This is a genomic window from Oceanicella sp., assembly GCF_056449545.1.
In genome coordinates this window covers 1-51,280 of sequence record NZ_JBWOMN010000085.1, presented here as the reverse complement: position 1 = coordinate 51,280, position 51,280 = coordinate 1, and the positions used below count along the sequence as shown (strand labels likewise).

Here is a 51,280-nt window from a genome sequence, read left to right as displayed (position 1 = left end):
GTGCGCCATCCGCTCGGGCGGCCGCCCGGTGGGCGCGGGGGTGGTGTCGAAACTCACGGTGGGCGGGCCGGGGGCCGCCCGCCGCGCGCGCCGCGCGCGCGCGCGGCTCTGCCATGTTCCTGTTCGTGAAACGCCCGCCATGATCGGCGGGCGTTTTTCGTTGGGCCTGCGCGCCGACCGGCGCGACGCCCCGGCGGCGGAACATTCAGATCGCCAGCGCCGCCTTTCGCCCCTCGTAAATCGCGAAAGCCGCCTGCCGGGGGGCCGCGGCGTCGCCGATCAGATCAAACGCCGCGTCGCGGTCGCGCAGCGCCGCCGCGACGCCGGTTTCGGCCATATTCGCCGTCGCCAGAACCAGGCTGTCGGCGGCGACATGGCCGGCCTCCCCATTCAGCAGATCCACCGTCGCGGCGCCCGTTGCGGTCCATTCTGAAATCGCCGTCTCGGTGACGAACCGCACCCCGAGCCGCGCCAGCCGCTGGCGCAGCGGGAAATCCGCGGCGCTGCGCTGCAATTCCCCGCCCACCATGGGGTCGGGGGTGACGATCGTGACCTTCCGCCCGTCCTCGGCCAGTTTCCAGGCCGTGCCGCAGCCGCGCCAGTTGCCGCCCTCGTCGAGCACGATCACCCGATCGCCCAGGCGGGCGGCGCGGGCCATCACCTCCTCGGGCGACCAGACGTCGCCGCGCCCGATCCCCGGCAGGCGCGCCAGATGGGCCATGGATTTCTGGAACCCGGTCCCGGCGGGCAGCGAGCCGGTGGCGAGGATCACCCGATCGGCCCCGAACGCCAGGATGTCATCGGCGTCGAGCGGGGCATTGCAGCGCAGATCCACGCCCAGCTTGCCAAGCTGGCGCTCATGCCAGTCGATCAGGTCGAGGATCTGCGCCCGGCGCGGCTGCAGCCCGGCAAGGCGGAACTGCCCGCCGACCCGGGGCCCGGCCTCGCAGATCGTCACCCGGTGGCCGCGTTCGGCGGCGACCCGCGCGGCCTCCAGCCCCGCCGGGCCGGCCCCTGCCACCAGCACGGTTTTCGGGGTGTCCGCCGGTGCGAACCGGTCGCCGTTCCAGACATGCTCGCGCCCCGCCGAGGGGTTGACCACGCAGGAAATCCAGTAATCGCGCGACCGCCGCCCCCAGCACATCTGGTTGCAGGACAGGCAGCCGCGAATGTCGTCCGCGCGCCCGGCTTCGGCCTTGGCGGCCAGATGCGGATCGGCGATCTGGCCGCGCACGATCGACACCAGATCGGCGGCGCCCTCGCGCAGCGCCGCCTCGGCGTTGTCGGGGGTGCGGATATGGCTTTCGGCGATGATCAGCGCGTTCGGCGCCGCGGCGCGCAGGCGCCGCGCCAGCGGGGCGCCGAGCTTTTCGCCATGCAGAAATGTCGGGATCAGCTTGTAAAAGTCGAAATAGCTGCCCGTGCCGCAGGTGACGTAATCCATGGCCCGGGCGCGGTCATGCAGGGCGATGATCTCGGCGATGGCATCGCGGCTCAGATGCGCGGCGGCCTGCGGGTCGTCGCTCACCGCCAGCCCGATGATGAAATCCTCGCCGCATTCCGCGCGGATGCGGCTCAGAACCTCGCGCGACAGCCGGGTGCGGTTTTCAAGCGAGCCGCCCCAGCGGTCGTCGCGCCGGTTGGACAGCGGGGTCCAGAACTGGTCCAGCAGCCCGTGATAGGCGGCCCAGATCTCGACCCCGTCGAAGCCGCCCGCGCGACAGCGCAGGGCGGCCTGCGCGAATCCGTCGATGGTCTGCTGGATCTCGGCCTCGGTCATGGCGTGGCTTGAATCGCTGTCATGCCAGCTCGGCCCGCCCGAGGGCGACCAGGCCGGGTGCCAGGAATTGTCGCCGTCGCCATGGGCGCCCACGTGGTAGAGCTGCTGGATCATCACCGCGCCCTCGGCCTTCCCCGCCGCGGTGAGCTTCCGGAACGCCGGGATCACCGCGTCGTCGGAATGGCGGAAATTGCCCCGGGTCAGCACCGCCGCCGCGTGCACCGGCATGGGTTCCACCACGATCATCGCCGCGCCGCCGATCGCGCGTTCGCGGTAATAGGCGATGTGGCGCGCGCCCGGCAGCCCGTCCTCGGCCATGTTGGCGGTGTGGGCGCCGAAGACGATGCGGTTGCGCAGGGTCTTGCCGCGCAGCGCGACGGGCGTGAACAGCCGGTCGAGCATCAGAGGTCCTTGACCAGCCGCAGCGCGTCGTAGATCGCGGCGTGCACATTGCGCGAGGACACCGCGTCGCCGATGCGAAACAACTGGAAGGCGCCCGCCGGGTTGGGGCGCAGGGTCTGCGCCCGCCCGGCGATCAGCGCGCCGTGATCCACCTCGCCCAGATTGGACGATTGCGGCTTCAGCGCGAAATACAGATCGTCGAGCGGAACGGTCCCGTGATTGACCACCACCTGATCGAAGCTGCGTTCCCGGTTCAGGTCCATGTAGTCGGAGCCGATCGCGGCGGTCAGCCGGTTGCCCTCGCGCCGCAGGCTTTTCAGGCGGTAGGTGACGGTGAAGGTCACGTCCTTGTCCTGCAATGCGCGCATGTAGGGCACGAGGTTCATGGCCATGACTTCGGGCGCGAAGCTGCGGTCGGGGGTCATGATCTCGACCCTGGCGCCGCTGGCGGCGATGATCTCGGCGGCCTGCAGCGCGGCGTGATCGCCCGCATCGTCATAGATCAGCACCTCGCGCCCGGGCCTGACGTCGCCCGAGATGATGTCCCAGGCGGTGACCGTGAGCTCATTGCCCGACTCCAGCGCCTCGGAATCGGGCAGTCCGCCGGTGGCGACGATCACCGCGTCGGGGTTTTCGGCCAGCACCTCGGCCGGTTCGGCCCAGATTCCGAAGCGGAATTCGACGCCGCGCGCCGCGCATTGCGCCATGCGCCAGTCGATGATCGAGATCATCTCGCGCCGCCGCGCGCTTTGCGCCAGCAGCCGCACCTGTCCGCCGGGATCGGGCGCGGCTTCGAACACCGTCGCATGATGGCCGCGCTCGGCGGCGACGCGCGCCGCCTCCAGCCCCGCCGGCCCGGCGCCGACCACGACCAGCCTGCGCGGCGTTCCGGCGGGCGGGATGTCGTGGGGCATGCTCAGCTCGCGCCCGGTGGCGGCGTTGTGCATGCACAGCGCGTCCCCCCCCTGATAGATGCGGTCGAGGCAATAGGTGGCCCCGACGCAGGGGCGGATGTCGGCCTCGCGCCCCTCGATGATCTTCTGCACGATCTGCGGATCGGCCATGTGCGCGCGGGTCATGCCCACCAGATCCAGCTTGCCCGCGGCGATGGCGTGGCGCGCGGTGGCGACATCGGGGATGCGCGCCGCGTGGAACACCGGCATGCCGGTCTGGGCGCGCACCTCGCCGGCGAAATCCAGATGCGGGGCGCTTTTCATGCCCTGCACCGGAATCACGTCGGTCATCGCCGGGTCGGTGTCGATATGGCCGCGAATGACGTTCAGGAAATCCACCAGCCCCGAATCCTTCAGGCGGCGGGAAATCTCGACGCCTTCGGCGGTGGAGATTCCGCCTTCCATGGCCTCGTCGGCGGTGTAGCGGATGCCGACGATGAACGCGTCGCCGACGCGCTTGCGGATCGCCTCCAGCACCTCCATCGAGAACCGCATGCGGTTGTCCAGCCCGCCGCCATAGGGGCCGTCGAGCGTGTTGGTCGCCGGGGACCAGAACTGATCCATCAGATGCCCGTAGGCCTCCAGCTCGATGCCGTCCAGCCCCGCCGCCTGCATGCGTTCGGCGGCGTCGGCGTAGTCGGCGACGATGCGCGCGATGTCCCAGTCCTCAAGCTTCTTGGGGAATGCGCGATGCGCGGCTTCGCGCTTGTGCGAGGGCGACAGCACCGGCAGCCAGTCGCCCTTGCTCCAGCCGGTGCGCCGGCCCAGATGGGTGAGCTGGATCATCACCGCGCAGCCGTGTTCGTGGCAGGCGTCGGCGAGCTTCGCCATCCATGGCACCACCTCGTCGCGATAGGCGAGGATGTTGTTGAATGACGGGGGGCTGTCGCGCGACACGGTGGCGGATCCGGCGGTCATGGTCATGCCGACGCCGGCTTTGGCGCGCGCCTCGTGATAGGCGCGGTAGCGGTCTTTCGGCATCCCGTCCTCGGGATAGGCCGGTTCGTGACTGGTGGTCATGATCCGGTTCTTCAGGGTCAGATGCTTGAGCCTGTAGGGTTGCAGCAGCGGATCCTTGGACATCGGTCCCCCCTATTCAATACCAGGCGTCGGGCGTTTCGGATTTTCGCCGCGCCATGAAATCCTTCAGCGCCTCGTCGGTGGATTTGTCAAGCGGCGGGGCCTGGTAGTCGGCCAGCGTCTTCTTCCACCTGACGTTGGCGCGCTGCATGGCGTTGTCGCCGCCTTGCTCGAACCAGGTTTCATAGGGCTGGTCGTCGTTGAGGCCGCTGTCCCAATAGGCGGTCCGGTAATGCGCCAGCGTGTGCCGGGCGCCGAACATATGCGCCCCCGGCCCGCCCTCGCGCAGCGCGTCGAGCCCCAGCGTGTCGTCATTGACCTTCAGCCCGGCGACATAGGCGTGCAACGCGCCGCACATGTCGGCGTCGAGCATGAATTTCTCGTAGGACATGGACAGCAGCCCGTCGAGGAACCCGGCCGCATGCAGGATATAGTTGGCGCCGCATTGCACCGCCGACATCATCGACATCGCCCCCTGGCTCATCGCCTGCGCGTCGGGCAGTTTCGAGGTGGCGAAATTTCCCGCGCAGCGCAGCGGCAGGTTCAGCCGGCGCGCCAGCTGCCCCATGACCAGCGAGCCCAGCGCCGGTTCCGGGGTGCCGAAGGTCGGAGAGCCGCTGCGCAGCGACAGCGATGACAGGAACGAGGCCAGGATCGCCGGGGCCCCGGGGCGCACCAGTTGCGTGAGCGCGCAGCCGGTCATGGATTCGGCAAGACTTTGCGCCACCGCGCCGGGCATGGTCACCGGCGACACCGCGCCGCCGAGCAGGAAGGGCAGGTGGATCGAGCCCTGCCCGGCCTCGGCGTAGATGCGGATGCCCTGCGTCGACACCCCGTCCCAGATCAGCGGCGAGGTCGAATTGAAATTGCCCATCACCACGCAATGCCGGTCCACGAAATCCTCGCCGAACAGGATCCGGCACATCTCGACGCTGTCGGCGGCCCGATCGGGCGCGGTGATCGACCCCAGAAACGCCCGGTCCGAATAGCGCATATGGGCGTAGACCATGTCCAGATGGCGCTTGTTGACGGCGATGTCGGTGGGTTCGCAGATGGTGCCGCCGGAATGGTGCAGCCAGGGCGAGGATTGCGCCAGCTTCACGAAATTCTCGAAATCGGCGATCGTGCCGTAGCGCCGCCCTTCGTCCAGATCCATCACGAAGGGCGATCCGTAGGCGGGGGCGAACACCATGGAATCGCCGCCGATCTCCACAGATTTGGCCGGATTGCGGGCGTGCTGGGTGAAACGCGCCGGGGCGGTTTTCAGGATCTCGCGGATCATCCCGGGTTCGAAGCGGATGTTCCAGGCGGCCTCGGACACCGGCGTCGCCCGCCCCCCGGCGCGCCTGAACAGATCGACGGTTTCCGGGTCGTCGCGAAACTCGATGCCGATCTCGGCGAGGATGGTTTCGGCGGCGGTCTCGATCCCCTGCAGGCTTTCCTCGTCCAGCAGGTCGTAGGGCGGGATGCCGCGGGTGATGAACGGGGTTTCCAGATGCCGGTTCTGGCCGCCGTCATCCTTGCGCGCGGCGCGCCTGGCCGCGCGCCCCCGCCGCATGGCGGGTGCAGGCGCGCGGGTCTCGCCGGCCGTTGCGGTTTGCTGCGTCATTCATCCCCCCTTGTCGCCGCCTTGATCCGACAGGCGCGCGCCGGGAGGATCAGGCGCCGAGACATGCATGTCAATAAAATTGACATGCATGTCGATAATCTTGCCTTCGCCCGACCCGCCTGCTAACTGCGGGCCATGGATGCGATGACGACGACAAGACAGCGGGGCTGGCGGGGGTCCGAGGATCTGTGGCTCGACGCCGCCTACGAATTGCTGGTGACCTCCGGCGTTGAATCGGTGAAGGTGATGCCGCTGGCCAAGACGCTGGGGATGTCGCGCACCAGCTTCTACTGGCATTTCGAGGATCGCGAGGCGCTGCTGGATGCGCTGATCCGGCGCTGGCAGGCCAAGAACACCGGCAATCTGGCGGAACGGACCGCGCGATACGCCGACAGCGTGTCCGAGGCGATGCTCAACCTGTTCGACTGTTGGGTGGATCGCGACCTGTTCGACGCGCGGCTGGATTTCGCCATCCGCAACTGGGCCCAGAGCGCGCCGAAGCTGAAAGCCATCCTGCGGGACGCGGATCGCACGCGCATCGCCGCCATCGCCGCCATGTTCGCCCGTTTCGGCTTTGACGCCGAGCAGGCCGACATCCGCGCCCACACCGTCTATTACACCCAGATCGGCTACATCGCGATGATGGTGGAGGAGCCCATGGCCGAGCGCCTGAATCGCATGCCCGCCTATGTGGAAACCTTCACCGGCCAGCGCCCCACGGCGCAGGAGATCGCCCGCTTCATGGCCCGGCACGCGGGCAGGGCCGCTCATTCGTAGCCGTCGGCCTCGTCCATCAGCGCGCGCAGCCGCCTGGCGCACCACCAGGTCGCCGGCACGCCCAGCGGCGCGCTGAGCGCGATCGCGGTCCAGGGCGAAATCGACGGCCAGTCCGCGAGCCGCGCCAGCAGCCCGAACATGAACAGGTTGATCGCCACCGCGGCGGCCGCGAACGGATACAGCATCGCCGCCAGCCGCCAGACCGGCCAGCGCCCCTCCTGCCGATCCGGCCGCGGCGCCGGCGCGCCCGATCCGCCGGCGCCGCCCCCGCGCTCAGTGGCTGGTGCCCTCGGAAAAGCTGATCTTGTTCCAGACATTGTATTTCCCCGATGGCTTGCGCATGGGCAGGCGCTTGATTTCCTCAAGCGTCCTTGCGTCGTAGACGATGACCGCGCCGTCATCTTCCCAGACGCTGACCAGCGCGTGTTCCCCGGTGCGGTCGAATTCCACATGCGCCACGGTGGCCCCGGGAACCGGGCGCAGGGTGCGCACGATCTCCAGCGTCTGCTTGTCGATCACGTGCATGGCGTCGCGGTTGGGGCCGAAGAACACCCCGGCCCAGATATAGGGCGAATTCTCGTGGCTGCGCAGGAAGAATCCGGGGCCCAGCGTGTCGATGGTCCTGACGATGGTCCAGCTTGCGGTGTCGATCACCGAGATCCGCGCCTCGCGCAGATGCGGGGTGGCCATCACCCGCCGCCCGTTCATGGTCCATGAAATGCCCGAGCCCAGATGCGGCATTCCCGGCAGCGGCAATTCGGCGATTTCGCGCCCGACATTGAGGTTCACCACCACCCCGCGCGCCGCGTCCCGCGCCGTGCCCACGAGGTGGCGGTAATCCGGGGTGAAGAAAAAATCGTCGATGGGTTCGGACAGTTCGATGCGGCGGCGCGCGAACAGGCCGCTGGACGAGGGCAGCGCCTCGATCATGCCTTTCTCGCGGCTGTGCACGAACCCCTCATAGACCGGATCGGCCGCGGGATCGGTGGCGATTTCCCAGATTTCCGGAGCGTCCTTCAGGGCCAGTATGAAACTGTCGCGCGGCGGCGCCTGATAGACGGCGGACACGCGGGACCGGGCGCCGTTGCGGGCGATCACCTCGAACACCCGCTCCACGCTCAGGTCGCGCGTGGACAGGATGGTGAGCGTGCGCGGCAGGTAATTGGCCACCGCCAGATGCTTGCCGTCCCTGGATATGGCGATGTTGCGGCTGTTGAGCCCGGCGCGCACGCGGCCGACCTCCGACAGGCTCCAGACATCGTATTTCTGCACCCAGCCGTCGCGCGACATGATGAACACGTAGCGCCCGTCCGGGGTGAATTTCGGTCCGCCATGCACCGCGAAGGGGGTGGGGAAGCGGTCCATGACCTCGAACCTGTCGCCGTCGAGCACGCTGACATGGTGGTCGCCGGTCTCCACCACCAGGAACACGTTGAGCGGATCGGCGTCGAACACCGGCGCCTCGGCGGCCACGTAGTCGGGGTTGAGGATGCGGCTGGCGTCGATCTCGGCCGCGCCCCATGGCGGGATGCTGTCGAGCGGCGTCGCGAGGTAGTCGGCGAGCGCCGCGATCTGCGCCGCGTCAAGGCGATCCGCGAAGCCGGGCATCTGCGTGGCGACGCGCCCCTCGGCGATCACCGCGGCGATTTTCGGGCCGCGCATCCGGCGCAGGGATTGGGGGATCAGCGCCGGACCGGTCCCGCCCAGCCGCGTCGCCCCGTGGCATGACGCGCATCGGGTCGCGTAGATCGCCTTCGCGTCCGCCGCCGCCTGCGCGACCGCGGCGGACAGCGACAGAAGGACGATCAGCGCGCTACTGGAAACGATGCGCAGGGTCATGGGATTTTCCGCGAAACGGGGTGACGGTGAGCCGCGGCGCCGCTTCGGCGTCCGCGGCGACGCCGATTTCGGCGTCGCTCATGTAGCAGGCCGGATCCTCGGCCCAGGGATCGCCGGTCAGTTGCAGCGCCCGGATGCGGGTGTTGCCGCCGCAGGTCTTCTTGTAGGCGCAGGCGCCGCAGCGGCCCTTCAACGGCCGCGGGCGCAGCCGCAATTGCGCCAGCATGGGGTCCTCGCCGGTCCACAGCCGCGAAAACGGCGTCTCGCGCACGTCGCCGATGGTGTAGTCGGACCAGTAGGTGTCGGGATGCACCTTGCCCTGCGTGTCGATATTGGCGACCCCGACCCCGGCGGAATTGCCGCCCCAGGATTCCAGATGCGCGCGCAGATGCGCCACCTTGTCGGCGGAGAACCGCCGCGCCGCCCATTGCAGGAAATACACCGCGTCGGCGTCGTTGTTGCCGGTGACGATGTCGAGCGGCTTGTCGTTCCGCGCCGCGTCCCAGGCGCGCTCGATCAGCAGATCCATGGCGCGGCGCGACCGCGCCCAGCTGGCGTCGTCGCCGCGATGCTTGTCGCCGCGCCCGGCATAGACCAGATGCGACAGGTAGAACTTGTCCACGCCCTCGTCGCCCGCCAGCTTCAGCAGGTCCGGCAACTGATCGGCGTTGGCCTCGGTCAGCGTGAAGCGCAGCCCCACCTTGACGCCGCGCTTGCGACAGGCCCGCACCCCGGCCAGCGCCATGTCGAAGGCCCCGGTCTGGCCGCGGAACCAGTCATTGGTGGCGCCGATGCCGTCCAGCGAAATGCCCACGTAATCGAACCCCGCCGCCGCCACCTTGTCGGCCATGGCCCCGACGATGCCGGTGCCGTTGGTGGACAGCGCCAGATGCAGCTTCATCTGCCGGGCGCGCGCGGCGATCTCGAACATGTCGCGCCGCGCCAGCGGCTCGCCGCCCGACAGGATCAGCGCCGGGATGCGGAATTCGCCCAGATCCTCCAGCACGGCCATGGCCTCGGCATGGGTCAGCTCGCCGGGAAAATCCACATCCGCCGACACGGTGTAGCAATGCCGGCAACGCAGGTTGCAGCGCCGCGTGAGGTTCCAGATCACCACCGGCTTCACCGGGCCGTCGCGCCGCGCGCGAACCGGGGTCGGCCGCACCAGCTGGCGCATGTACTGAGTGAGGCGAAACATCAGCGCGCTCCTTCGCTGCGAAGCCGAAGCCCGGCTTTTTTCAGGATCCGGGTCGAATAGACCGTGTCGCCGGCGCGGCACGCGTCGCCGAGCAGGTCGGCGATGATCGCGCGCTTGGCCTCGACCTCGGCGCGGTCGGCGCCATGGACCATGGCGAACAGGTTGTAGGGCCAGTCGGGCAGGGCGCGCGGGCGCAGATAGCAATGGGACACGAAATCCAGCGCGCCGGTCCTGGCGCCCAGATCCATCGCCCGCGCGTCGTCGACATCCCAGACGGTCATGCCGTTGGCGGTCATGCCCAGCGCGTAGTGATTGGGCGCGACGCCGATGCGGCGGATCGCGCCGCGCGCCTGCATGGCGGCCATGCGGGCGATCACGTCGGTTTCGTCCAGCCCCAGATCGGCGGCCACCGCGGCATAGGGCGCCGGGGTCAGCGGCAGCCCCGCCTGCGTGGCGGCGATGATCCTGCGATCCGTTGCGTCGATGGTCATGCCGCCACCCTGAAGCCGATGAAGAATTCCGCGAGCTTCGGAAAGCGCAGCACCGCGAGCCCGGTTTCCGTTTCGATCGCGTCCGCCGTGGCGGCGATGGCGCCGGGGGTTTCCGTCGCCAGCACGAACCACATGTTGAGCCGATGCGCGCGCTGATAATTATGCGCCACCTCCGGATGCGCATTGACTTTGGTCATGACCTCGTCAAAGCGGGCTTGCGGCGCGGCGATGGCGCATAGGCAGAACGCGCCGCCCAGCGCCGCCGCGTCGTAGAACGGCCCGAAGCGGGTGATGACGCGGGTTTCGCGCAGGCGCTTCAGGCGGGCGATCAGGTCGGATTCGCTCAGCCCCAGCGCCGCGGCGGCGTCGGCATAGGGGCGCGGGGTCAGCGGAAAGCCTTCCTGCAGCGCGTTGACGATGGCGCGGTCCGCGGCGTCGAGCCGCACGGGATCGGGGCGCGCGGGATCGGGGCGGCGGGTCATGCGGGCGCTCCGGCTTTCAGCGCCACCAGCGCGCCGATCTGCTTGAAGCAGCGCACGCTGAACAGCACCTGGTGGGGCGCGTCCTCGAGCCCGGCGCGACGGCGCGCCAGGTCGAGCGCGTCCATCGCCTCGCGGCGGCTGCGCGCGTGGATCATGCAATAAAGATTGTAGGGCCAGACCCCGGGCGCCGGGCTGCGCTGGTAGCACAGCGTCACGCCCGGCGCGGCTGTCAGCGCCAGCCCCGCGCGTTCGATGTCGTCGTCGGGCGCCTGCCAGACCACCATGGCGTTGGACCGCCAGCCCAGCGCGCGATGCCGCACGATGACGCCAACGCGCGACAGCACGCCCGCCGCCGACAGCTGCGCGATACGCGACAGGATGTCGGATTCGGGCCGGCCCAGGGTCTCGGCCAGCGCCCGGAACGGCGCGGCGACCAGGTCGAGCCCGCTCGACATCGCCTGCAGGATCTCGCGATCCCCCGGCTGCAGGGCGTCGCGCGCCGGCGCCGGGCGGGCCTGCGGCAAGGGCCGGCCCGACCCGTCCAGCGCGAAGCCCAGATCGACGTTGAACGGGCGCACCAGCCGCAGGTCAAGCACCTGAAGCCCGGTGTTGGCGCGGATCCTGTCCAGCGCCGCGTCCACATGCGCGCGATCCGGGCCGGTGGCCACGAACCAGATGTTCCAGTCGTTTTCGCGCAGGTAGGAATGATTGACCCCCGGCTCGGCCCCGACGATCTCGGCGATCTCGTCGATGCGCCATTCCGGCGCCGACAGGGCGGCCAGCGTGCTCGCCCCCGCCGCGCCGGGGCGCAGCGCCCCGCCCACCCGGCTGACCGCGCCCACCCCGCGCAGCCGGCGCAGGCGCTCGATGACGTTGGTCTCGGTCAGGTCCAGCGCCGCGGCGATCTCGGCGAAGGGGCGGGGGGTCAGCGGGAAGTCCCGCTGCCATCCGTCAAGCAGCGCGCGATCCGTGGGGTCGAGGGTGACGGCCATGTTCAGAGCCCTATGCGATGCGCGCGCGCGGTGAAAAAGATCCCCGACGGGGTTTTCGCCGGGATTTCGGCGAGTTTCTCGAATGTGGCGGTGTCGTGGACGTCGATGCGGTTTTCGTCGCGCACCGAGATCCAGACCTCCTGCCCGCGCGGCGCGAATTCCATGTGCAGCACCGCGGGGCCCGGGGTCAGGGTGTGGATCACCTCGCCCGAGGCCGCGTCGATCACCTGCACCGTGTCGTTCAGCGGATGCGCGAAATTCACCCAGACCTGGCGTCCGCCGGGGCGCGCCACCGCGAAGACCGGCTGGCCGTGGGTCTTCGTGCGCCCCAGTTCGCGGAAATCGCGGGCGTCGATCCACAGCACCTCGTGCCGGCCCACGGCGGGCAGGACGAAGCGGTCGCCGGCCTGGGCCCAGCCTTCGAGATGGGGCATCTTGTAGACCGGCAGCGGCGCCTCGCCGCGCCCGTATCCGGGCAGGATGCGCTGCGGGACCGGCTCGGGATCCCACAGGTCAAGCGCGGTCAGCCCGTCCTCGCCGAACAGCCCGGCGATGTAGCGCCGCCCGTCGCCGGTGATCAGCGCGTCATAGGGATTGCGCCCGATGCCGGGGATGCGGGTGATCTCGGGCGCGCCGCCCCGGGCGAAATCCGCGATCCAGGTCTCGCCCTTGTCCCAGAGCGTGAACGCGAATCGCCGCCCCGGCGCGTCCACCAGCCCGATGGTTTTCGACTGCGTGGGGATGTCGGCGACGGGGGCGAGGCTGTCGGCGTCGAACACCCGCACGCCGCCGGGGGTGTAGTTGGACACCGCCACCAGCCTGCCGTCGTCGGAGATCGCGCCGCCGATGGCGTTGCCCGACTGCAGGATCCGCTTCGCGACGGTCTGGGCCAGGATGTCCACCTTGCTCAGCCCGCCGTCGCGCCCGAACACATAGGCGAAGCGTTCGTCGGGCGAATAGACCGCGGTGGCGTGGGACAGGTCGCCCAGCCCCTCGACCCGCCCGATGGCGGCGCGTTCGGAGCGATCCAGGATCAGCAGCGACCCCGTGGCCCGCTCCACCGCCACGCCCATGTCGCCGGTGGCGCGCAGCGGCGCGCAATCGGGCGTTTGCGCGGCCTTGACGGGCGCGGCCAGCGGCGCGGCGCCGATCAGCGCCAGCGCGGCGCGGCGCGAGAACCCGGCGGGGGTCATGGCTGGTCTCCTTTCAGCAGGTATCGGGCGATCCAGGCGGCGTCGTCTTCGCTCATCAGCGGGCGCCAGGGCGGCATCGCGGTGCCGGGCACGCCGTCGAGAATGATCGCGCGCAGGGTCTCGGGCGGCGTGCCGGCGAGGGTCTCGGCGCGCAGGTCCGGCCCCAGCCCGCCCTTGAGGGTCATGCCGTGGCAGGATCCGCAATCCTGGCGCACCAGCCGTTCCAGCGCCGCGGCGCGGGCGCCGTCCTGCGCCGCGCCGGCCCCGGGCAGGGCGGCGAGCGCGGCGATCAGGACCAGACCGAAGGACCTAGGCACAGGCGGCCTCGCCCAGCGGCGCCGGCTGGGCGATCAGCGCCGCCAGCGGCAATTCGCGATGCAGCGCCGCCACATGTCCGATGATGAACAGCACCGGGCCGTCGAGCCGCGCCGCCCCGGCCGCGGCGCCGATGCGCGCCAGGGTCGACGTCAGCCGCTGTTCGGCGGGCGTTGTGGCCGAGGCCACCGCCAGCACCGGCAGGTCGGCGGGCATGTCATGGGCGATGAGCCGCGCGGCGATCTCGGCGATATTGGCCGCGCCCATGTAGACCACCAGCGTGGTGGCCGGGTCGGCCAGCCCGGCCCAGTCGTGATTCAGCGGCGCGTCGCATTGACGATGCCCGGTCAGGTAGCGCACGCCGCCGGCCAGCCCGCGATGGGTCAGCGGCACCCGCGCGGCGGCGGCGGCGCCCTGGGCGGCGGTGATGCCGGGGATGATCTCGACGGGGATGCCGGCGGCGTCGAGCGCCTCGGCCTCTTCGGCGCCGCGCCCGAATATGAAGGGATCGCCCCCCTTCAGGCGCGCCACGGTCAGGCCCTGACGCCCCAGATCCACGAGAATTTCATTGATGCGCGCCTGGGGCGCCGGGTGGCGCCCGGGCGCCTTGCCCACGTCGATCATCCGCGCGCCGCGGGGCGACAGCGCCAGCACCGCGTCCGACACCAGCCGGTCATGGACCACCGCCTGCGCGCGACCGAGCGCGCGCACCGCCTTCAGCGTCAGCAGGTCCGGGTCGCCGGGCCCGGCGCCGATCAGAAACACGCGTCCCCGTTTGAGCATGTCGGTCTCCCTCGCGAGGCTGTGAACTGGAAATGGGCTGGGAAGGCTTGGGGCGCGAAGGGCGGGCGGACCGCCCTTCGCAATGCGCGTCAAGGGACGCGGATCAGTAGACGTCGTTGCGGGTGTTGTAGACGTTGAACTTGCCCGTCGGCGTGATCAGGCGCTTGTCCTTGATCACGTGCTTGAGCTCCAGCGTCTTGTCGTCAACCACGACGATGGCCGATTCCTGGGACTTGCCGTTCCAGACCGAGAACCAGATCTCGTCGCCGGCCATGTTGAATTCGCCCTGCACCACACGGGGCTGGCCCTCGGCGATGCCGGCCCATTCGCCGATCGGCAGCGCCGTGAACTGCGGCTCGTCGACGCCCAGTTCGTCGATGTTGAACACCGCGACCGAGGCCGAGACCTCCGCATCGGGGTTCAGCGGCGCATCCACGTAAAGGTGGTTCGACCTGGGATGCGATTTCACGAACAGCGACCCGCCGCCCAGGCCTTCGAGCTGCTGAACCAGCTTCCAGGCCTGATCCGGGTGGCCTTCGGGATCGGTGCCGATCAGCGCCACCGATTCGTCGCCCAGATGCGAGGTCACCCACACCGGCCCGAAGGTCGGGTGCATGATGTTGGCCCCGCGCCCCGGATGGGGCACCTCGCCGCCGCTTTCCAGGATCGCGGTCAGCGTGTCTTCCTTGGTGTCGATGACCACGATCTTGCCGCGGGCGTTCGCCGCCGTCAGGAAGTAGCGCTTGGTGCTGTCGAACCCGCCGTCATGCAGGAACCGTTCGGCCTCGATCTCGGTGGTCTTCAGGTTCTTGATGTCCGAATAGTCCACCAGCAGGATCTTGCCGGTTTCCTTGACGTTGACGATGAATTCGGGCCGGTAGTGCGAGGCCACGATCGCCGCCACGCGGGGCTCGGGGTGGTATTCCTGCGAATCATAGATCATGCCGCGGGTGGACACGATTTTCTTCGGCTCCAGCGTGTCGCCGTCCATGATCACGTATTGCGGCGGCCAGTAGGCCCCGGCGATGGCGTATTTGTCCTCGTAGCCCTCGAATTTGGAGGTCTCGACCGAACGCGCCTCGGCGCCGATCTTGATCTGGGCGACGGTGGCCGGGGTCTCCATCCACAGGTCGATCATGTTGACCAGCGCGTCGCGCCCGATCACGAACAGATACCGCCCCGAGGCGGAAATGCGCGAGATGTGCACCGCGTAGCCGGTGTCGATGATGGTGCGGATCTCGTAGCTGGACCCGTCGATCAGCGCGATCTGACCGGCGTCGCGCAGGGTGACCGAGAACAGCCCGTCGAGATCCCAGTCGTTCATCTTCCTGGTCGGGCGTTGATCGGGGCTGACGAAGACCTTCCAGGTCTTGAGCATCTCGGCCATGCCGAATTCCGGCGGCTGCGGCGGCTCGATCAGCAGGTAGCGGGCCATCAGGTCCACGTCTTCCTCGCTGAGATTGCCGCTGGTGCCCCAGTTGGGCATGCCGCCCGGCGACCCGTAGGTGATGAAATCCCTCAGATATTCAAAACCGTTCTCGCGGGTGATGTCGGTGGTCAGGGGCTTGCCCGTCGCGCCCTTGCGCAGGACGCCGTGGCAGCCCGCGCAGCGTTCGAAATAGATCGTGCTGGCCTTCTGGAATTCAGAGGGCGTGATCACCGGATCGCCGGGCTTGCGGCCGGGGATCTCGACGTTGATCTGGCCGAGGGTGGTCATGCTTGGCTGATAGGCCGCGGCCGGTGTGTCTCCGTGGCTTGCAGGCTTGTCCTGGGCCGAGACTCCGGAAGCGACGAAAGCCATCGGAAGCGCCATGCTCGCTGAGAGCGCAAGCCTCCGAAAGTCGCGGATGGTTTTCATGCCGGGTTTCTCCGTTGCGCTGGTGAGGCGAGGGGAAGATGACCCCGGCCCCGCCCGCGCGCCTTGACTTTCGTTAAGGCGATTGCGGGGCGCGCGCGGCATGGTCCGCGCGAAACCAGCGGAGTGTCCCATGCGCGCCATTCGCCTCCCGGCCATGATCCGGGCCATGATCCGGGCCCCGGCCCCTGCTTCAGCCCCGGCCCCCGTTCCTGCCAGCCGCGCCCCGGTCTTTGCGCTGGTCTTTGCGCTGGCGCTGACGGCGGCGGCGCTGATGGCGGGCGGTTCGGCCCGGGCGGCGGGGGCGGCGACCGGCGGCGGGTTCCAGACCGAGGCGCCGGTCCCCGAGGTCGACGCGGCGCTGGCCGCCGAACTGTTCGGCGTCGCCGGGCCGGTGCGGGTCATCCGCGAGGCGGGCGACGTCCCCGGCTGGTCGGCGGACACGGCGGAAGGGCCGCTGGGGCATATCGCGTCGACCTGGGAAATTGCCCGCTCGCTGGGCTATTCCGGGCGGCCCATCGACGTGCTGGTCGCGGTGACGCCGGAGGGGCGGATCGCCGGCGCCCGGTTGATTCGCCATAACGAACCGATCCTGACGCTGGGCATCTCCACCGCCGACATCGCGCGCTACGTGAACGGGTTCGCCGGCGTCGATCTGACCCGCGCGCGGCCCGTGGATCTGGAGGCGCGCGACGACCTGCCCGACGTGATCGCCCGGGCCACGGTGTCGACCGGGGTGATCCGCGACGCCATCCTGCGCACCGCCCGCGCGCTGGCGCTGGCCCGGGGCGCCGGCGGCGGGGCGCGGGTGGACCGGGCGCGGTTCGAACCCATGTCCTGGGAGGCGCTGGTCGGGGCCGGGGCGCTGGCCTCGGTCACGGTGACGCTGGATCAGGCCGCGGCGGCGCTGGCGGGGGCGAAGCCGCCGCCGCCCACGGGGGACGGCGCATTCATCGAACTGTGGGCGGCGCTGCTCGACCCGCCGAGCATCGGGCGCAACCTGCTCGGTCAATTCGACTACACGCGGGCGCTGGCCGGGCTGGCGCCGGGGGATTCGGCGCTGCTGGCGGCCTCGCGCGGGTTGCAGTCGCATCGCGGGCTCAACTGGCGCAGGACCGGGGTGTTCGACCGCATCCGCGTGCGTCAGGGCGACGAGGTCTTCGTCCTGCGCAAGGAAGACTACCAGCGCATCCCCAGGCTGCGCGCCGCCGGGGCGCCCGATTTCAAGGAAATCAGCCTGTTCCGCCTGCCCGGCGACCGCTTCGACCCCGCCCGGCCCTTCACGGTCGAGGTGACGGCGACGCGCAGGACCGCCGGGGACCCGGTTTCGATGACCGTGGCGCTGGACTACGCCCTGCCCGCCCGGTTCCTGCTGGCGGCGTCGGCGCTGCCCGAGGCCGCGCCGCTCTGGGTGTCGGCCTGGCAGCGCAAGCGCGTGGAGATCGTCGGCGTGGCGGCGATGCTGGCGACGCTGGCCGCCATGCTGTTCTTCCAGGAAAGCTTCGTGCGCCGCCCGAAGCTGTGGCGCGGGGTGCGCATCGGGTATCTGAGCGTGACGCTGGTCTGGCTCGGCTGGATCGCCGGCGCGCAATTGTCGGTGGTGCAGGTGGTGGCCTTCCTGCAATCGCTGCTGTCGGGGTTCCACTGGGAAACCTTCCTGATCGAGCCGCTGGTGTTCATGCTGTGGAGCTTCGTCGGGCTGGGGCTGCTGTTCTGGGGGCGCGGGGTCTATTGCGGCTGGCTCTGCCCCTTCGGCGCATTGCAGGAAATCACCAACCAGATCGCCCGCCGCTTCCGCCTGCCCCAGATCGAAATCCCCTTCGTGGTGCAGGAACGCCTCTGGGCGCTGAAATACACGCTGTTCGTGGCGATTCTGGCGCTGTCCTTCTATTCCATGGATCTGGCGCTGAAGGTCGCCGAGGTCGAACCCTTCAAGACCGCGATTTCGCTGCGCTTCATGCGCGCGTGGCCGTTCCTGCTGTTCGTGGCGGCGGTGCTGGGGGCGGGGCTGTTCATCGAACGCTTCTACTGCCGTTACCTGTGTCCGCTGGGCGCGGCCCTGGCGATCCCGGCCAAGCTTAAGCTGTTCGACTGGCTGAACCGGCGGCCCCAATGCGGGCGCGAATGCCGGCTGTGCGAACGCGAATGCACCGTCGGCGCCATCGACCCGCTGGGGCGGATCAATCCCAACGAATGCATTTTGTGCCTGCGCTGCCAGACCATCTACCATGACGAAACCGCCTGCACCGTGCTCAAGAACCGGCTGGCCCGCGCCCGGCGCGCCCCGCCCGCGGCGAGGCCCCCCGCGAAGAATGCCGCGCCCCCCCCCGCGCCGCCCGCAGCCCCCGCCGGCGGCGCGAAATAGCCGCGCCGCCGGCCATGCGGGGCGACAGTCGCGGCGATGACGAAAGACTGACGCCGCCGCGGAAACCCGGGGCCGAGCTTGGGGGTGTCCCCCGGCGCGGCGGCGGCGCGGCTTAACGATAGTCAAGGCGGCGGCGCGGCGAATCCATCAGGTTGCCCCCGCAGTTTCGGAGGATCTCCCTTGAGCCCACGCTTTCCCATCGCGTTCGTTCTGACCTTTCTGGCGGCGCTGCTGAGCGCCCTGGCCGCGCCGCAGGACGCGCGCGCCGCCGATCTCGCCCGGTTCCTCGCCAAGGTCGAGCCCGGCGACCTGGCCCCCGGCGCCACCGCTTTCGGCCCGATCCGCGAGGATGTCGCCGTCGCCCCGGTGCTGAAGGCCGGCGAAACCGTGGCCTGGGCGTTCCTGAACACCGATTTCGTCGGCGCCACCGGTTATTCCGGCAAGCCGATCTACGTGGTCGCGGCGATCGATCCCGACGCGCTGCTGACCGGCGTCAAGCTGGTGAAGCATTCCGAGCCGATCGTGCTGATCGGCATCCCCGAATCCAAGGTGCGCCGCCTGATCAAGGGCTATGCCGGGCTCGATCTGAAGGCCGAGGCGGCGGCGGGCGGGTCGGCCCATGACCTCGACATCATATCGGGCGCCACGGTGACGGTGATGGTGATCGACGATTCCATCGTGCGCGCCGGGCTGAAGGTGGCGCGCGCGCTGGGGCTGGGCGGGCTCGCGGCGGTGCAGGCCACCGGCCCGCGCCGCGAGATCGATCCGGCGCGCCGGGTGATCTCGGACTGGCAGACGCTGGCGGGGGACGGGTCGGTGCGGGGGCTGTCGCTCGACGTGGGTCAGATCAACGCCGCCTTCGCGGATTCGGGCGATGCCCGCGCCGCGGCGCGGCCGGAAAAAGGCCCTGACACCGACCTGTTCATCGACATGCGCGCGGCGCTGGTCAGCGCGCCCTCCATCGGCCTGACGCTGCTGGGCGAAGCCGAATACCAGAATCTGCGCGACTGGCTCAAGGACGGCGAGCAGGCGATCCTCGTGCTCGGGCGCGGGCGCTATTCGTTCAAGGGTTCGGGCTATGTGCGCGGCGGCATCTTCGACCGCATCCAGCTGATTCAGGGCGACGTGTCGGTGCGGTTCTTCGACAAGCAGCACCGCCGCCTGGGCGGGCTGGCGGCCAGCGGCGCGCCGAGCTTCACCGAGATCGACCTGTTCAGGATCCCGGCGGAGTCGGGCTTTGACCCGGCGGCGCCCTGGCGCCTGCAGCTGCTGGTCAATCGCCCCGTGGGGCCGGTGCGGAAAAGCTTCCTGACCTTCGATCTGGGCTACCGGCTGCCGGAGGCGCATCTGGCGCCGCTGGCCCCCGCGCCCGCGGGCCCGGGCCTGAGCGAAAGCGAGGAGGAGGCCGCCGCCAAGGCGGCGCTGTGGCAGCGGATCTGGCGCGACCGGCAGGCGGAGATCGCCGGGCTCGTGGCGATGCTGCTGGTGCTGACCGGGGTGTTCTTCTTCCAGCACCAGCTCACCCGCAACGAACGCGCGGTGTTCTGGTTCCGCATGGGGTTCCTGAGCGTGACGCTGGCGTTCCTCGGCTGGTACGCCAACGCGCAGCTTTCGGTGGTCAATCTGATGGCGCTGGCGGGATCGCTGGTCAGCGGATTTTCCTGGGACGCCTTCCTGCTCGACCCGCTGGTGTTCATCCTGTGGTTCGCGGTCGCCGCCTCGCTGCTGTTCTGGGGGCGGGGCGCCTATTGCGGCTGGCTCTGCCCCTTCGGCGCGCTGCAGGAACTGACCAACCGCGTCGCGCGGGCCCTGCGCGTGCCGCAATGGGAATTGCCCTGGGGGCTGCACGAACGGCTCTGGCCGCTGAAATACATGATCTTCCTGGGGCTGTTCGGGGTGTCGCTGGCATCCATTCCGCTGGCCGAGACCTATGCCGAGGTCGAACCCTTCAAGACCGCGATCATCCTGAAATTCGCCCGCGCCTGGCCTTTCGTGCTGTTCGCCGCGCTGCTGCTGCTGGCCGGGCTGTTCGTGGAGCGCTTCTATTGCCGCTACCTGTGCCCGCTGGGCGCGGCGCTGGCGATCCCGGCGCGGCTGCGCATGTTCGACTGGCTGAAGCGCTATCGCGACTGCGGCAGCCCCTGCCAGACCTGCGCCCATGAATGTCCGGTGCAGGCGATCCACCCCACGGGGGAAATCAACCCCAACGAATGCATCAACTGCCTGCATTGCCAGGTGCTCTACCAGTCCGACGCCAAATGCCCGGTGGTGATCCGCCAGCTCAAGCGCCGCGCGGCCCAGGCCAGGAGCGCCAAGGTCAGCGGCGGGGCGCTGGACAGCGCGCTGGCGGGCAGGCGGACCGCCGCCGCGCCCGACCCGACCGGAACCAACGACAAACCCGCCGCCTGACCCGCCGGGCGCGGGCGGCGGCGACCGACCAGACCAATGCCGATCCACGAATGGAGGAAACGATGTCTGACGAAACCAAGACCCTGAACGTGACCCGCCGCGAGATGTTCGGCGTGTCGGCGGGCGGCGCGCTGCTGGCCTCGACGGCCGCCGGCGCGGTGGCCGTGGGCGCCACCGCGGCGCAGGCCTCGGGCGACGCCGTGGCGCTGAAGCCCGGCGAACTCGACGAATACTACGGCTTCTGGTCCTCGGGCCAGTCCGGCGAGCTGCGCATCATGGGCGTGCCGTCGATGCGCGAACTGATGCGCGTGCCGGTGTTCAACCGCTGCTCGGCCACCGGCTGGGGGCAGACCAATGAATCGATGAAGATCCTCACCGAGGGCCTGCTGCCCGAAACCAGGGCCTATCTGGCCGCGCAGGGCAAGAAGACCTACGACAACGGCGACCTGCATCACCCGCACATGTCCTTCACCGACGGCGTCTATGACGGGCGCTATCTGTTCATGAACGACAAGGCCAACACCCGCGTCGCCCGGGTGCGCTGCGACGTGATGAAATGCGACAAGATCATCGAGATCCCCAACGCCAACGACATCCACGGCCTGCGCCCGCAGAAATTCCCGCGCACCGGCTACATCTTCGCCAATGGCGAACACGAGGCGCCGCTGGTCAATGACGGCAAGATCCTCGACGAGCCCGGCGAATACGTCTGCATCTTCACCGCCGTCGATGGCGACGAGATGAAGGTCGCCTGGCAGGTGATCGTCAGCGGCAACCTCGACAACACCGATTGCGACTATCAGGGCAAATACGCCTTCTCGACCTCCTACAACTCGGAAATGGGCATGAACCTGGCCGAGATGACGGAATCCGAGATGGACCACGTGGTGGTCTTCAACCTCAAGGCCATCGAGGCCGGGGTCGCGGCGGGCGACGGGCAGATGCTGAACGGCGTTCGGGTGCTCGACGGGCGCAAGGGGTCGAAATACACCCGCTACGTGCCGATCCCCAATTCGCCGCACGGGGTCAACGCCTCGCCCGACGGCAAGCACATCATGATCAACGGCAAGCTGTCGCCCACGGTCTCGGTGATCGACGTGACCAAGGTGGACGCGCTGTTCGCCGATGACGCCGACCCGCGGTCCTGCATCGTCGCCGAACCGCAGCTCGGCCTCGGGCCGCTGCACACCGCGTTCGACAATCGCGGCTTCGCCTACACCACGCTGTTCCTCGACAGCCAGGTGGTGAAATGGGACGTGGACAAGGCGATCCGCGCCTATGCGGGCGAAGACGTGGACCCGATCCATTCCAAGCTGGACGTGCATTACCAGCCGGGCCACAACCACACCTCCATGGGCGAAACCAGGGAAGCCGACGGCAAATGGCTGGTCTCGCTCAACAAGTTCTCCAAGGACCGGTTCCTGAACGTGGGGCCGCTGAAGCCCGAGAACGATCAGCTGATCGACATCTCGGGCGACGAGATGAAGCTGGTGCATGACGGCCCGACCTTCGCCGAGCCCCATGACTGCATCATCGTGCACCGCTCCAAGGTGAACCCGGACGTGCTGTGGAAACGCGACGATCCCATGTTCGCGGAGGCCGTGGCCCAGGCCAGGGCCGACGGCGTGGATCTGGAGGAAGGCGCCGACGAACCCATCCGCGACGGCAACAAGGTGCGCGTCTACATGGCGTCGAGCGCGCCGACCTTCAGCCTGGAGAAGTTCACGGTCAGGCAGGGCGACGAGGTGACGATCTACATCACCAACATCGACGACATCGACGACCTGACCCACGGCTTCACCATGGCCAATTTCGGCGTGGCCATGGAGGTGGCGCCGCAGGCCACCGCCTCGGTGACCTTCATCGCCGAACGTCCCGGCGTGCACTGGTTCTACTGCCAGTGGTTCTGCCATGCGCTGCACATGGAGATGCGCGGCCGCATGCTGGTCGAGCCGCGGGGCGCCTGACCATGCGGCGCGTCCGGGTCCTCGCCGCCATCCTGCTGGCGCTGTCCGTCCCGCCGCTGGCGGCGGCGGAGCGCATGGTGGCGGCCGAACCGGGCGCGCTGGCCAACGCCCTGGCGCAGGCGCGGGACGGCGACGTCCTGCGCCTGGCGGCGGGGCGGCATCGGGGGGGCATCGTCATCGACCGCCCCCTGACGCTCGACGGGGGCGGGGTCGCCGAACTGACCGGCGCGCGCGTCGGCAGCGTCGTCACCGTGGCCGCGCCCGACGTGACCCTGCGCGGGCTGATCATCGCCGGGTCCGGCGATTCGCACGAAACCGTCGATTCCGGGGTGACGCTGGCCAAGACCGCCCTGCGCGCCGTGGTCCGGGACAACCGGCTGATCGGCAATCTCTACGGGGTCAACGTGCACGGCGCGCGCGACGCGCGGGTCATGGGCAACGTCATCGAGGGGCGGCGCGACCATCGCGTCAACGACCGGGGCAACGGGGTCTATGTCTGGAACGCCCCCGGCGCGCGGGTCGAACGCAACGACATCCGCTGGGGCCGCGACGGGATCTTCGTCAACACCTCGCGCAACAACGCCTTTCGCGACAACCGGTTTCGCGACCTGCGCTTCGCCATCCACTACATGTACGCCAATGACAGCGAGGTCTCGGGCAACCTGTCGATCGGCAATGATCTGGGCTATGCGCTGATGTTCTCCAAGCGCATGCGCATCGCGAACAACGTCTCGATCGGCGATCGCGAACACGGGATCATGCTCAACTACGCCACCCAGTCCGAGATCACCGGCAATCTGGTGCGAAACGGCGCCAATCGCTGCGCCTTCTTCTACAACGCCCACAAGAACCGCATTGTCGGCAACCGCTTCGAAGGCTGCGCCATCGGCATCCATTTCACCGCCGGGTCGGAACGCAACGCCATCGCCGGCAACGCCTTCGTCGGCAATCGCACGCAGGTGAAATACGTCGGCGCGCGCTGGCTGGAATGGTCAAGCGACGGGCGCGGCAATTACTGGAGCGATTTCGCCGCCTTCGACGTGGACGGCGACGGCGTCGCGGACATGCCCTACCGCCCCAACGACGCCATGGATCATGTCTTGTGGACCCAGCCGGCGGCGAAGCTGCTGCTCGGATCCCCCGCGGTGCAGCTGATCCGCTGGGCGCAGTCGGCGTTTCCGGCGCTGCTGCCGGGCGGCGTCATCGACAGCGCGCCGCTGATGCGCCCGGTGGAGATCGCCGTGCCGGCGTGGCCCGGGGCCGCGCGCCCCGCAACCGGAGGCCAGTCATGACCGACGCGACATCGCCCCTGACCATCGAAGCCCTGCGCAAGGATTTCAACGGCGTCGCGGCGCTCGACGAGGTGAGCCTGACCCTGCGCCCCGGCGAGCGCCTGGCGCTGCTGGGCCATAACGGCGCCGGGAAATCGACGCTGATCAAGCTGATCCTCGGGCTGCTGCGCCCCGATTCCGGGCGCATCGAGGTGGCCGGCGCCGCGCCCGGCGGGGCCGCGGCGCGCGCCGCCACCGCCTATCTGCCCGAGGCGGTGGCCTTTCACCGCGCGCTCACCGGGCGCGAACAGCTGACGCTTTTCGCCCGGCTGGCCGGCGAACCGGCCAGCGCCGCGGCGCCATTGCTGGCCCGCGTCGGGCTGGCGGACGCCGCCGACCGGCGCATCGGCGGCTGGTCCAAGGGCATGCGCCAGCGGCTGGGCCTGGCGCAGGCGCTGCTGGGGCGCCCGCGCGTGGCGCTGCTGGACGAACCCACCAGCGGGCTCGACCCGGTGTCGCGCCACGATCTTTACGCGATCATCGACGAAATGGCGGCGCAGGGGGCGGCGGTGCTGATCGCCTCGCACGCGCTGACCGAGATGGAGGCGCGCACCGACCGCATCGCCATCCTGCGCAAGGGCCGGCTGGTGGCCAATGACACGCTGTCGAACCTGCGCGCCGGCGCCGCGCTGCCGATCCGCATCCGCCTGAAGGCCCGGGCCGGCGCCGGCGACGAGGTGTTCGCGCGGCTCGGCGGGCGGCGGGTGAACGGCGCCTCGCTGGACCTGATCTGCGCCCCTGGCGAAAAAATGGCCTGTCTGGGCCGCATCGCCGCGCTGGGGCCGCTGGTCGCCGACATGGAGATGACGCCGCCGAGCCTCGAGGACCTTTACCGCCATTATTCGCAGGAGCGTCGCCCATGCTGAACCGGGTTCTGGCAATCGCGCATGTCGAGCTGCGCATCGCGCGGCGCAACCGATGGCTGGCCATGGCCACCGCGCTGATGACGCTGTTCGCGCTGGCGCTGACCTTCGCGGGCGCGGCGCCGACGGGGTCGCTCGGGGTTGATCTGCTGACCGTGTCCGTGGCCTCCATGACCACGCTGGCGGTGTATCTGGCGCCGCTGATCGCGCTGATGATGGCCTTCGACGCCATCGCCGGCGAGGTCGAGCGCGGCGGTCTGGCGCTGCTGCTGAGCCACCCCGCCTCGCGGGGGGAGATCCTGGTCGGCAAGTTCCTGGCGCATCTGGGCACGCTGGGCTTCGCGGTCGCCGTGGGGTTCGGATCCGCCGGGGCGGCGGCGGCGCTGACCGGCGGCGCGGGGGCGGAAAGCCTTGCCGCGCTGGCGCGCCTGATCGCCACCTCGATCCTGCTGGGGGCGGCGTTTCTGGCGCTGGGCTACGCGGTGTCGGCGCTGGCGGGCAGTTCGGCGGGGGCGGCGGGGCTGGCGGCGGGGGTCTGGCTGGTTTTCGTGGTGCTCTACGATCTCGGCATGCTGGGCGCCGTGGTCTACGACGCCGACGGCGCCTTCACGCGCCACGTGTTCCCGTGGCTGCTGGCGGCCAATCCGGCGGATGCGTTCCGGCTGTGGAATGTCGCCGCCTCGGACAATCTGGCGCTGGCCTCGGGCATGACCGGCGCGGCCTCGGCGCTGCCGGTCTGGGCGGCGCCGCTGTCGGCGCTGGCCTGGCCGCTGATCGCGCTGTGGCTGGCGCGCGCCGCCTTCGGGCGGGTCGAGCCATGAGGATCGCGCTGGCGCTGCTGCTGCTGACGCTCGCCGCCTGCAGGGACGAGGTCGCGGCGATCCCCGATCCCGCGCCCCTGACCGGCGATTCGCTCGGGCATTTCTGCCAGATGCAGATCCTCGAACATGACGGGCCCAAGGCGCAGATCCATCTTGAGGGCATGCCCTATCCGATCTTCTTCGCGCAGGTGCGCGACGCGCTGGCCTATCTGCGCGGCCCCGAGCGCGAAGCCCATGTGCTCGCCGTCTATGTCAGCGACATGAGCATGGCGCCCAGCTGGGCCGAACCGGGCGCCGACAACTGGATGCCGGCGAAGGACGCGCTGTTCGTGGTCGGCTCGGACGCCGTGGGCGGCATGGGCGCGCCGGATCTGGCGCCGTTCTCCGACCGCGCCGACGCCGAGGCCTTCGCCGCGGCGCGCGGCGGCGCGGTGATCGGTTTCGGCGACATTCCGGCCGAGGCGGTGCTCGGCGAAGTGGACATCAAACTGCCAGGAGATCGAGACTCATGAACCTGACCCGTCGACGTTTTCTCAGCATCTCGGCGGCGAGCCTCGCCCTGTCCGGGGCCGCGCGCGCCGCCGGCGGGGCGCCGGCGTCAAGGTGGCGCGGCACGGCGATGGGCGCCGGCGCCGCGATGACCCTGATCGGGCTGACGCCCGACGCCGCCGCCGCGACCTTCGCCGCCGTGGAGCGCGAGGTCGCCCGGCTGGAGGCGGTGTTCAGTCTGCACCGGGCGAATTCGGCGCTGGCGACGCTGAACCGCGACGGCGCGCTGAAGGCCCCGCCGCCGGAGCTGCGCGAGGTGCTGGCGCTTTGCGATGCGCTGCACCGGACCACCGAGGGCGCCTTCGATCCGTCGATACAGCCGCTATGGGCGCTGCATGCCGAGGCGGCGGCGGCGGGGCGGCGTCCGAGCGCATCCCAGATCGCCGCGGCGCGGGCGCGCGCCGGATGGGCGCATGTGCGGCTGGATGACGGCGACATCGGCTTCGCGCGCAAGGGCATGGCGCTGACGCTCAACGGCGTGGCGCAGGGCTATGTCGCCGACCGGGTGGCGGCGCTGCTGCGGGCGCGCGGGCTTGCCGACGTGCTGGTGGACATGGGCGAGATCGCGGCCATGGGCCGGCGCGCCGACGGAACCCCGTGGCGGGCCGGGCTGGCGACGCCCGACGGCAGGATCGTGCGGCGCATGCGGCTCGACGACCGGGCGCTGGCGACTTCCGCGCCGCTGGGCACGCTGCTGGATCGCGCCGGCAGGGTCGGGCATATTGTCGATCCGCGCACCGGCGCGCCGGGGGGGCGGTGGAAACTGGTTTCGGTGTCGGCCGCGATGACGCGGGCGGGCGCCAGCCGCGCGGCGCTGGCCGACGGGCTGTCCACCGCGTTCTGCCTGATGCCGCGCGGCGAAATCGACGCCGCGCTGGCGGCGCATCCCGGCGTCGCGCTGGAGGCCGCGCTCGACGCCTGAGACCCCCGACAGGGCAACGGCCAGCGGGCGCGGGACGCCGCGCCCCCGCCGATCGGCGGGGCTGGGTCAATGCCCCCGCCCCGCGCCCCGCGCCGCGCGCGCATAAACCTCGGCGCAATTGACTTTCGTTAAGGCTGGCCGCCGCCCGTTGCGCCATGTTTGCGCCATCGAAACGACTCCGAGAAGGAGAGCGCGATGCGCGAAGTCATGACCAAATCCATGGCCCGCAACATATTCTATGGCGGGTCACTGTTCTTCATAATCATCTTCATTGCGCTGTCCGTGGACAGCCACAACTACATCGTCGACGAGTCCACCAACAAGGAAACCCTGACCGAGGGCGTGGTGCGCGGCAAGCGCGTGTGGGAACTGAAAGCCTGCATCAACTGCCACACCATTCTTGGCGAAGGCGCCTATTTCGCGCCCGAACTCGGCAATGTGATGAAACGCTGGGACGTCGCCGACGATCCCGAAGCGGCCTTTGAAACCCTGAAATCCTGGATGGAGTCCCAGCCCTCGGGCATCGAGGGCCGCCGGCAGATGCCGCAGTTCAACCTTTCGGATCAGCAGATCCGCGATCTGAGCGACTTCCTGCTGTGGACCGGAACCATCGACACCCAGGGCTGGCCGCCCAACGACGCCGGCTGAAGGAGATCAAGCGATGAAATACCAAACCCAGAAGATCGCCCAGGTCTACTTCCTGGTCGCCATGGCGCTGTTCGCGATTCAGGTGCTTGGCGGGTTGCTGGCCGGCTGGATCTACGTGGCCCCCAACACGCTCAGCGAAATCCTGCCCTTCAACGTCATCCGCATGGTGCACACCAACGCGCTGATCGTCTGGCTGATCGTCGGCTTCATGGGCGGCGCCTATTTTCTCATCCCCGAGGAGGCCGAGCGCGAAATCTATTCGCCGATGATCGCCTATGTTCAGCTGGCCATCATGGTGGTCGGCACGCTGGGCGCGGTGGTCACCTACGTCTTCGGCCTGTTCGAGGGCAACATCCTGCTGGGGGCCGAGGGGCGCGAGTTCCTTGAACAACCCATATGGGTGAAGCTGGGCATCGTGGTCGCGGCGCTGATGTTCCTGTTCAACATCACCCTGACCGTGCTCAAGGGCCGCAAGACGGTGATTTCCAACGTGCTGCTGCTGGGGCTCTGGGGCCTGGCGCTGCTGTTCCTGTTCGCCTTCTACAACCCGGGCAATCTCAGCCTCGACAAGATGTACTGGTGGTATGTGGTGCATCTGTGGGTCGAGGGGGTGTGGGAGCTGATCATGGCGGCGATCCTCGCCTTCCTGCTGCTCAAGCTCACCGGCGTCGATCGCGAGATCGTGGAGAAATGGCTTTACGTCATCGTCGCCTCGGCGCTGTTCTCGGGGATTCTCGGCACCGGGCACCATTACTTCTGGATCGGCACGCCCGGCTACTGGCAGTGGCTCGGCACCGTGTTCTCGGCCTTCGAGATCGTGCCCTTCTTCGCCATGATGGCCTTCGCCTTCGTCATGGTCTGGAAAGGCCGGCGGGACCATCCCAACAAGGCGGCGCTGCTGTGGTCGCTCGGCTGCGCCACGCTGGCCTTCTTCGGGGCCGGGGTCTGGGGCTTTCTTCACACCATCGCGGCGGTGAACTTCTACACCCACGGCACGCAGATCACCGCCGCCCACGGGCATCTGGCGTTCTTCGGGGCCTATGTGTCGCTGAACCTGGCGATCTTCACCTACGCCTTCCCGATCCTGAAGGGGCGCGATCCCTACAACCAGGTGCTCAACATGGCCTCGTTCTGGCTGATGTCGAGCGGCATGGTGTTCATGACCATCGTGCTGACGCTGGCGGGCACCATCCAGACCCACCTGCAGCGCGTCAACGGCGACTACTACATGGACGTGCAGGACCAGCTGCAGCTGTTCTACCTGATGCGCTTCGGCGCGGGGATCATGGTGGTGCTCGGCGCGCTGCTGTTCATCTACTCGGTGCTCGTGCCGCGCAAGGAACTCATCGAGCAGGGCGTCGACCGGGTCGCGGCGGAGTGATCGACATGGACGGTTCGATGATCAGCCCGATGACAACGGAAGGGGGCGGCGCCCCCTTCTACCTCCCCCAGGGCGACGAATGCGACCTGTTCGCGATCGCCCATGCCAACGGGCTGCCCTTGCTGCTCAAGGGGCCGACGGGCTGCGGCAAGACGCGGTTCGTGGGCCATATGGCGGCGAAGCTGGGCCGCCCGCTCTACACCGTCGCCTGCCATGACGACCTGTCGGCGGCGGATCTGATCGGGCGCTATCTGCTCAAGGGCGGCGAAACCGTCTGGACCGACGGCCCCCTCACCCGGGCCGTGCGCGAAGGCGCGATCTGCTATCTCGACGAGGTGGTCGAGGCGCGCAAGGACGTGACCGTGGTGCTGCACCCGCTCACCGACGATCGGCGCATCCTGCCCATCGACCGCACCGGCGAGGAGCTGCACGCCGCGCCGGGTTTCATGCTGGTCGCCTCCTACAACCCGGGCTATCAGAACATCCTCAAGACCCTGAAGCCCTCTACAAGGCAGCGGTTTCTGTCGGTGGAGTTCGATTTCCCCGCCCAGGCGCGGGAAATCGAGATCGTCGCCGCCGAAAGCGGGCTGGCGGCGGATCGCGTCGCGCCGCTGGTGCGGCTGGCGGGCAAGCTGCGCGGGCTGCGCGGGCAGGATCTTGAAGAAGGCGTCTCCACCAGGCTCATCGTCTATTGCGCCTGCCTGATCGGGCAGGGCGTGCCGATGGAGCGGGCGATCCTCGCCGCGATGATCGAACCGCTGACCGACGACGGAGATGTGAAACGCGGGCTCCTCGATCTTGTCACCGCCGTCATCGGGTGAGGCACGGCGATGGCCAAGGTCGCAATCGAACCATGGGAACCCGAGGAGACTGTCGGGAAACTGTGGCATTCCTTCGCCAGCCGCCTGGATGCGCCGATTGCGCATGAGGGAGCCGCGGTCGATCTCGACGAGATCGGCGGGCGGCTGGCGGTCTTCTTTCGCGGGCTCGGCGGCGGGCGGTCGGTGGAAATCCGCCCCGCCGCCACCGAAGCCAGCCCGCACCGGCTGTCCTTTCGCCGCTGGCTCGGCGCGGCGCAGGAAAAGCTGGCCCGCGCCTCGTTCGACGGCGAAGCGCTGCGCCTGCCGCCGCGGATCGCCGACTTTCCCGAACGCGCCGCCAACGCGTCGCTGTATTTCTGGCTGGCGGCCTGCGCCGCCCACGCCGCGGAGGCGGCGCTGGCGGCCGGGGTCTGGGACGACCCGCTGGCCGCCGATCTCGCCGCCTTGCGGGCGGCGGACCGCATGACCCGGGCGGCGCTTGCCGCCTGCCCGGGGCTGCGCGCGACGCATCGGGGGCTGGGCCAAGCCTGCCGCGCCGCGCGCCGCCGCCGCCAATTGCCCGGGCGCGAAGCCGCCATCGAGGCGGTGATCCTGCATCTGCTGGGCGATCCGGCGCCGCTGTCCGCCGCCGCCGCCGCCTGTCTGGCGCGGATCCGGGGGGACGAGGATTTCGCCGACATTCGCGCGCCGCGCGGCTACCGCCCGTTCATGCCGGTTCCGCTCTGGCCCGACCTGCGCCCCCTGGCGGCGAGCGCGCGCGCCGAGGCGGAAACCCCCGATTCCGAAGGCGCCTCGCAGGACCCCGACGGCGACGGCGTGCATCGCGCCAGGCGCAAGCAGGCGGATCAGGCGGACCGGTCCGACAGCCTGATTCTGCACAAGTTCGAGGCGCTGCTGTCCTGGGCCGAGTTCCTCAACCTCAACCGCCGGGTCGATGACGACGACCCCGACAGCGCCAGGAAGGCCGCCGAGGACAGCGACGAAATCGCGCTGGGCCAGATATCCAGGGCCCCGGCCACGAAGCTGAAACTGCATCTGGATCTGGCCCCCGAGGACGTGGATCGCGAACGCCTGTCCGGCGTGCATCTTTACCCCGAGTGGGATGCGCGCGGCGGGGTCTACATGCAGGATCACTGCCGGGTGCTGGCCAGCGACGCCGATCCCGCCACCGAGGCCGACCTCGCCCGCGACGAACGCGCCCGCGCCGAGGACCCGCGCGCGCAACGCCGCATCCGCGCGGTGAAGCGCCAGTTCGAGGCCCTGCGCCCGCGTCGCGTCATCCTGCCCGCCCAGCCCGACGGCGACGATCTGGACCTTGACGCGGCGATCCGCGCCGAGGCCGACCTGCGCGCCACCGGGCGCGGGTCCAACCGCATCTGGCGCGCCTCGCGCATGCAGGCGCGGGATCTGGCGGTGTCGATCCTTCTCGACGCCTCTCGCTCCACCGAAAGCGCCGTCACAGGGCGCGCGGTGATCGACATCGAACGCGAGGCCCTGACCGCGCTGGCCTGGGGGCTGTCGGCCTGCGGCGATGATTTCGCCATCCACGCCTTTTCGTCGCTGCGCCGCGACCGGGTGTATCTGCGGCGCTGCAAGGCCTTCGAACAGCCCATGAACGCCGAGGTCGAATCGCGCATCGCCGGGCTGCGGCCGGGATTCTACACCCGGCTCGGGGCGGCGATCCGCCACGCATCCGCCGATCTGCAGCGCCAGTCGCGCAAGCGCCGGCTGCTGCTGGTGATCACCGACGGCAAGCCCAACGATCTGGATCATTACGAGGGCCGCCACGGCATCGAGGACAGCCGCATGGCGGTGCGCGAGGCGCGCCGCGCCGGGCAGGCCGCCTTCGGCATCGCCATCGACGCCAGGGGCAAGGTCTGGTTCCCGCGCATCTTCGGGCGCGGCGGCTACGCGGTGATCGCCCATCCCGACCGGCTGACCACGGCGCTGCCCGACATCTACCGGCATCTGGTGAGCGGCTGAGCCCAGCCCGCCTGCCCGAATCGATGGGTTTCGCATCGCATCGATTCGCCCGGGGCACGAGACCGGCGCGGCGAAAAACCGCCCGGAATTCCAGCGAACCCGCCGCTTTGCGGTCCGGGCGCCGCTGGTCTTTCGCGCCTCCATGCGCTAAATCCGGACAACCGTGGCGCGCATGGCGTATGATGTCGTCGGTCGTTCGCTTTTCAGGTTCTCCTCGCCCGCGCCGCAGGCCCGGGCGAATGTCGGTCAGGCCCATGTCCGGGGAGGGAAAGATGCGCAGCAAGGAAGATCGCCGGATCGCCGGCGAGTCGATTTTTCTGGCCTCTTTGCCCGAAAGCGTCGCCGAGGACATCCTGGACCGTTCGGACTGCCGCAGCTTCGCGCGCGGCGAATCGGTGTTCATGCAGGGCGAGGAGGCGGATTTCGTCTACATCGTGCTCGACGGCTGGGTGAAGCTGTTCCGGGTGTCCCAGATGGGCGCCGAGGCGGTGGTGGGCGTGTTCACCCGCGGGCGCAGCTTCGGCGAGGCGGCGGCGTTCCAGCATGACGTCTACCCGGTGGCCGCCGAGGCGGTGACCGATTGCCGGGCGGTGCAGGTGCGCGCCGGGCTGATCCTCGACATGATGACCTCGCGGCCCGAGATCTGCACCGCGATGCTGGCCGCCACCTTCAGCCACCTGCATTCGCTGGTCGCCCAGGTCGAACAGCTGAAGGTGCAGGCGGGGGCGCAGCGGGTGGCGGAATTCCTGCTGGGGCTGTGCCCGGTGGCCGAAGGCGCCTGCACGGTGACCCTGCCCTATGACAAGGTGCTGATCGCCGGACGCCTCGGCATGAAGCCCGAAAGCCTGTCGCGCGCCTTCGCCCGGCTGCGCGATCAGGGGGTGGTGGTGCGCCACAACCACGCCGCCATCTCCGACGTGATGCGCCTGCGCGGCTATGTGGACGAGGACCGCGCCGAGGCCTGGAGCAAGGTGCAGTAGCGCCTTGCGGCCCGGCGCCATGCGTTCAGATGTAACCGCCGATGATCTCGGCAAGGCGCGCCTCGGACAGGATCGGCGGCAGGATGGCGAGCACCCGCCCGTCCGAGCCCACCAGATAGATGAAGCTGCCATGGGAAAACACCGGCGTGCCGTCAGGCAGGTCGAAGAGCTTCTCCGCCTGAATCTGGAACGCCGCCCGGGCCTCGGCCAGCGCCTCGGGCGATCCGGTGAGCCCGACCAGCCGCGGGTGCCAGCGCGGCAGGGCCCTGGCCATCGCCGCCGGCGTGTCGTTCACCGGGTCCACGGTGATCATCAGCGCGTCGATCCGCGCCGCCTTGTCCCCCAGCAGATCCAGCGCCGCGCCGACGCGCGGCAGGGCAATGGAACAGATCGCCTTGCAATTGGCGTAGCCGAAGAACACCAGCGCCGGGCGCCCGGCGTAATCCGCCTCGGTGCGGCGCACGCCATTGTGATCGATCAGGTCGAAGCGCATCCTGATTTCGACGGGAAACGGCAGGCCCGACGCGGCGTCCGGCGCGGGCGCGACGCCGCCCGCCCCGGCCTGCGCATGGGCGGCGGCGGCTTTCGGCGTGGCGTGAACCACGCCGTCATGGGCCATGGCCGGGGCGGCGGCGAACGGCCCGAACGCCGCCAGCAGCAGCCCGAGCCGGGCGAAGCGTCGGCGGCTCATTCGAACAGATACTCGATGAAGGCCGCGTCCTTCTCCAGCCCCAGCCCCAGATAGCCGTCGCGCGCGATGCGATCGACTATGCGGGGATCCTTGCGGAACCACGGGCCCTTCTGCCTGGCGGCTTCGGGGTTTTCCCGGCGCCAGACCCTGGTCCAGCGATTGGTCTTGCGCCATTCGTCTTCGCCCACGCGGCGGATCAGCTGCACCTGGTAGACCTTGACGGGGACCTCGTCGGGGTCGCCGGCCAGCAGCCCGTCGACCTCAACCATCTGGTTGCAATAGGGCAGCAGGTCCTCGCCGGGGCCGGTGAAGATCGGCTGGCCGTTCTTGTTGACCATCACCAGCGCGTTGTCGGCGCTGCGCAGCAGGCCGAGCAGGCGCCGCCCGGCGCCGCAATCCTGCGGGCAGTCGCCGGTCAGTTCGCAGAGCAGGTCCACCACCTTGGCCTCGAAGCGGGCTTTTTCCTCGCCGGCCAGATTCCAGCTTTTCGCTTTGCTTCCAGCGGCGAAATCGCCCTCGGCGGCCAGCGCGCCGGGCGTGGCCAGGGGCATGGCGAGGCTCAGCGACAGGGCGGCGCAGATCGCCGCGATCGGCCTGGGGGCGCGCATCACTTCGGCTCCGGGATGGCGAAGCCGGGGGTCACGTCGTATTCCTCGTGGCTGAGATTGACGATGCCTTCGTTGGACACGACCTTTTCGACGATGATGTAGTTGATGCCGTCGCGCCGGTGCAGCATGCCGTCGGCCGTCACCTTGTCGGACTGCACGTCGAGAATGGCGTCGCCCCCGGCGACGTTGTCGTCGCCTTCCCATTTCAGCACCATGTAGACCGTGCCGTCCTCGGCCAGCAGCCCCACCGGCGTGCCCCCCGCGGCGCACCACAGCGCGCAGGTGTGATGCGCCGTGCCGACCACCGCGTCGGGGCCGCCCATGACGCCGGAATAATAGCACCATGTGTCGATGATCTCGCCGGTCACGCGCACCCGCTCGGGCGCGGTCCGGGTCCCGGCGGCCAGCGCGCCGAGCGGCGCCAGCGCCAGCAGGGCGCCAAGGGCGGCGGTCGTCTTTGTCGGGGTCATCGCATCCTCCTGTCGGGTCCCGGGCCGGGGATTCACGGTCGCGAAAGCATACGCCAATAATAGGTTTCCCGCTGGAGGAGAAACGCGATCGCCCGCGCCGGAGCGTTCACATTGAAATGAGCAAGGCGTGAGCGCCACGGGCGGCGCGGCGCGGCGCCGGCGCCGCGATGGTGGACCGGTTGGTCCGGCCTGCCTATCATCCACGGCGACACCGGCCGGAAAAGGAGCGTCATGCCCCGCAATCACAAGCGATTTTTCGCACGCGCGCGCCGGCTTGACGCCCCTTGCGCTTCGCGCGCGCCCAGCGTCGCGGCGCTGCTCGCCGCCTGGCTCTGCGCCGCGTTCATGGCGCTGCTGGCCGGCGCGCCGCCCGCGGCGGCGCAGCTTGGCGCGCTGACCGGCGACGGCGGCGCCGATCCCGCGGTCGGCGAGGCCATGCTGGACAGCCCCGAGGCGGTGCGCGAGATGGTCGCCCGGCTGTCGGACCGGGAGGTGCGCGACCTGCTGCTCAGGCGTCTCGACGCGGTGGTCGAGGCCAGGGCCGAGGCCGAATCGAAAAGCGGCACGGCGCTGGATTTCCTCATGCGCAACCTCGTCGGCGCGGGCATGGAGGCGGTGGAGATGATCATCGCCGCGCCGCGCATGATGAACGGGCTGATGAGCGGCGTCGCCGAGTTCAGCGGCCGGCGCGGGCCCATGGGCACGGCGATCTGGCTGGGCGTGCTGGCGGGCGCCCTTGTCATCGGGCTGATCGGCGAATTCCTGGTGAACCGGCTTTCGAACGGCTGGAAGCGCCGCATCCGCCAGTCGGCGGCCGAGGACTTGCGCGGCGTGCTGGCCTTGCTGGCGCGGCGCTGCGCGCTGGATTTCATCGGGCTGGCGGTGTTCTTCGGGCTGGTCTACGCGGTGATCTGGAACGTGATGCCGCCCAAGCCGCTGTTCAATCGCGAGGCGGCGTGGCAATTGGTGATCTCGGTGGTCATGTATCCGCGGGTGATGTTCGCGATCTCGCGCTTCGTGCTGGCGCCGCGGCGGCGCGCGCTGCGCCTGCTCAACACCGATGACGACACCGCGCGCTATCTGCATCGCAACCTGATCATCCTGGCGCTGATCAAGGCGCTGCCGGTGTATCTGCTGCCGTTCCTGGCCTCGCACGGGGTCAAGGTCGGGGACCTGACCATCGGCGTGTGGCTGAATTTCCTGTTCTACGGCTGGCTGATCGTGGTGTTCTGGCGGGCGCGCGAGGGGCTGGCGATGATGATGCGCGCCCGCGACGCGAAACCGCGCCCCACGGACATGCTTTACCCCTACGGGTCGATTGCGCTGGTGGCGGCGACCTGGCTGTTCGTGCTGATGCTGCTGTCGGCGGACCGCTTCGACCTGCTGGGCCATCGCATCGACCGCACCTTGCTGCTGTTGCTGCTGACGCCGATCTTCGACACCGCGCTGCGCGGGCTGGTGCGCCATCTGGCGCCGCCGATGCTGGGCGAGGGGCCGGTGGCCGAACAGGCGCACCGCTCCGCCTTGCGGGCCTATCTGCGCATCGGCCGCGCGATCGTCGCGGCGCTGGTGATCCGCAGCGTCGCCGACATCTGGGGGCTGCAGTTGGGCAACATCGCCGCCAGGGGCCTGGGCGCGAATTTCGCCTCCGGCTTCGTCGAATTCCTGCTGATCGTCGCCATCGGCTATCTGGCGTGGGAGGTCACGACCCTGTGGATCAACCGCAAGCTCGCCGCCGAACGATCGGCCGGGGGCGGCGCGCCCGAGGCCAACGCGCCGGGCGGCGGCGGCGAGGGCGGCGGGTTTCAGGGCGGCTCGCGGCTCACCACCGTGCTGCCGCTGCTGAGCCTGGCGCTGCAGGTGGTGATCGTGATGCTGACGGTGCTGTTCGCGCTGGGCAATCTGGGCATCGACGTCACCCCGCTGCTGGCCGGGGCCGGGATCGTCGGCATCGCCATCGGCTTTGGCGCCCAGAAACTGGTGGCCGACGTGGTGGCGGGGCTGTTCTTCCTGATCGACGACGCCTTTCGCATCGGCGAATACGTGGATGTGGAGGGCACCATGGGCACGGTCGAACGCATCACCATCCGGTCCCTGCAGCTGCGCCACCACCGCGGCGCGGTGCACACCATCCCCTTCGGCGAAATCCCGCGCATCACCAATTATTCCCGCGACTGGGTGATCATGAAGCTGCGCTTCACCGTGCCCTTCGACACCGATCTCAACAAGGTGAAGAAACTGTTCAAGCAGATCGGCCAGGACATGATGAAGGTGCCCGAATTCGCCGCCGATTTCCTGCAGCCTTTCAAGAGCCAGGGCGTGCTGGAGGTCGATGACGTGGGCATCGTCATCCGCGGCAAGTTCGCCACCCGCCCCGGCAAGCAGTTCCTGCTGCGCAAGGAGATTTTCGCCCGGGTGCAGAAGGCTTTCGACGAGAACGGCATCCAGTTCGCCCGCAAGGAGGTGCGGGTGAATGTGGGCGGGCTGGACGGCGGCCATGACCTGGACGAGGCGCAGCAGCACGCCGTCGGCGCCGCCGCCGCCGAGGCCGCCGACGCGCAGAAGAAGGCGCAGCAGGCGGCCGGGGCCGGGACCGGCGCGGGCGGCGGCCGCCCGGGGGATTGACGCGCCCCGCCGCGCGGCGTTCTGTGGGGGCGCCCGGGACAGGAGGATCCAACAGCCATGCGGTATCACGTGCGCCGGAACGCCGACAGCTACGGGCACGGGATCGGCATCCTGCTGATCGACTGCGCCTCGCCCTTCATTCCCGGCGACGTGGGCAACGCCTCGACCTATCCGTTTCCGGTGCTGTATCGCACCGTGAAGGGCGTGACGCTGGAACGGCTGATCGAGCAGGGCGACGAAAGCCTGACCGACGCGGTGATCGCCGCGGCGCTGGCGCTGCAGGACATGGGCGTGCGCGCCGTGGCCAGCGATTGCGGCTACATGGCGCTGTTCCAGACCCGGGTGGCGGCGGCGCTGCGCGTGCCGGCGATCCTCTCCAGTCTGCTGCAACTGCCGCTGATCGCGCAAAGCCTCGGGCCGACGGGCGAGATCGGCGTGATCTGCGCCAATGGCCGGCGCATGACCCCGGCGCTGCTGCGCGCCGCAGGGGTTCAGGACCCGGCGCGGCTGATCATTCGCGGGCTCGAGGACAAGCCGCATTTCCGCGCCCCGGTGCTTGACGAGACCGGCGCGATCGAACCGGAAAAGGTCGAGGCCGAGGTGGTGGAGACCGCCGAGGCGATGCTGCGCGACAATCCCGGCATCGGCGCGTTCCTGCTGGAATGCTCCAACCTGCCGCCCTACGCCCACGCGGTGCAGGCCGCCACCGGGCGCCCGGTGTTCGATTTCAACACCATGATCGAGATGTTCTTCGCCGCCGCGACCCGCAAGCCCTATCAGGGGATCTACTGAGACCGGGATCGCGCCGCCGAAGAATAAACTTGGGGCGATGTCGCAATTGACTTGCGAAAGTCGCCAGTGATCGCGAATAGCGCGCCGCCGCCTTCCTAACATGCCGGTGAAGACATCGAAAACCGGGAGGCGGCGGCCATGAAAACCCATGCGCGCGTAGTGATTGTCGGCGGCGGCGCGATGGGCGTCGGGCTTGCCTACCATCTGGGGCTGGAGGGCTGGGGCGAGGACACGCTGCTGCTGGAAAAGGGCGAGCTGACTTCGGGCTCCACCTGGCACGCGGCGGGGCAGTGCCCGCACATGATCGGCTCTCTGGGGCTGGCGAAGATCCACAAATACGGGACCGAACTTTACCCGGCGCTGGAAAAGCTCACCGGGCAGTCGGTGTCCTGGCATGGCTGCGGCGGCATCCGCCTGGCGCTGAGCGATCGCGAGGTGGACTGGTTCCATCACGTGCTCGGGATCGCGAAGCTGGTGGGCTATGACGCCCGGATCATCGGGCCCGACGAGATTTCGGAACACCACCCCTTCCTCGACGTGACCGGGGTCAAGGCCGGGTTCCTGACCTTCACCGACGGCCATGTGGCCCCCGCCGACAGCACCATGGCCATGGCCGCCGGGGCGCGCCAGAACGGGGTGAAGATCCACCGCCGCTGTCTGGTGAAGGACATCAGGCAGATGCCCGGCGGCGAATGGAAGCTGGTCACCGATCAGGGCGACGTCACTTGCGAACACGTGGTCAACGCCGCCGGCTCCTACGCCGACGCGGTCGGCGCATGGAGCGGGATCAACGTGCCGATCTCCAACATGCTGCACCATTACCTGATCACCGAGCCCTTGCCCGAACTGGTCGAGATGCAGCGCGAATTGCCGGTGGTGCGCGACCCCTATTCGCATTGCTACCTGCGCGAGGAGACCGACGGCATCCTCGTCGGCCCCTACGAAACGGCAGGCGCGCATCTGTGCTTCGAGGACGGCGTGCCCTGGGATTTCGAGAGCGAACTGGCGCCCCCCGAGGTCGATCGCCTGCTGCCCTGGCTGGAAAAGGCCACCGAACGCCTGCCGCTGTTCGGCAAGGCGGGGCTGAAGACCGTGGTCTCGGGCGCCATCACTCACACGCCCGACGGCAATTTCCTCGCCGGTCCGGCGGGGGGCGTGCGGAATTACTGGATGTGCTGCGGCGCCGCCGTCGGCATCGCGCAGGGCGCGGGCGCCGGCAAGTGTCTGGCGCAGTGGATGGTGCACGGGCAGGCCGAGATCAACATGGCCGAATTCGATCCGCGCCGTTTCGGCGACTGGGCCGACAAGGCCTATGTGAAGGTCAAGTCGATCGAGGATTACCAGGCCATGTACACCTGCCTCGCGCCCGGGGAGCAGCACCCGGGCGGGCGCCCGGTTCGCAAATCCTCGCTTTACGAAATCCTCGGCGATCGCGGCGCGCAATACCAGCAGGCGTTCGGCTGGGAGCGCCCGACCTGGCACGCGCCGGACGGCGAGACCGAGGCGCATTCCTTCCGCCGCACCAACGCCTTCGCCGCGGTGGCGGCGGAATGCGCCATGGTGCGCGAACGCGTCGGGCTGATGGACCTGTCCACATTCGCCAAGTTCGAGGTCGCGGGCCGCGGCGCGCAGGCCTTCCTGGACCGGATTTTCGCCAATCGCGCGCCGCGAAAGGCCGGCGGCGTGGCGCTGGCGCACATGCTCAACGACAATGGCCGCATCGAGGGCGAGGCGACCATCACCCGGCTGGGCGACGAGCGCTATTTCCTGCTTGGCGGCGCCGGCGCGCAGATCATCGATTTCGACGCCCTGCGCCACGGGATCGCGCCGGGCGAGGATGTGAGCGTCACGGATGTCACGGAAGATCTCGGCGCGCTGGCGCTGGCCGGTCCGGCCTCGCGCGACGTGCTGGCGCAACTGACCGGGGCGGACCTGTCCAACGCCGGGTTCCGCTGGCTCACCGGGCGGGAGATCACCGTCGCCGGGGTCGGCCTGCGCGCGCTGCGGGTGTCCTATGCGGGCGAACTGGGCTGGGAATTGCACGCCCCCATGGCCGAATTGCCGCAGCTGTTCGCGGCGCTGATGGAGGCGGGCGCCGATCACGGCGTCGGGCTGTTCGGAACCTACGCCATGAACAGCCTGCGCATGGAAAAGGCCTACAAGGGCATGGGCGCGGAGCTGACCGCGGAAATCAACATGATCGAGGCCGGCATGGAGCGTTTCATCGCCTGGGACAAGCCGGATTTCCGCGGCAGGCGCGCCACCGAGGCGGCGCGCGACGCGGGCGTCGCGCGCAAGCTGGTCTATCTGAGCCTCGCCGCCGGCGACGCCGATTGCCTCGGCAACGAACCGGTCCATGCGAATGGCGAAATCGTCGGCGCCACCACCTCGGGCGGCTACGGGCACATGGTCGGCAAGAGCCTCGCCTTCGCCTATGTGGACGCCGTCAGCGCCGCGCCGGGCACGCGGCTCGGCATCGACATTCTGGGAGAGACCCGCGCAGCCACGGTCGAGGCCGCGCCGCTCTGGGATCCCGACTCCAGCCGGATGAGGCGCTGAGCATGGCGGGCAGGGCAACGCGCCGGGGGGGCGGGCGCAGCGCGCGCATCGCGGCGCGCAACGCGCCGCTGGCGCAGGATCTGAAACCGGTGCTGCCGGGGGTGCGCGGCGGACGCTACAAGCCGCTCGACGAGTCCGAAGTGGATCAGATCTGGCAGGCGGCGTTCGAATTGCTGGAAACCGTGGGCATGGCCGACGCCATCCCCCATTGCGTCGATCTGGTGGTCAAGGCGGGCGGCGCGCTCACCGACGAGGGCCGGCTGCTGTTCCCGGAAAAGCTGCTGAACCGGACCCTGGACATCGCCGCCAAGCGCTTCACCCTGCACGGGTTCGACAAGCGTCACGACCTCGATATCGGCGGCGACCGGGTGCATTTCGGCACCGCCGGGGCGGCGGTGCTGTATCTCGACCCGAAAACCCGGAAATTTCGCGACACCACGCTCGACGATCTCTACGCCATGGCGCGACTTGCCCATCACATGGAGCATATCCACACCTATCGCCGCACCATGGTGGCGCGCGACCTGCCGGATTCGCGCGAACTCGACCTCAACACCGCCTATGCCTGCTTCGCGGGCACCACCAAGCATGTGTCGTCGTCCTTCTTCGCGCCGCAGCATGTGGACGAGGCGGTGGAGATCTTCGACATGGTTCTCGGCGAAAAGGGCGCGTTTTCAAAACGCCCCTTCCTGTCCGGCGCCAACACCGTGGTCGTGCCGCCGCTGCGATTCGCGCGCGACAGCTGCGAGGGGCTGGTGGCGCAGGTGCGCCACAACATGCCGCTGGACGTGCTGTCGGCGGGGCAGGCGGGGGCGACCTCGCCGGCGCCGCTGGCCGGGGCGCTGGCCTGCGGGCTGGCGGAATCGCTGGCCACGCTGTGCTTCGTCAACCTGATGAAGCCGGGGCATCCGACATTCCTTGCGGTCTGGCCTTTCGTGTCGGACCTGCGCACCGGCGCCATGAGCGGGGGCAGCGGCGAGGAGGCGGTGCTGATGGCCGCCTCGGCGCAGATCATGAACGCCCGCGGCCTGCCGTCGAGCGTCGCCGCCGGGATGACCGATTCCAAGCTGCCCGACGCGCAGGCGGGGTATGAAAAGGGCGTCACCGTGGCGCTGGCGGCGCAGGCCGGGGCCAACCTGATCTGCGAATCCGCCTCCATGCTGGCCTCGCTGCTGGGCACCAGCAACGAGATGATGGTGATCGACAACGACATGCTCGGCGTCGTGGCGCGTTCGGTGCGCGGCATCGAGGTCAACGAGGACACGCTCTCGGTCGAGGCGATCAGGCAGGTGGTCGGCGGGGCCGGGCATTTCCTCGGCCACCCGCAAACCCTGGCCCGGATGCAGACCGACTATCTTTATCCCAACGTCGCCGAACGCCTGAACCCGGACACCTGGGCCGAGCAGGGCAGTCGGGACATGCTGGAAAGGGCCTCGGTCGAGGTGGCGCGCATCCTGGCGCTGGACCGCCCCGGCCATGTCTCGCCGGACATCCACCGCGACATCCGCAAGCGGTTTCCGATCCGCCTGACGCTGTAGCGGTCTCAGCCGCGCGGCTGCAGCGCGGCGCGCCACAGCTTCAGGAACAGCCGCTTCTTCTGCGCGTCCAGCCCGACCAGCAGCGCCGGGGTGAAGGCGATGGGACGCAGGCTCGACGCCGGGGCCGGGATTCGCCAGGCCTCGTCGTCGGTGTCGCGCGCGCCGCCCTCGCCGCTTTCGGCGAAACTGATGATCAGCGCCGCGGCGGACAGCTTGGCGCGACCGTCGCGCGACAGGGCGTAGTCGATGAAACCCGCGGCCGGGCCGGGCGCGGCGGCGTGTCTGGGGATCAGCGCCGCGCGCGACAGCAGCAGCGTGTAATCCGAGGGCGCGACCACGCCGATGCGCGGGTCATCGGCGGCGCGGGCCAGCGCGTAGGATCCGAGAATGTTGTAGGCGATCAGGTATGTGCCGTCGGCCACGCCGTCGATGATTTCCGCCGAACAGCAGGTGGCCACCGCGCCGTTGCGCCCGAAGGCCTCCACCAGCCGCCCGAAGGTTGTGGCCTGCTGCGCGTCGACGAAGGCGAACAGGTAGCCGAGGCCGGAGCGTTCCACGTCATAGGTGGCGATGCGGCCCTGATAGGGGTTGTCCGCCGGGCGCAGCATGTCGATCAGATCGAAGCGCGATCGCGGCGCCTGCGCCGCCGGGATCAGGTCGCGGTTGTAGACCATCACCGCCGGTTCGGCGGTGAGCCCGAACACCTCGTCGCGCCAGTTCGCCCAATCCGGCGTCGCGGCGGTGCGCGCCGAGCGGTGCGCTTGGGCGCAGCCGTCATTGGCGAGCTTGATCTGCTGGTCGATGGAGGACGAGATCAGCAGATCCGCCGAGGCCCGCCCTTCGGCGCAGGCGCGCGCGGCCGCGGCGTAGATGTCGTTGGTGGCGCGCTGCTCGTAGCGGATGGCGAGCCCGGGATTGGCGTCGGAAAACCCCTGCAGCACCGGCGTGAACGGCCCGGCGTCGGTGGAGCCGTGGATCACCAGCGTCATGTCGGCGCGCTCCGGCGGCGGCCCGAACAGCAGCACCGCCTCCTGCGCGCGAAGCGGCGCGCTCGGCGCCAGCAGCGCCAGCAGCGCCAGGATCGTCGACAGCGCCTTCACGTCCCGCGCCCCGGCAGTTCCAGCGCCGCGCGGAACCCGCCCTCGGGCGGGCGCGAAAACGCCAGCCGGCCGCCATGGGCCTCGGCCACCGCGGTGACGATGGCAAGCCCGAGCCCCGCCCCGCGCGCCGCGCCCGACCCGCCGGCGCCGACGCTGGCAAAGCGCCGGCCCTGCGCCGCCTCGTCCCCGGCGCCGGCCTCGCCCAGCCGCGCGAAATCGAACCCCGGGCCGTGATCGCGCACTTCCAGCCGGGGGCGGCGGCCGCCGATCACCGCCAGCGTCACCGGCGCGCGCCCGTAGCGATAGGCGTTGTTGACCAGGTTCTTCGTCGCCTCGGCCAGCGACAGCGCGTCGCCCGTCACCGGCGCCGGCGCCTCGGGCAGGTCCAGCCGCAGCGGTTCGGCGGCGAGGAAATCATGATCCGCCTCCTCGGAGACCTGTATCGCCACCGCGCGCAGATCCACTTCCTGACGCGGCGCGGCGTCGGCGCGGTGGGTGATCAGCGCCTGATTCAGCAACTGATCGGTCAGCCGGCTCAGCGCCACGGCGCGCCGCTGCATGCGCGCGGCGATGGCGCGCAGCTGCGCCGGGTCCTCGGTGCGCGCCGCCAGTTCGGCCTGCGCGCGCAGGGCGGCGACCGGGGTGCGCAGCTGATGGGTGGCGTCGGCGATCAGGTTCTTCATCACGTTCACCCGCCCCGCCAGCCGCGCCATGAACCGGTCGATGGCCGCGACCATGGCCGACACCTCGCGCGGGGCCGCGACCCCCAGCGGCGTCAGGTCGGACGGATCGCGCCGCGCCAGCGCCCGTTCGATGCGGCGCAGCGGGCTCAGCGACGATCGCACCGCGATCACCGCCAGCGCCACCAGCATCGCCCCGGCCATGGCGAGGATTTCCAGCGCGTTGCGGGCGATGTCGCGCGCCAGCGCCGTGCGCGCCCGCAGGGTCTGGGCGAGGATCACCCGCACCTCGCCGACGAAGGCCCGTTCGGCCAGAACCCGGCGCATGGCGGCGAGCCGCACCGGCGCGCCCAGATATTCGGCGTCGTAAAAGCTCAGATCCTCGGCGGCGGCGGCGGTCGCCGGGTCCGGCGCGGGCAGATCGCCGTAGCCGGTCAGGGTCTGGTCGCCGGGGCCCGAAATCACCCGATGGAACACCCGGTCTTCGGGGGCCAGCGCCAGGATTTCGAAGGCCGAGACCGGCAGATCCACCACCAGTTCGCCGTCAACCACGGCGATCGAGCGGGCGATCTGGAACGCCGCGCCGGCGAGCAGCTTGTCATAGGCCTCGTCTGCTGCGCGCCGCCCGTAGGCCAGCGCCGCCAGCGTGCCCAGCACCCCGCCGACCAGCAGGATCAGCGCGATGGCCCCGGCGATCCGCGCGGTGATCGACCCGGAAGCCCGCGGCCCGGTCATCCGTCCGCCGCCGCCGGCCCGTCCCCGGCGAACAGCTGGTAGCCAAGTCCGCGCAGGGTGCGGATTTCGACCCGCGATCCCGCGAGCTTGCGCCGCAGCCGCCCCACGTAAAGCTCGACGGCGTTGAGGCTCACCTCCTCCTCGTCGAAGGAAAACATCTTTTCGAAGATCCGCGCCTTGGACATCACCCGCCCGCGGTCGCGCATGAGGATTTCGAGCAGCGCGAATTCGCGGCGCGTCAGCGCCAGCGGCGCGCCGCGCATGCTGGCGACATGCGCGGCGGCGTCCAGCGACAGGTCGCCGTATTCGATCGCCTCGTCCGGGGATCCGGCGGCGCGCCGCGTCAGCGCCCGCACCCGGGCTTCGAGTTCGCGCAGGTCGAACGGCTTCATCAGGTAGTCGTCGGCCCCGATGTCGAGCGCCTCCACCCGGTCCTCGACCTCCAGCCGCGCGGTGAGCATCAGCACCGGCGTGGCCAGCTTTCGCGCCCGCATGCGGCGCAGCAGGCCGATTCCCGACCCGTCGGGCAGGTTGATGTCGAGTATCGCCACGTCGTAGTCCTGCACCGCCAGCGCCGCCTCGCCCGCCGCGCAATCCCCGGCGTGATCCACCGGATGACCGATGCGCGCGAAGGCCGAGACGATGGCGTCGGCGACGTCCTCGGTGTCCTCGACCAGCAGAATGCGCATTCGGCCCCCCTTTGCGCGGCGCGACGGCGCGCCGCCGGACTGGGTCGCCAGATTGGGTTGCGCGGGACGCCGGCGCAAGCCCCCGGGCCGCGCCGGGGCCACGCGACAGACTGGCGACAGTCTGGCGACAGGAAGCGCGGCTATCATGCGCGCCGGGCGGACGGCCCCGGCCGTCGCGCCGCAAAACGCGAATTCAGGGAGACCCACCAATGACCACGCTCGCATTGACGCGCCGCGCCGCGATGGCCGCGACCCTCGCCGTTTCCATGCTGGGAGGCGGCGCCATGGCCGCCGAACAGATGGTCGACTCCATCCATTTCCTGATCCCCGGCGGCGCCGGCGGCGGTTGGGACGGCACCGCGCGCGGCACCGGCGAGGCGCTGACCAAGTCCGGACTGGTCGGCTCCGCATCCTATGAAAACATGTCCGGCGGCGGCGGCGGCAAGGCCATCGGCTACCTGATCGAGAACGCCGAATCCAATTCCGGCACGCTGATGGTGAATTCCACGCCCATCGTCATCCGCTCGCTGACCGGGGTGTTCCCGCAAAGCTTCCGCGATCTGACGCTTGTCGCCGGGACCATCGGCGACTACGCGGCCTTCGTGGTCGGCAAGGACAGCAAGATCAACAGCTTCGCCGACCTGGTCGCCGCCTACAAGGCCGATCCGCGTTCGGTGGCGGTCGGCGGCGGCTCGGTGCCCGGCGGCATGGATCATCTGGTGGCGGCCATGGCCATGGACGCCGCCGGGCAGGATCCGACCAAGCTGAAATACATCCCCTACGATGCCGGCGGCAAGGCCATGGCGGCGCTGCTGTCGGGCGAGATTCAGGCGCTGTCCACCGGGTTTTCCGAGGCGGTGGCGCTGGCCAATGCCGGCGAGGTGCGCATCATCGGCGTGACCGCGCCGGATCGGGTCGCGGCCTACAAGGACGCCCCGACCCTGAAGGAACAGGGCGTCGACATGGAGTTCGTCAACTGGCGCGGCTTCTTCGCGGCGCCGGGGCTGGCCGAGGACAAGGCGCAGGCCTATCGCGACGTGCTCGCCGCGATGTACGCCACCCCGGAATGGGCCGAAGTGCGCGACCGCAACGGCTGGGTCGACATCTTCAACGCCGGCGACGATTTCCGCGCTTTTCTGGAAACGCAGGAAAAACTGATCGGCGACATGATGCGCCGGCTCGGATTCCTGTGAGCGCCTGACGCTCGGACAGGCCCGGCGCGCGCGTTTCGCGCCCGCGCCGGGCGCGCGCGCAACGCGCAATGCGCAATGCGAATACCCGGATTGCAACAGAACGAGGGATGAGCCATGGCGCTCGACAAATGGATCGCCGCCCTGTTTCTGGTCGGCGCGCTGATCTACGGCTACGCCGCCTTCACCTACCCGCTGCTGCCTTTCGAGCGCAACATGCCGGTATTGCCGAGCACGCTGCCCAAGGCGCTGGCCGCCGCCGCGGGACTGCTGTCGCTGCTGATCCTGATCGCGCCGCGTCCGACCGCGGGCGAGGGCGCCGGGCTTGGCCGGGTGGATTTCGACGAATTGCGCGGCTGGCGCTTCGATCGCGGGCTGATGCTGATCGCCGCCATGGTGTTCTACGCGCTGGCGCTGCGGCCGCTGGGGTTCCTGTTCTCCACCACGGCGTTTCTGGCCGGGACCGGCTGGATCCTCGGCGAACGCAAGCTGCAATTCATGCTGCCCATCGCCATGGCCGGCGCCGGGGTGGTGTGGTTTCTGGTGCAGGAGGCGCTGGGGATCTTCCTGCGCCCCCTGCCCTGGTTCCTGACCTGAGGGCGGCGCCATGATCGACGGACTCCTCGCCGGGCTGAACGCGGCCCTTTCGGTGCAGAATCTGCTGATGGTGGTCGCGGGCTGCCTGATCGGCACGCTGATCGGCATGCTGCCGGGGCTCGGGCCCATGTCGATCATCGCCATCATGATCCCGGTGGCGATCAAGATCGGCGATCCTTCGGCGGCGCTGATCCTGCTGGCCGGGGTCTATTACGGGGCGATCTTCGGGGGGTCCACCTCCTCGATCCTGATCAACGCGCCGGGCGTGGCCGGCACGGTGGCGACCGCGTTCGACGGCTATCCCATGGCGCAGAAGGGGCAGGCGGGCAAGGCGCTGACCATCGCCGCCATCGCGTCTTTCGCGGGGGGCACCATCGGCGCGGTGCTGCTGATGGGCTTCGCGCCGATGCTCAGTTCGGTGGCGCTGCTGTTCCACTCGGCGGAATACTTCGCCATGATGGTGGTCGGGCTGTCGGCGATCGCGGCGTTTGCCGGCACCGGCAAGGTGCTGAAGGCGCTGATGATGACCGTGCTGGGGCTGATGCTGGCGACGGTGGGCGAAAGCGCGCTGTTCAGCGCCCCGCGCTTCACCATGGGGCTGATGGACCTGCAATCGGGGTTTTCCTTCATCACGCTGGCCATGGCGCTGTTCGCCCTGCCCGAGGCGCTGTTTCTGGTGCTGAGACCCCGGAGCGGCGCGGTCGATGGCGGCGGCGAGATCAGGGATCTGCGCATCACCCGCGCCGAGGCCCGCGCCATCGCCCCGGTGATCGGGCGCCAATCCATCCAGGGCTTTCTGATCGGGGTGATGCCGGGCGCCGGGGCCACCATCGCCTCGTTTCTGGGCTACGCGGTGGAGCGCAACATCGCCAGGGGCGCGGAGCAGGCGGAATTCGGCAAGGGCTCGATCAAGGGGCTGGCGGCGCCCGAGGCCGCCAACAACGCCGCCTGCACCGGGTCGTTCGTGCCGCTGCTGACGCTGGGCATCCCGGGCTCGGGCACCACGGCGATCCTGCTCGGCGCGCTGATCGCGCTCAACGTGCAGCCGGGGCCAAGGCTGATGATCGACAACCCGGACATCTTCTGGGCGGTGATCATATCCATGTATGTCGGCAACGCGGTGCTGCTGGTGCTGAACCTGCCGCTGATCCCCTACATCGCCAAGCTGCTGACCATTCCGCGCAATTACCTGATCCCGTTTATTCTCTTCTTTACGATGATCGGCGCATATATCGGGCAGAACAACGCGACCGAACTGCTGATCCTCGTGGCGCTGGGGGTGGGCGCGACGGCGCTGCGCTTCGCCGATTATCCGCTGCCGCCGCTGCTGATCGGCTTCATCCTCGGCGGCATGCTGGAGGACAATTTCGCCCGCGCGGTGAACCTCACCGACGGGGTGTCGTTCCTGTGGGAACGGCCGATGACGCTGGGCATGCTGCTGGTCGGCGCGGCGCTGATCTTCCTGCCCGCCTGGCGCAACCGCCGCGCGCGGGCGCTGAAAGGCGGCGTGGCGCCGGGGGATTGACCCCGGGGTCCGACCGCGGGTCCGGCTGGTGGCGCAAGGACCGGCCCGGGGGCGTGAAACGCCGCGCAGGCCGCGCAGTCGCGCCAGGAACCCGGTTTGCGGCGCGACTGCGCTGCGCGCTTGGGTTCCGGCGGGCTCTCGGCTAGTCTCTGCGCGGCCTGTTCGCGCCCGCGCCCGGCATGGTCCCTTTGGCGAGACGCGGCCCCGCGCCCCGCCAAAGGACGAGTCCAAGAGTTTGAAGGAAGACGGATTTGCCCCATTCTGGCGACATCGGGACGCTGAAGCCCGGCGACGTGCTGAATTCCACTTATGAAATCAAGGAACTGGTCGGCGCCGGGGGCACCGGCGAGGTCTACGCCGCCGTCAACCTCACCCGCCAGAACGAAGTCGCCATCAAGGTGCTGAAGCGCGAATTCGCCTCGCATGAGCAGTTTCTGGAAATGATGCGCCGCGAAGCCACGGTGCTGCACGAGATTCTCGACGACGCGGTGGTGCGCTATTACGACCTGCAACAGACCTCGCAATTCGGCGGGCTGGTGTTTCTGGTGATGGGCTTCATTCGCGGCCCCTCGCTGGCCAAGCTGATGGAATCCGGGCCGGTTTCCGCCGACAAGCTGGTCGCGGTGGCGCGCCGCGTGGCGCAGGGGCTGACCGCGGCGCATGCCAAGGGCGCCTATCATCGCGACATCTCGCCCGACAACATCCTGCTCAAGGGCGGCGAGGCGACGCGCGCCACGCTGATCGACTTCGGCATCGCCAAGGACGTGAAATCCCAGGGGCGCACGGTGGTGGGCGGCGGCTTCGCCGGAAAATTCGAATACGCGGCGCCCGAACAGATGCACGGCCACGCCGACGCGCGTTCGGACATCTACGCGCTGGGCATGACCCTGCTCGCCGCCTATCGGGGCAAGCATCCCAAGCTTGGCGACACCTATGACGAGATACTCGACGCCAAGGGCGGCGACCCGGATCTGGGCGACGTGCCCGAGCCCTACCGCGCGCTGCTGGCGCGGATGCTGGCGCCGCGCCCCAAGGACCGGTTCCAGACCGCGGCGGAGCTGCAGCAGGCGCTTGACGCGCTGGGCGGCGCGGCGCACCCGGCCGAACCCGCCGCCGCGACCCCCGCCGCCCCCACCCGGGCCGAGGCGCGCGAAGACATCGCCGATTTCATGAATTCAGGGGCGCCGCCCTCGAAACCGCCGCCCCCGCCGGCGAAATCCGCAAGTTCCGGGGACAAATCCGGCGGCGGCGCGCTGGGCGCGATGCTCGCCATCCTGCTGGTGGCGGCGCTGGCCGGCGCCGGCTGGTATTTCGGGCTCGGCCCGGGCAAGGACATGGTGTTCGGCCCCGACCTGCCCACCGCCGCGCCCTATCGCTTCTCGGTCAGCGCCCCGGCGCGCGGCGCGGCGCTGGCCAGCGGCAACGCCCCCTCCGCCGAAATCGCGGCGCTGATGGACGAAACGCTGAAAAGGGCGCTGGCCGGGCGCAAGCTGAAATCCCGGTTCGCGCCGGCGCTGGGCGCGCCGTCGGACAAATGGGCGCCGGCGGTGCTGGCGCTGGCCGAGGCGGCGGCCTCGCTCGACGAATGGTCGCTGGACGTGTTTGACGATCGCGCCAGCCTTGAAGGCCTTGCCGCCGACGCCGCCACCCGCACCGCCGCCGTCACGCGTGCGAAGAAGGCGGCGCAAGACGGCGGATTGCAGCTGGACATGGCGATCAGCCTGCGGGTGCAGCCGCTGGCGCTGTCGGATCTGCGCGGCTTCGCCGCCGGGATGGAGACCTGCGGCGCGCTGCTGCTGTCGGGCGGCGACGGGCGCCGGCTCGGCCCCGAGGACGCGCTGACGGTGAAAGGATCGGTGGATGGCGAGGAGTCGCGCGACCGCATCGCGGAATCGCTGGAGGCGGTGCTGGACGGGCGCGATCTGAAGCTGGATCTGGAGGTCCTGAGCCCGCCGCTCTGCGAGGTCAGCGACGCGCTGTCGCGGGTCGCCACCGGCGGCGTCGAACTGACATTCGCCTATGGCGCCAAGCCCGGAGTCAACGAAACCGGCGAATTCCGCGAGGGCGAAAACCCGGTGATCGACGCGGTTCTGCCTGCCGGATCGACCGGGTATCTCTATGTCGTGTATGTGGATTTTCAGGGCAAGGTGTTCCACATGATGCCGCATCAGGCGCGCCAGAACAACCGGGTGGAGGAGATCGGCGAAACCGCCAACGGGGCGCTGAAGATCCGCGTCGCCTATCCGATTTCCGAGGCCAGCCGCGCGACCCTGGGGTTTCAGGTGACGCCGCCCTTCGGCAAGAGCATGGTGGTGGCGCTGCTCACCGACAACCCGCTGTTTCCGTTCATGCGCCCGCGCGAGGAAAGCATCGAGGGCCTGCTGCCGGATCTGCAACGGGCGCTGTCGACCCAGCGCGCCAAGGTGCTGGCCTCGACCCAGCGGGTGATGGTGACCAGCCCCTGAACGTTTCGCCGATCGCGACCGGCCGGAACCGGGCCCGGCGCCTCACCGGGCGCCGCGCGTCATGGCGCGCTCGAGCGCCGCGGCGATCGCCGCGTTGGCGGGCCGGGTCATGGCCGCCAGCCGCAGCGTGTCCAGCGCCGCCGCCGCGTCGCCGGCCCGGGCGAGCCCCTCGGCGGTTTCCAGCATCGCGTCGGCGTCGGGGTTGGCGTCGGCGCGCGCGGGCGGGG

General features: G+C 69.6%; 42 protein-coding genes. 22 read left to right on the top strand and 20 right to left on the bottom strand.

What is annotated here, in order from left to right; all coding sequences use genetic code 11:
• Positions 1-205 precede the first annotated feature (205 nt).
• The 3 genes from AC1HC7_RS11840 to AC1HC7_RS11830 are packed head-to-tail and all read right to left on the bottom strand — an operon-like array spanning position 206 to position 5,824.
• Positions 206-2,182 carry an oxidoreductase gene (locus tag AC1HC7_RS11840; RefSeq protein WP_479497501.1) on the bottom strand — a complete coding sequence of 659 codons (1,977 nt, stop codon included), beginning with the start codon at positions 2,180-2,182 and terminating at the stop codon, positions 206-208.
• The gene (locus AC1HC7_RS11835) at positions 2,182-4,218 is read right to left on the bottom strand and encodes an oxidoreductase (protein WP_479497500.1); all 2,037 of its coding nucleotides are present in this window, start codon (positions 4,216-4,218) and stop codon (positions 2,182-2,184) included. The genes AC1HC7_RS11840 and AC1HC7_RS11835 overlap by 1 nt, the downstream gene beginning before the upstream one ends.
• 13 nt (positions 4,219-4,231) lie before the next feature.
• On the bottom strand, positions 4,232-5,824 hold the full coding sequence (locus AC1HC7_RS11830; RefSeq protein ID WP_479497499.1) for a trimethylamine methyltransferase family protein: 1,593 nt from the start codon (positions 5,822-5,824) through the stop codon (positions 4,232-4,234).
• Positions 5,825-5,968: 144 nt separating this feature from the next.
• Between AC1HC7_RS11830 and AC1HC7_RS11825 the strand changes: the two genes are divergently transcribed.
• The gene (locus AC1HC7_RS11825; protein WP_479499045.1) at positions 5,969-6,601 is read left to right on the top strand and encodes a TetR/AcrR family transcriptional regulator; all 633 of its coding nucleotides are present in this window, start codon (positions 5,969-5,971) and stop codon (positions 6,599-6,601) included.
• Here AC1HC7_RS11825 and AC1HC7_RS11820 read toward each other — a convergent pair.
• The 10 genes from AC1HC7_RS11820 to AC1HC7_RS11775 all read right to left on the bottom strand — a co-directional run bounded on the left by AC1HC7_RS11820 (position 6,592) and on the right by AC1HC7_RS11775 (position 15,752).
• Positions 6,592-6,786 carry a hypothetical protein gene (locus AC1HC7_RS11820; RefSeq protein ID WP_479497497.1) on the bottom strand — a complete coding sequence of 65 codons (195 nt, stop codon included), beginning with the start codon at positions 6,784-6,786 and terminating at the stop codon, positions 6,592-6,594. The two genes, AC1HC7_RS11825 and AC1HC7_RS11820, sit on opposite strands and share 10 nt — an antisense overlap.
• Before the next feature lie 88 nt (positions 6,787-6,874).
• Complete coding sequence (locus AC1HC7_RS11815) at positions 6,875-8,440, bottom strand: cytochrome D1 domain-containing protein (RefSeq protein ID WP_479497496.1); 1,566 nt, start codon at positions 8,438-8,440, stop codon at positions 6,875-6,877.
• Positions 8,415-9,638 (bottom strand): heme d1 biosynthesis radical SAM protein NirJ, encoded by a 1,224-nt coding sequence (gene nirJ / locus AC1HC7_RS11810; protein ID WP_479497495.1) that lies wholly within the window; start codon positions 9,636-9,638, stop codon positions 8,415-8,417. Before nirJ ends, AC1HC7_RS11815 begins: the two co-directional genes overlap by 26 nt.
• Positions 9,638-10,129 (bottom strand): siroheme decarboxylase subunit beta, encoded by a 492-nt coding sequence (gene ahbB, locus AC1HC7_RS11805; protein ID WP_479497494.1) that lies wholly within the window; start codon positions 10,127-10,129, stop codon positions 9,638-9,640. The genes nirJ and ahbB (AC1HC7_RS11805) overlap by 1 nt, the downstream gene beginning before the upstream one ends.
• The gene (locus AC1HC7_RS11800; RefSeq protein ID WP_479499044.1) at positions 10,126-10,611 is read right to left on the bottom strand and encodes an Lrp/AsnC family transcriptional regulator; all 486 of its coding nucleotides are present in this window, start codon (positions 10,609-10,611) and stop codon (positions 10,126-10,128) included. Before AC1HC7_RS11800 ends, ahbB (AC1HC7_RS11805) begins: the two co-directional genes overlap by 4 nt.
• The gene (gene ahbB / locus AC1HC7_RS11795) at positions 10,608-11,603 is read right to left on the bottom strand and encodes a siroheme decarboxylase subunit beta (protein ID WP_479497492.1); all 996 of its coding nucleotides are present in this window, start codon (positions 11,601-11,603) and stop codon (positions 10,608-10,610) included. Before ahbB (AC1HC7_RS11795) ends, AC1HC7_RS11800 begins: the two co-directional genes overlap by 4 nt.
• Before the next feature lie 2 nt (positions 11,604-11,605).
• Positions 11,606-12,796 (bottom strand): cytochrome D1 domain-containing protein, encoded by a 1,191-nt coding sequence (locus tag AC1HC7_RS11790; RefSeq protein ID WP_479497491.1) that lies wholly within the window; start codon positions 12,794-12,796, stop codon positions 11,606-11,608.
• A complete protein-coding gene (locus AC1HC7_RS11785; RefSeq protein WP_479497490.1) occupies positions 12,793-13,113 on the bottom strand; it encodes a c-type cytochrome in 321 nt (106 codons plus the stop codon). Before AC1HC7_RS11785 ends, AC1HC7_RS11790 begins: the two co-directional genes overlap by 4 nt.
• Positions 13,106-13,894 carry a uroporphyrinogen-III C-methyltransferase gene (cobA, locus tag AC1HC7_RS11780; protein WP_479497489.1) on the bottom strand — a complete coding sequence of 263 codons (789 nt, stop codon included), beginning with the start codon at positions 13,892-13,894 and terminating at the stop codon, positions 13,106-13,108. The genes AC1HC7_RS11785 and cobA overlap by 8 nt, the downstream gene beginning before the upstream one ends.
• 103 nt (positions 13,895-13,997) lie before the next feature.
• Positions 13,998-15,752 (bottom strand): cytochrome D1 domain-containing protein, encoded by a 1,755-nt coding sequence (locus AC1HC7_RS11775; protein ID WP_479497488.1) that lies wholly within the window; start codon positions 15,750-15,752, stop codon positions 13,998-14,000.
• 166 nt (positions 15,753-15,918) lie between these two features.
• On the opposite strand from AC1HC7_RS11775, the gene AC1HC7_RS11770 reads away from it, so the two are divergent.
• The 13 genes from AC1HC7_RS11770 to AC1HC7_RS11710 all read left to right on the top strand — a co-directional run bounded on the left by AC1HC7_RS11770 (position 15,919) and on the right by AC1HC7_RS11710 (position 32,789).
• Positions 15,919-18,114 carry a 4Fe-4S binding protein gene (locus tag AC1HC7_RS11770; protein WP_479497487.1) on the top strand — a complete coding sequence of 732 codons (2,196 nt, stop codon included), beginning with the start codon at positions 15,919-15,921 and terminating at the stop codon, positions 18,112-18,114.
• A 180-nt stretch (positions 18,115-18,294) separates the two neighbouring features.
• The gene (locus tag AC1HC7_RS11765) at positions 18,295-20,523 is read left to right on the top strand and encodes a 4Fe-4S binding protein (protein WP_479499043.1); all 2,229 of its coding nucleotides are present in this window, start codon (positions 18,295-18,297) and stop codon (positions 20,521-20,523) included.
• A gap of 62 nt (positions 20,524-20,585) precedes the next feature.
• Positions 20,586-22,490 carry a TAT-dependent nitrous-oxide reductase gene (gene nosZ, locus AC1HC7_RS11760; protein WP_479497485.1) on the top strand — a complete coding sequence of 635 codons (1,905 nt, stop codon included), beginning with the start codon at positions 20,586-20,588 and terminating at the stop codon, positions 22,488-22,490.
• A 2-nt stretch (positions 22,491-22,492) separates the two neighbouring features.
• Complete coding sequence (locus AC1HC7_RS11755; RefSeq protein ID WP_479497484.1) at positions 22,493-23,782, top strand: nitrous oxide reductase family maturation protein NosD; 1,290 nt, start codon at positions 22,493-22,495, stop codon at positions 23,780-23,782.
• Positions 23,779-24,687: an ABC transporter ATP-binding protein gene (locus AC1HC7_RS11750; protein WP_479497483.1), complete on the top strand. Its 909-nt coding sequence runs from the start codon at positions 23,779-23,781 to the stop codon at positions 24,685-24,687. Before AC1HC7_RS11755 ends, AC1HC7_RS11750 begins: the two co-directional genes overlap by 4 nt.
• Positions 24,684-25,505: an ABC transporter permease gene (locus AC1HC7_RS11745; protein WP_479497502.1), complete on the top strand. Its 822-nt coding sequence runs from the start codon at positions 24,684-24,686 to the stop codon at positions 25,503-25,505. Before AC1HC7_RS11750 ends, AC1HC7_RS11745 begins: the two co-directional genes overlap by 4 nt.
• Positions 25,502-26,017, top strand: a complete 516-nt coding sequence (locus AC1HC7_RS11740) for a nitrous oxide reductase accessory protein NosL (RefSeq protein WP_479497482.1) — start codon at positions 25,502-25,504, stop codon at positions 26,015-26,017. The genes AC1HC7_RS11745 and AC1HC7_RS11740 overlap by 4 nt, the downstream gene beginning before the upstream one ends.
• The gene (locus AC1HC7_RS11735; RefSeq protein WP_479499042.1) at positions 26,014-26,976 is read left to right on the top strand and encodes an FAD:protein FMN transferase; all 963 of its coding nucleotides are present in this window, start codon (positions 26,014-26,016) and stop codon (positions 26,974-26,976) included. The genes AC1HC7_RS11740 and AC1HC7_RS11735 overlap by 4 nt, the downstream gene beginning before the upstream one ends.
• A 195-nt stretch (positions 26,977-27,171) precedes the next feature.
• Entirely contained in the window at positions 27,172-27,624 is a 453-nt protein-coding gene (locus AC1HC7_RS11730; protein ID WP_479497480.1) for a c-type cytochrome, read from the top strand.
• A gap of 13 nt (positions 27,625-27,637) precedes the next feature.
• Complete coding sequence (locus AC1HC7_RS11725) at positions 27,638-29,005, top strand: cbb3-type cytochrome c oxidase subunit I (RefSeq protein ID WP_479497479.1); 1,368 nt, start codon at positions 27,638-27,640, stop codon at positions 29,003-29,005.
• 29 nt (positions 29,006-29,034) lie between these two features.
• A complete protein-coding gene (locus tag AC1HC7_RS11720; RefSeq protein ID WP_479497478.1) occupies positions 29,035-29,826 on the top strand; it encodes an AAA family ATPase in 792 nt (263 codons plus the stop codon).
• 9 nt (positions 29,827-29,835) lie between these two features.
• Positions 29,836-31,809: a nitric oxide reductase activation protein NorD gene (locus AC1HC7_RS11715; protein WP_479497477.1), complete on the top strand. Its 1,974-nt coding sequence runs from the start codon at positions 29,836-29,838 to the stop codon at positions 31,807-31,809.
• Between the two features lie 272 nt (positions 31,810-32,081).
• Positions 32,082-32,789: a Crp/Fnr family transcriptional regulator gene (locus AC1HC7_RS11710; protein ID WP_479497476.1), complete on the top strand. Its 708-nt coding sequence runs from the start codon at positions 32,082-32,084 to the stop codon at positions 32,787-32,789.
• A gap of 25 nt (positions 32,790-32,814) precedes the next feature.
• On the opposite strand, the gene AC1HC7_RS11705 is transcribed toward AC1HC7_RS11710, so the two are convergent.
• The 3 genes from AC1HC7_RS11705 to AC1HC7_RS11695 are packed head-to-tail and all read right to left on the bottom strand — an operon-like array spanning position 32,815 to position 34,558.
• The gene (locus AC1HC7_RS11705) at positions 32,815-33,480 is read right to left on the bottom strand and encodes an SCO family protein (protein ID WP_479497475.1); all 666 of its coding nucleotides are present in this window, start codon (positions 33,478-33,480) and stop codon (positions 32,815-32,817) included.
• A complete protein-coding gene (locus tag AC1HC7_RS11700; protein WP_479497474.1) occupies positions 33,477-34,088 on the bottom strand; it encodes a hypothetical protein in 612 nt (203 codons plus the stop codon). The genes AC1HC7_RS11705 and AC1HC7_RS11700 overlap by 4 nt, the downstream gene beginning before the upstream one ends.
• Entirely contained in the window at positions 34,088-34,558 is a 471-nt protein-coding gene (locus tag AC1HC7_RS11695) for a hypothetical protein (protein ID WP_479497473.1), read from the bottom strand. The genes AC1HC7_RS11700 and AC1HC7_RS11695 overlap by 1 nt, the downstream gene beginning before the upstream one ends.
• 231 nt (positions 34,559-34,789) lie before the next feature.
• On the opposite strand from AC1HC7_RS11695, the gene AC1HC7_RS11690 reads away from it, so the two are divergent.
• From AC1HC7_RS11690 to AC1HC7_RS11675, 4 genes are all read left to right on the top strand, one after another.
• Complete coding sequence (locus AC1HC7_RS11690) at positions 34,790-37,183, top strand: mechanosensitive ion channel family protein (RefSeq protein WP_479497472.1); 2,394 nt, start codon at positions 34,790-34,792, stop codon at positions 37,181-37,183.
• Between the two features lie 57 nt (positions 37,184-37,240).
• A complete protein-coding gene (locus AC1HC7_RS11685; RefSeq protein ID WP_479497471.1) occupies positions 37,241-37,975 on the top strand; it encodes an aspartate/glutamate racemase family protein in 735 nt (244 codons plus the stop codon).
• Between the two features lie 138 nt (positions 37,976-38,113).
• Entirely contained in the window at positions 38,114-40,534 is a 2,421-nt protein-coding gene (locus tag AC1HC7_RS11680; RefSeq protein ID WP_479497470.1) for a GcvT family protein, read from the top strand.
• Between the two features lie 2 nt (positions 40,535-40,536).
• Entirely contained in the window at positions 40,537-42,072 is a 1,536-nt protein-coding gene (locus tag AC1HC7_RS11675) for a trimethylamine methyltransferase family protein (protein ID WP_479497469.1), read from the top strand.
• Positions 42,073-42,077: 5 nt separating this feature from the next.
• Here AC1HC7_RS11675 and AC1HC7_RS11670 read toward each other — a convergent pair whose 3' ends face one another.
• From AC1HC7_RS11670 to AC1HC7_RS11660, 3 genes are read right to left on the bottom strand one after another with little or no spacing between them, the layout of a single operon-like run.
• The gene (locus AC1HC7_RS11670) at positions 42,078-43,172 is read right to left on the bottom strand and encodes an ABC transporter substrate-binding protein (RefSeq protein WP_479497468.1); all 1,095 of its coding nucleotides are present in this window, start codon (positions 43,170-43,172) and stop codon (positions 42,078-42,080) included.
• Positions 43,169-44,587, bottom strand: a complete 1,419-nt coding sequence (locus AC1HC7_RS11665; protein WP_479497467.1) for a sensor histidine kinase N-terminal domain-containing protein — start codon at positions 44,585-44,587, stop codon at positions 43,169-43,171. The genes AC1HC7_RS11670 and AC1HC7_RS11665 overlap by 4 nt, the downstream gene beginning before the upstream one ends.
• Positions 44,584-45,276 carry a response regulator gene (locus tag AC1HC7_RS11660; RefSeq protein ID WP_479497466.1) on the bottom strand — a complete coding sequence of 231 codons (693 nt, stop codon included), beginning with the start codon at positions 45,274-45,276 and terminating at the stop codon, positions 44,584-44,586. Before AC1HC7_RS11660 ends, AC1HC7_RS11665 begins: the two co-directional genes overlap by 4 nt.
• A gap of 209 nt (positions 45,277-45,485) precedes the next feature.
• Between AC1HC7_RS11660 and AC1HC7_RS11655 the strand changes: the two genes are divergently transcribed.
• From AC1HC7_RS11655 to AC1HC7_RS11640, 4 genes are all read left to right on the top strand, one after another.
• Positions 45,486-46,469: a tripartite tricarboxylate transporter substrate binding protein gene (locus AC1HC7_RS11655; RefSeq protein ID WP_479499041.1), complete on the top strand. Its 984-nt coding sequence runs from the start codon at positions 45,486-45,488 to the stop codon at positions 46,467-46,469.
• Between the two features lie 114 nt (positions 46,470-46,583).
• Entirely contained in the window at positions 46,584-47,063 is a 480-nt protein-coding gene (locus AC1HC7_RS11650; protein WP_479499040.1) for a tripartite tricarboxylate transporter TctB family protein, read from the top strand.
• 10 nt (positions 47,064-47,073) lie between these two features.
• Positions 47,074-48,588: a tripartite tricarboxylate transporter permease gene (locus AC1HC7_RS11645; RefSeq protein WP_479497463.1), complete on the top strand. Its 1,515-nt coding sequence runs from the start codon at positions 47,074-47,076 to the stop codon at positions 48,586-48,588.
• Positions 48,589-48,839: 251 nt separating this feature from the next.
• A complete protein-coding gene (locus AC1HC7_RS11640) occupies positions 48,840-51,053 on the top strand; it encodes a serine/threonine protein kinase (protein ID WP_479497462.1) in 2,214 nt (737 codons plus the stop codon).
• 42 nt (positions 51,054-51,095) lie between these two features.
• Here the strand turns inward: AC1HC7_RS11640 and AC1HC7_RS11635 are convergent.
• Positions 51,096-51,280, bottom strand: a 185-nt coding sequence (locus AC1HC7_RS11635; RefSeq protein WP_479499039.1) for a hypothetical protein, incomplete at its 5' end; no start/stop codon positions are given.

Bases quoted from the DNA above. Each gene is read 5' to 3' on its own strand.
- AC1HC7_RS11755 (WP_479497484.1), top strand. From the start codon at position 22,493: ATGCGGCGCGTCCGGGTCCTCGCCGCCATCCTGCTGGCGCTGTCCGTC.
- nirJ (WP_479497495.1), bottom strand. From the start codon at position 9,638: ATGTTTCGCCTCACTCAGTACATGCGCCAGCTGGTGCGGCCGACCCCG.
- AC1HC7_RS11800 (WP_479499044.1), bottom strand. From the start codon at position 10,611: ATGACCCGCCGCCCCGATCCCGCGCGCCCCGATCCCGTGCGGCTCGAC.
- AC1HC7_RS11645 (WP_479497463.1), top strand. From the start codon at position 47,074: ATGATCGACGGACTCCTCGCCGGGCTGAACGCGGCCCTTTCGGTGCAG.
- nosZ (WP_479497485.1), top strand. From the start codon at position 20,586: ATGTCTGACGAAACCAAGACCCTGAACGTGACCCGCCGCGAGATGTTC.
- AC1HC7_RS11730 (WP_479497480.1), top strand. From the start codon at position 27,172: ATGCGCGAAGTCATGACCAAATCCATGGCCCGCAACATATTCTATGGC.
- AC1HC7_RS11720 (WP_479497478.1), top strand. From the start codon at position 29,035: ATGACAACGGAAGGGGGCGGCGCCCCCTTCTACCTCCCCCAGGGCGAC.
- AC1HC7_RS11650 (WP_479499040.1), top strand. From the start codon at position 46,584: ATGGCGCTCGACAAATGGATCGCCGCCCTGTTTCTGGTCGGCGCGCTG.
- AC1HC7_RS11655 (WP_479499041.1), top strand. From the start codon at position 45,486: ATGACCACGCTCGCATTGACGCGCCGCGCCGCGATGGCCGCGACCCTC.
- AC1HC7_RS11830 (WP_479497499.1), bottom strand. From the start codon at position 5,824: ATGACGCAGCAAACCGCAACGGCCGGCGAGACCCGCGCGCCTGCACCC.
- AC1HC7_RS11775 (WP_479497488.1), bottom strand. From the start codon at position 15,752: ATGAAAACCATCCGCGACTTTCGGAGGCTTGCGCTCTCAGCGAGCATG.
- AC1HC7_RS11700 (WP_479497474.1), bottom strand. From the start codon at position 34,088: ATGCGCGCCCCCAGGCCGATCGCGGCGATCTGCGCCGCCCTGTCGCTG.
- AC1HC7_RS11790 (WP_479497491.1), bottom strand. From the start codon at position 12,796: ATGACCCCCGCCGGGTTCTCGCGCCGCGCCGCGCTGGCGCTGATCGGC.
- AC1HC7_RS11660 (WP_479497466.1), bottom strand. From the start codon at position 45,276: ATGCGCATTCTGCTGGTCGAGGACACCGAGGACGTCGCCGACGCCATC.
- AC1HC7_RS11825 (WP_479499045.1), top strand. From the start codon at position 5,969: ATGACGACGACAAGACAGCGGGGCTGGCGGGGGTCCGAGGATCTGTGG.
- AC1HC7_RS11750 (WP_479497483.1), top strand. From the start codon at position 23,779: ATGACCGACGCGACATCGCCCCTGACCATCGAAGCCCTGCGCAAGGAT.
- AC1HC7_RS11675 (WP_479497469.1), top strand. From the start codon at position 40,537: ATGGCGGGCAGGGCAACGCGCCGGGGGGGCGGGCGCAGCGCGCGCATC.
- AC1HC7_RS11740 (WP_479497482.1), top strand. From the start codon at position 25,502: ATGAGGATCGCGCTGGCGCTGCTGCTGCTGACGCTCGCCGCCTGCAGG.
- AC1HC7_RS11710 (WP_479497476.1), top strand. From the start codon at position 32,082: ATGCGCAGCAAGGAAGATCGCCGGATCGCCGGCGAGTCGATTTTTCTG.
- AC1HC7_RS11735 (WP_479499042.1), top strand. From the start codon at position 26,014: ATGAACCTGACCCGTCGACGTTTTCTCAGCATCTCGGCGGCGAGCCTC.
- ahbB (WP_479497492.1), bottom strand. From the start codon at position 11,603: ATGGCCGTCACCCTCGACCCCACGGATCGCGCGCTGCTTGACGGATGG.
- AC1HC7_RS11725 (WP_479497479.1), top strand. From the start codon at position 27,638: ATGAAATACCAAACCCAGAAGATCGCCCAGGTCTACTTCCTGGTCGCC.
- AC1HC7_RS11840 (WP_479497501.1), bottom strand. From the start codon at position 2,182: ATGCTCGACCGGCTGTTCACGCCCGTCGCGCTGCGCGGCAAGACCCTG.
- AC1HC7_RS11715 (WP_479497477.1), top strand. From the start codon at position 29,836: ATGGCCAAGGTCGCAATCGAACCATGGGAACCCGAGGAGACTGTCGGG.
- AC1HC7_RS11695 (WP_479497473.1), bottom strand. From the start codon at position 34,558: ATGACCCCGACAAAGACGACCGCCGCCCTTGGCGCCCTGCTGGCGCTG.
- AC1HC7_RS11835 (WP_479497500.1), bottom strand. From the start codon at position 4,218: ATGTCCAAGGATCCGCTGCTGCAACCCTACAGGCTCAAGCATCTGACC.
- AC1HC7_RS11820 (WP_479497497.1), bottom strand. From the start codon at position 6,786: ATGCTGTATCCGTTCGCGGCCGCCGCGGTGGCGATCAACCTGTTCATG.
- AC1HC7_RS11705 (WP_479497475.1), bottom strand. From the start codon at position 33,480: ATGAGCCGCCGACGCTTCGCCCGGCTCGGGCTGCTGCTGGCGGCGTTC.
- AC1HC7_RS11690 (WP_479497472.1), top strand. From the start codon at position 34,790: ATGCCCCGCAATCACAAGCGATTTTTCGCACGCGCGCGCCGGCTTGAC.
- ahbB (WP_479497494.1), bottom strand. From the start codon at position 10,129: ATGACCATCGACGCAACGGATCGCAGGATCATCGCCGCCACGCAGGCG.
- AC1HC7_RS11665 (WP_479497467.1), bottom strand. From the start codon at position 44,587: ATGACCGGGCCGCGGGCTTCCGGGTCGATCACCGCGCGGATCGCCGGG.
- AC1HC7_RS11685 (WP_479497471.1), top strand. From the start codon at position 37,241: ATGCGGTATCACGTGCGCCGGAACGCCGACAGCTACGGGCACGGGATC.
- AC1HC7_RS11680 (WP_479497470.1), top strand. From the start codon at position 38,114: ATGAAAACCCATGCGCGCGTAGTGATTGTCGGCGGCGGCGCGATGGGC.
- AC1HC7_RS11815 (WP_479497496.1), bottom strand. From the start codon at position 8,440: ATGACCCTGCGCATCGTTTCCAGTAGCGCGCTGATCGTCCTTCTGTCG.
- AC1HC7_RS11770 (WP_479497487.1), top strand. From the start codon at position 15,919: ATGATCCGGGCCCCGGCCCCTGCTTCAGCCCCGGCCCCCGTTCCTGCC.
- cobA (WP_479497489.1), bottom strand. From the start codon at position 13,894: ATGCTCAAACGGGGACGCGTGTTTCTGATCGGCGCCGGGCCCGGCGAC.